General features: G+C 68.0%; 61 protein-coding genes (1 of these 61 running past the window's edge). 32 read left to right on the top strand and 29 right to left on the bottom strand.

The window, feature by feature from the left end; genetic code table 11:
- Positions 1-289 carry the 5' portion of an ATP-dependent Clp protease adapter ClpS gene (gene clpS, locus BRESU_RS07205; protein WP_013268878.1) on the bottom strand. 44 nt of this gene lie to the left of the window's left edge, so only the first 289 of its 333 coding nucleotides appear in the window; it begins with the start codon at positions 287-289; its stop codon lies off the left edge, out of view.
- A 203-nt stretch (positions 290-492) separates the two neighbouring features.
- On the opposite strand from clpS, the gene BRESU_RS17135 reads away from it, so the two are divergent.
- The gene (locus BRESU_RS17135) at positions 493-648 is read left to right on the top strand and encodes a hypothetical protein (RefSeq protein ID WP_013268877.1); all 156 of its coding nucleotides are present in this window, start codon (positions 493-495) and stop codon (positions 646-648) included.
- A gap of 79 nt (positions 649-727) precedes the next feature.
- Here BRESU_RS17135 and BRESU_RS07200 read toward each other — a convergent pair whose 3' ends face one another.
- Complete coding sequence (locus BRESU_RS07200; RefSeq protein WP_013268876.1) at positions 728-1,219, bottom strand: phasin family protein; 492 nt, start codon at positions 1,217-1,219, stop codon at positions 728-730.
- A gap of 291 nt (positions 1,220-1,510) precedes the next feature.
- On the opposite strand from BRESU_RS07200, the gene BRESU_RS07195 reads away from it, so the two are divergent.
- From BRESU_RS07195 to BRESU_RS07180, 4 genes are all read left to right on the top strand, one after another.
- Positions 1,511-3,058 carry a serine hydrolase gene (locus tag BRESU_RS07195; protein ID WP_245528614.1) on the top strand — a complete coding sequence of 516 codons (1,548 nt, stop codon included), beginning with the start codon at positions 1,511-1,513 and terminating at the stop codon, positions 3,056-3,058.
- Positions 3,059-3,172: 114 nt separating this feature from the next.
- Positions 3,173-3,424 carry a type II toxin-antitoxin system ParD family antitoxin gene (locus BRESU_RS07190; protein WP_013268874.1) on the top strand — a complete coding sequence of 84 codons (252 nt, stop codon included), beginning with the start codon at positions 3,173-3,175 and terminating at the stop codon, positions 3,422-3,424.
- Entirely contained in the window at positions 3,417-3,707 is a 291-nt protein-coding gene (locus BRESU_RS07185) for a type II toxin-antitoxin system RelE/ParE family toxin (protein WP_013268873.1), read from the top strand. Before BRESU_RS07190 ends, BRESU_RS07185 begins: the two co-directional genes overlap by 8 nt.
- 50 nt (positions 3,708-3,757) lie before the next feature.
- Positions 3,758-5,536: a patatin-like phospholipase family protein gene (locus BRESU_RS07180; RefSeq protein WP_013268872.1), complete on the top strand. Its 1,779-nt coding sequence runs from the start codon at positions 3,758-3,760 to the stop codon at positions 5,534-5,536.
- Here the strand turns inward: BRESU_RS07180 and BRESU_RS07175 are convergent.
- The 8 genes from BRESU_RS07175 to flgK form a co-directional block, all read right to left on the bottom strand.
- Positions 5,533-6,138: an ABC-type transport auxiliary lipoprotein family protein gene (locus BRESU_RS07175; protein ID WP_013268871.1), complete on the bottom strand. Its 606-nt coding sequence runs from the start codon at positions 6,136-6,138 to the stop codon at positions 5,533-5,535. The two genes, BRESU_RS07180 and BRESU_RS07175, sit on opposite strands and share 4 nt — an antisense overlap.
- Positions 6,135-7,073: an MlaD family protein gene (locus BRESU_RS07170; RefSeq protein WP_013268870.1), complete on the bottom strand. Its 939-nt coding sequence runs from the start codon at positions 7,071-7,073 to the stop codon at positions 6,135-6,137. The genes BRESU_RS07175 and BRESU_RS07170 overlap by 4 nt, the downstream gene beginning before the upstream one ends.
- 12 nt (positions 7,074-7,085) lie before the next feature.
- A complete protein-coding gene (locus BRESU_RS07165) occupies positions 7,086-7,895 on the bottom strand; it encodes an ABC transporter ATP-binding protein (RefSeq protein WP_013268869.1) in 810 nt (269 codons plus the stop codon).
- Positions 7,892-9,010, bottom strand: coding sequence for an ABC transporter permease (locus BRESU_RS07160; RefSeq protein ID WP_013268868.1), 1,119 nt, complete (start codon positions 9,008-9,010; stop codon positions 7,892-7,894). Before BRESU_RS07160 ends, BRESU_RS07165 begins: the two co-directional genes overlap by 4 nt.
- Before the next feature lie 105 nt (positions 9,011-9,115).
- Positions 9,116-10,561 (bottom strand): UdgX family uracil-DNA binding protein, encoded by a 1,446-nt coding sequence (locus BRESU_RS07155; RefSeq protein WP_013268867.1) that lies wholly within the window; start codon positions 10,559-10,561, stop codon positions 9,116-9,118.
- Between the two features lies 1 nt (position 10,562).
- Positions 10,563-11,804 carry a putative DNA modification/repair radical SAM protein gene (locus BRESU_RS07150; protein ID WP_013268866.1) on the bottom strand — a complete coding sequence of 414 codons (1,242 nt, stop codon included), beginning with the start codon at positions 11,802-11,804 and terminating at the stop codon, positions 10,563-10,565.
- A gap of 85 nt (positions 11,805-11,889) precedes the next feature.
- Positions 11,890-12,819, bottom strand: coding sequence for a flagellin (locus tag BRESU_RS07145; RefSeq protein ID WP_013268865.1), 930 nt, complete (start codon positions 12,817-12,819; stop codon positions 11,890-11,892).
- The gene (gene flgK / locus BRESU_RS07140) at positions 12,816-14,939 is read right to left on the bottom strand and encodes a flagellar hook-associated protein FlgK (RefSeq protein ID WP_013268864.1); all 2,124 of its coding nucleotides are present in this window, start codon (positions 14,937-14,939) and stop codon (positions 12,816-12,818) included. Before flgK ends, BRESU_RS07145 begins: the two co-directional genes overlap by 4 nt.
- A gap of 373 nt (positions 14,940-15,312) precedes the next feature.
- On the opposite strand from flgK, the gene BRESU_RS17640 reads away from it, so the two are divergent.
- The 6 genes from BRESU_RS17640 to BRESU_RS07110 all read left to right on the top strand — a co-directional run bounded on the left by BRESU_RS17640 (position 15,313) and on the right by BRESU_RS07110 (position 21,146).
- Positions 15,313-16,635, top strand: a complete 1,323-nt coding sequence (locus BRESU_RS17640; RefSeq protein ID WP_013268863.1) for a flagellar hook-length control protein FliK — start codon at positions 15,313-15,315, stop codon at positions 16,633-16,635.
- Positions 16,636-16,639: 4 nt separating this feature from the next.
- The gene (locus BRESU_RS07130; RefSeq protein ID WP_013268862.1) at positions 16,640-17,308 is read left to right on the top strand and encodes a flagellar hook assembly protein FlgD; all 669 of its coding nucleotides are present in this window, start codon (positions 16,640-16,642) and stop codon (positions 17,306-17,308) included.
- A gap of 49 nt (positions 17,309-17,357) precedes the next feature.
- Positions 17,358-18,794 (top strand): flagellar hook-basal body complex protein, encoded by a 1,437-nt coding sequence (locus BRESU_RS07125; protein WP_013268861.1) that lies wholly within the window; start codon positions 17,358-17,360, stop codon positions 18,792-18,794.
- A gap of 173 nt (positions 18,795-18,967) precedes the next feature.
- Complete coding sequence (gene sciP / locus BRESU_RS07120) at positions 18,968-19,252, top strand: CtrA inhibitor SciP (protein ID WP_013268860.1); 285 nt, start codon at positions 18,968-18,970, stop codon at positions 19,250-19,252.
- A 99-nt stretch (positions 19,253-19,351) separates the two neighbouring features.
- Entirely contained in the window at positions 19,352-20,584 is a 1,233-nt protein-coding gene (gene mnmA / locus BRESU_RS07115; protein ID WP_041761417.1) for a tRNA 2-thiouridine(34) synthase MnmA, read from the top strand.
- A complete protein-coding gene (locus tag BRESU_RS07110; RefSeq protein WP_013268858.1) occupies positions 20,577-21,146 on the top strand; it encodes a hemerythrin domain-containing protein in 570 nt (189 codons plus the stop codon). Before mnmA ends, BRESU_RS07110 begins: the two co-directional genes overlap by 8 nt.
- Here BRESU_RS07110 and BRESU_RS07105 read toward each other — a convergent pair.
- Positions 21,143-21,646: a winged helix-turn-helix transcriptional regulator gene (locus BRESU_RS07105; protein ID WP_041761415.1), complete on the bottom strand. Its 504-nt coding sequence runs from the start codon at positions 21,644-21,646 to the stop codon at positions 21,143-21,145. The genes BRESU_RS07110 and BRESU_RS07105 overlap by 4 nt on opposite strands.
- 217 nt (positions 21,647-21,863) lie before the next feature.
- Here BRESU_RS07105 and BRESU_RS07100 point away from each other — a divergent pair, with 217 nt between their 5' ends.
- The 6 genes from BRESU_RS07100 to BRESU_RS07075 all read left to right on the top strand — a co-directional run bounded on the left by BRESU_RS07100 (position 21,864) and on the right by BRESU_RS07075 (position 26,777).
- Entirely contained in the window at positions 21,864-22,718 is an 855-nt protein-coding gene (locus BRESU_RS07100) for an acyl-CoA thioesterase (RefSeq protein WP_013268856.1), read from the top strand.
- 129 nt (positions 22,719-22,847) lie between these two features.
- Positions 22,848-23,426, top strand: a complete 579-nt coding sequence (locus tag BRESU_RS07095; RefSeq protein ID WP_013268855.1) for an SOS response-associated peptidase — start codon at positions 22,848-22,850, stop codon at positions 23,424-23,426.
- A gap of 231 nt (positions 23,427-23,657) precedes the next feature.
- On the top strand, positions 23,658-24,839 hold the full coding sequence (locus tag BRESU_RS07090) for a thiolase family protein (protein WP_013268854.1): 1,182 nt from the start codon (positions 23,658-23,660) through the stop codon (positions 24,837-24,839).
- Between the two features lie 4 nt (positions 24,840-24,843).
- The gene (locus BRESU_RS07085) at positions 24,844-25,839 is read left to right on the top strand and encodes an alpha/beta hydrolase (RefSeq protein ID WP_013268853.1); all 996 of its coding nucleotides are present in this window, start codon (positions 24,844-24,846) and stop codon (positions 25,837-25,839) included.
- 192 nt (positions 25,840-26,031) lie between these two features.
- Positions 26,032-26,376, top strand: coding sequence for a VOC family protein (locus tag BRESU_RS07080; protein WP_013268851.1), 345 nt, complete (start codon positions 26,032-26,034; stop codon positions 26,374-26,376).
- On the top strand, positions 26,373-26,777 hold the full coding sequence (locus BRESU_RS07075) for a YkgJ family cysteine cluster protein (protein ID WP_013268850.1): 405 nt from the start codon (positions 26,373-26,375) through the stop codon (positions 26,775-26,777). The genes BRESU_RS07080 and BRESU_RS07075 overlap by 4 nt, the downstream gene beginning before the upstream one ends.
- A gap of 3 nt (positions 26,778-26,780) precedes the next feature.
- Here BRESU_RS07075 and BRESU_RS17365 read toward each other — a convergent pair whose 3' ends face one another.
- The 5 genes from BRESU_RS17365 to thiE all read right to left on the bottom strand — a co-directional run bounded on the left by BRESU_RS17365 (position 26,781) and on the right by thiE (position 32,744).
- Entirely contained in the window at positions 26,781-27,572 is a 792-nt protein-coding gene (locus BRESU_RS17365) for a hypothetical protein (protein WP_156796127.1), read from the bottom strand.
- Between the two features lie 160 nt (positions 27,573-27,732).
- Complete coding sequence (gene cydB / locus BRESU_RS07060) at positions 27,733-28,770, bottom strand: cytochrome d ubiquinol oxidase subunit II (protein WP_013268848.1); 1,038 nt, start codon at positions 28,768-28,770, stop codon at positions 27,733-27,735.
- Positions 28,767-30,233: a cytochrome ubiquinol oxidase subunit I gene (locus tag BRESU_RS07055; protein ID WP_013268847.1), complete on the bottom strand. Its 1,467-nt coding sequence runs from the start codon at positions 30,231-30,233 to the stop codon at positions 28,767-28,769. The genes cydB and BRESU_RS07055 overlap by 4 nt, the downstream gene beginning before the upstream one ends.
- A gap of 120 nt (positions 30,234-30,353) precedes the next feature.
- Positions 30,354-32,039 carry a sensor histidine kinase gene (locus tag BRESU_RS07050; protein ID WP_013268846.1) on the bottom strand — a complete coding sequence of 562 codons (1,686 nt, stop codon included), beginning with the start codon at positions 32,037-32,039 and terminating at the stop codon, positions 30,354-30,356.
- A 66-nt stretch (positions 32,040-32,105) separates the two neighbouring features.
- A complete protein-coding gene (gene thiE / locus BRESU_RS07045) occupies positions 32,106-32,744 on the bottom strand; it encodes a thiamine phosphate synthase (RefSeq protein WP_013268845.1) in 639 nt (212 codons plus the stop codon).
- 121 nt (positions 32,745-32,865) lie between these two features.
- On the opposite strand from thiE, the gene BRESU_RS17130 reads away from it, so the two are divergent.
- Both BRESU_RS17130 and bfr read left to right on the top strand, forming a co-directional pair.
- The gene (locus BRESU_RS17130; protein WP_013268844.1) at positions 32,866-33,051 is read left to right on the top strand and encodes a (2Fe-2S)-binding protein; all 186 of its coding nucleotides are present in this window, start codon (positions 32,866-32,868) and stop codon (positions 33,049-33,051) included.
- Between the two features lie 28 nt (positions 33,052-33,079).
- Positions 33,080-33,580 carry a bacterioferritin gene (gene bfr, locus BRESU_RS07040; RefSeq protein WP_013268843.1) on the top strand — a complete coding sequence of 167 codons (501 nt, stop codon included), beginning with the start codon at positions 33,080-33,082 and terminating at the stop codon, positions 33,578-33,580.
- 2 nt (positions 33,581-33,582) lie between these two features.
- Here bfr and BRESU_RS07035 read toward each other — a convergent pair whose 3' ends face one another.
- A complete protein-coding gene (locus tag BRESU_RS07035; RefSeq protein ID WP_013268842.1) occupies positions 33,583-34,308 on the bottom strand; it encodes an ABC transporter permease in 726 nt (241 codons plus the stop codon).
- A complete protein-coding gene (locus tag BRESU_RS07030; protein WP_013268841.1) occupies positions 34,308-35,246 on the bottom strand; it encodes an ABC transporter ATP-binding protein in 939 nt (312 codons plus the stop codon). The genes BRESU_RS07035 and BRESU_RS07030 overlap by 1 nt, the downstream gene beginning before the upstream one ends.
- Before the next feature lie 90 nt (positions 35,247-35,336).
- On the opposite strand from BRESU_RS07030, the gene BRESU_RS07025 reads away from it, so the two are divergent.
- The 6 genes from BRESU_RS07025 (at position 35,337) to BRESU_RS07000 (ending at position 39,393) form a co-directional block, all read left to right on the top strand.
- Positions 35,337-35,843 (top strand): DUF2975 domain-containing protein, encoded by a 507-nt coding sequence (locus BRESU_RS07025; protein ID WP_013268840.1) that lies wholly within the window; start codon positions 35,337-35,339, stop codon positions 35,841-35,843.
- Positions 35,843-36,085 (top strand): helix-turn-helix domain-containing protein, encoded by a 243-nt coding sequence (locus tag BRESU_RS07020; RefSeq protein WP_013268839.1) that lies wholly within the window; start codon positions 35,843-35,845, stop codon positions 36,083-36,085. Before BRESU_RS07025 ends, BRESU_RS07020 begins: the two co-directional genes overlap by 1 nt.
- A gap of 54 nt (positions 36,086-36,139) precedes the next feature.
- A complete protein-coding gene (locus BRESU_RS07015; RefSeq protein WP_013268838.1) occupies positions 36,140-36,700 on the top strand; it encodes a tryptophan-rich sensory protein in 561 nt (186 codons plus the stop codon).
- A gap of 147 nt (positions 36,701-36,847) precedes the next feature.
- Positions 36,848-37,417 (top strand): elongation factor P, encoded by a 570-nt coding sequence (efp, locus tag BRESU_RS07010; protein WP_013268837.1) that lies wholly within the window; start codon positions 36,848-36,850, stop codon positions 37,415-37,417.
- Between the two features lie 118 nt (positions 37,418-37,535).
- Positions 37,536-38,339, top strand: a complete 804-nt coding sequence (locus BRESU_RS07005; RefSeq protein WP_013268836.1) for an inositol monophosphatase family protein — start codon at positions 37,536-37,538, stop codon at positions 38,337-38,339.
- A 40-nt stretch (positions 38,340-38,379) separates the two neighbouring features.
- Positions 38,380-39,393 carry a glycerophosphodiester phosphodiesterase gene (locus BRESU_RS07000; RefSeq protein WP_013268835.1) on the top strand — a complete coding sequence of 338 codons (1,014 nt, stop codon included), beginning with the start codon at positions 38,380-38,382 and terminating at the stop codon, positions 39,391-39,393.
- On the opposite strand, the gene BRESU_RS06995 is transcribed toward BRESU_RS07000, so the two are convergent.
- Together BRESU_RS06995 and BRESU_RS06990 are read right to left on the bottom strand one after the other, a co-directional pair.
- Entirely contained in the window at positions 39,390-39,737 is a 348-nt protein-coding gene (locus BRESU_RS06995; protein WP_013268834.1) for a hypothetical protein, read from the bottom strand. The genes BRESU_RS07000 and BRESU_RS06995 overlap by 4 nt on opposite strands.
- Before the next feature lie 30 nt (positions 39,738-39,767).
- Positions 39,768-41,630 carry an ABC transporter transmembrane domain-containing protein gene (locus BRESU_RS06990; protein WP_013268833.1) on the bottom strand — a complete coding sequence of 621 codons (1,863 nt, stop codon included), beginning with the start codon at positions 41,628-41,630 and terminating at the stop codon, positions 39,768-39,770.
- Between the two features lie 138 nt (positions 41,631-41,768).
- Here BRESU_RS06990 and rpmE point away from each other — a divergent pair, with 138 nt between their 5' ends.
- Both rpmE and BRESU_RS06980 read left to right on the top strand, forming a co-directional pair.
- Complete coding sequence (gene rpmE / locus BRESU_RS06985) at positions 41,769-41,993, top strand: 50S ribosomal protein L31 (RefSeq protein WP_013268832.1); 225 nt, start codon at positions 41,769-41,771, stop codon at positions 41,991-41,993.
- A gap of 148 nt (positions 41,994-42,141) precedes the next feature.
- A complete protein-coding gene (locus BRESU_RS06980) occupies positions 42,142-43,707 on the top strand; it encodes a L,D-transpeptidase family protein (protein ID WP_013268831.1) in 1,566 nt (521 codons plus the stop codon).
- A 65-nt stretch (positions 43,708-43,772) separates the two neighbouring features.
- Here BRESU_RS06980 and rcdA read toward each other — a convergent pair whose 3' ends face one another.
- On the bottom strand, positions 43,773-44,300 hold the full coding sequence (rcdA, locus tag BRESU_RS06975; RefSeq protein WP_013268830.1) for a protease adaptor protein RcdA: 528 nt from the start codon (positions 44,298-44,300) through the stop codon (positions 43,773-43,775).
- Positions 44,301-44,399: 99 nt separating this feature from the next.
- Complete coding sequence (locus tag BRESU_RS06970) at positions 44,400-44,606, bottom strand: DUF1192 domain-containing protein (RefSeq protein ID WP_342611026.1); 207 nt, start codon at positions 44,604-44,606, stop codon at positions 44,400-44,402.
- Positions 44,607-44,686: 80 nt separating this feature from the next.
- Between BRESU_RS06970 and BRESU_RS06965 the strand changes: the two genes are divergently transcribed.
- Positions 44,687-45,658: an NAD(P)H-quinone oxidoreductase gene (locus tag BRESU_RS06965; protein WP_013268828.1), complete on the top strand. Its 972-nt coding sequence runs from the start codon at positions 44,687-44,689 to the stop codon at positions 45,656-45,658.
- A 3-nt stretch (positions 45,659-45,661) separates the two neighbouring features.
- Here BRESU_RS06965 and BRESU_RS06960 read toward each other — a convergent pair whose 3' ends face one another.
- Complete coding sequence (locus BRESU_RS06960) at positions 45,662-46,360, bottom strand: beta/gamma crystallin-related protein (RefSeq protein ID WP_013268827.1); 699 nt, start codon at positions 46,358-46,360, stop codon at positions 45,662-45,664.
- A 218-nt stretch (positions 46,361-46,578) separates the two neighbouring features.
- Here BRESU_RS06960 and BRESU_RS06955 point away from each other — a divergent pair, with 218 nt between their 5' ends.
- On the top strand, positions 46,579-47,244 hold the full coding sequence (locus tag BRESU_RS06955; RefSeq protein WP_013268826.1) for a DUF1013 domain-containing protein: 666 nt from the start codon (positions 46,579-46,581) through the stop codon (positions 47,242-47,244).
- 3 nt (positions 47,245-47,247) lie between these two features.
- Here the strand turns inward: BRESU_RS06955 and BRESU_RS06950 are convergent, their stop codons facing one another.
- On the bottom strand, positions 47,248-47,793 hold the full coding sequence (locus BRESU_RS06950; RefSeq protein ID WP_013268825.1) for a hypothetical protein: 546 nt from the start codon (positions 47,791-47,793) through the stop codon (positions 47,248-47,250).
- 319 nt (positions 47,794-48,112) lie between these two features.
- Here BRESU_RS06950 and BRESU_RS17360 point away from each other — a divergent pair, with 319 nt between their 5' ends.
- Entirely contained in the window at positions 48,113-49,294 is a 1,182-nt protein-coding gene (locus BRESU_RS17360) for a DUF6161 domain-containing protein (protein ID WP_013268824.1), read from the top strand.
- On the opposite strand, the gene BRESU_RS06945 is transcribed toward BRESU_RS17360, so the two are convergent.
- A complete protein-coding gene (locus tag BRESU_RS06945) occupies positions 49,295-50,161 on the bottom strand; it encodes a DNA adenine methylase (protein ID WP_013268823.1) in 867 nt (288 codons plus the stop codon).
- 165 nt (positions 50,162-50,326) lie between these two features.
- Here BRESU_RS06945 and BRESU_RS06940 point away from each other — a divergent pair, with 165 nt between their 5' ends.
- Together BRESU_RS06940 and BRESU_RS06935 are read left to right on the top strand one after the other, a co-directional pair.
- The gene (locus BRESU_RS06940) at positions 50,327-50,581 is read left to right on the top strand and encodes a hypothetical protein (RefSeq protein ID WP_013268822.1); all 255 of its coding nucleotides are present in this window, start codon (positions 50,327-50,329) and stop codon (positions 50,579-50,581) included.
- Positions 50,582-50,585: 4 nt separating this feature from the next.
- A complete protein-coding gene (locus tag BRESU_RS06935) occupies positions 50,586-50,930 on the top strand; it encodes a hypothetical protein (protein WP_013268821.1) in 345 nt (114 codons plus the stop codon).
- A gap of 658 nt (positions 50,931-51,588) precedes the next feature.
- Here BRESU_RS06935 and BRESU_RS06930 read toward each other — a convergent pair.
- The 4 genes from BRESU_RS06930 to BRESU_RS06915 form a co-directional block, all read right to left on the bottom strand.
- The gene (locus BRESU_RS06930) at positions 51,589-51,789 is read right to left on the bottom strand and encodes a hypothetical protein (RefSeq protein ID WP_156796125.1); all 201 of its coding nucleotides are present in this window, start codon (positions 51,787-51,789) and stop codon (positions 51,589-51,591) included.
- Positions 51,790-51,829: 40 nt separating this feature from the next.
- Complete coding sequence (locus tag BRESU_RS06925) at positions 51,830-52,162, bottom strand: hypothetical protein (protein ID WP_013268818.1); 333 nt, start codon at positions 52,160-52,162, stop codon at positions 51,830-51,832.
- Positions 52,162-52,635 (bottom strand): M15 family metallopeptidase, encoded by a 474-nt coding sequence (locus BRESU_RS06920; protein WP_013268817.1) that lies wholly within the window; start codon positions 52,633-52,635, stop codon positions 52,162-52,164. Before BRESU_RS06920 ends, BRESU_RS06925 begins: the two co-directional genes overlap by 1 nt.
- Before the next feature lie 67 nt (positions 52,636-52,702).
- Positions 52,703-53,524, bottom strand: a complete 822-nt coding sequence (locus BRESU_RS06915) for a tyrosine-type recombinase/integrase (RefSeq protein ID WP_013268816.1) — start codon at positions 53,522-53,524, stop codon at positions 52,703-52,705.
- Positions 53,525-53,561: the final 37 nt, after the last annotated feature.

Below are 53,561 nucleotides of genomic sequence, written 5' to 3'. Positions count from 1 at the left end.
GCGCCGTCTCGACCACCTGGGCGACCTTGGTTTCGGCCACTTCGTAGGTGAAGACGCCGCAGACTCCGACGCCATGCTGATGCACATGCAGCATGATGCGGGTCGCGTCCTCGCGGCTCTTCTGGAAGAACCGCTCCAGCACATAGACGACGAATTCCATCGGCGTGTAGTCGTCGTTCAGGATCAGCACCCGATAGAGCGAGGGCTTCTGAAGCTTGGGCTTTGTCTCGGTGATGGTGGCGGCACCCTGGCCGCCCCCGTTCTGTTCACCTGGCCTTCTTGTCGGCATCTACGTTCCGGTTGGGAGTTCGAGTGTTCAGATAGGTGATGATGGCCTGATTTGAAGGGACGTCCAGTCACTTCTCCCTCCCGCAGCCGGCTGGGACCACGGGCCGCTCGAGGGTGGGGACGTCCGGCCGGCCCGGACGGACGGCGCGTGTCCATCGTCGTTAACGGCCGCATCCGCTCTGACAGGCCTTCGTAGCTACGGCCATGGCGTGCAAGATTCCCGAGACCGACGAAGAGCTTGATGTGTTGTGGAGAGCGGTATTCGGCCAGCCGCTGCCGGTGCTCGGAGCCCCCAAGATCGCCGGCGCCATCCTGGCGCGCCATCTGGCCGAGGGTGGCACCAAACCTGCCGGTCGATAGAACACCCCCGGGGCGAACAGCAAAAAGGCCCCGGCGTTTCCGCCGGGGCCCCTTCGTTACGCTACGATCTGTCTCAGGCTTAGCGGGCGGCCTGGAAGGTTTCGACGGTCGCGGTCACGCGCTCGTTGATCGGCTTGAAGCTGTCCTTGACCGAACCGGTCAGGGTCTCGGTCATCTTGGTGACTTCCGAGAGGTAGGTTTCCATGGCCGACTTGGCATAGTTGGTCTGCAGCTCGATCAGCTCCTGGACCGAACGGGCCTTGGCGATCGTCTGGGCGGCGGCGACGCCGTTTTCCCAGCTGGACTTGCTGTAGGACAGGGCCTGCGCCGACAGGGCCTCGACGCCCTTCTGGGCGGCGGTGGCCGAAGCGGTCAGGGCTTCCAGGTTCTGCTTCGAATGGGCCGACAGTTCAGCCATCGAGGCCGAGGTCTTGTCCATCGTCTCGCGCAGGGCCTGGGTGCCCGTCGCCTGCATCTTCTCGGCCTGGGCCTTGAACTGCTCGCCCTGGACCTTGGCGCTGGTGGTGGCGGTTTCGACGGTCTTCTTGATGGTTTCGGCGCTGTCGGCCATGTGAAGTCTCCTGAACCTGATGATCGCGGTTGGCCCGCGGAATGTTTCTCGTCCCAGGCGAGTCCCGGGCGACCCCGCCCATATGGTGCAAGTGCGAACAGAGGTCAAGACGATTTGTGCAGTGCAACATACCCACATTAGGGCACCGGGCGGGCGTCAGATTCTGCTCGTTCAAATCTGCGTTGATCTCTGCTTAACCACCCTGAAACCTGCGGCTCCCATGCTAAGGGATCACTTGCGACGCGCCGGGGGGCCGCCGCCGCGCCACAAAGGATGAGGCTTCGATAGGCGATGATGCGTGACCGTCCGTCCTTCCCGCGCCGCCTGCTGGCCCTCGGCCTGGCCCTGCTGGTGCTGGCGGGTCTGTCGGGGCCCCTGACGACCACACGAGTCGAGGCCCAGTCGGGCGAAAACAGCCGCTATGCCGCGATCGTGGTCGATGCCGGAACCGGCGAGGTCCTGTTCGCCCGTCACGCCGACAGCCAGCGCTATCCCGCGTCGGTCACCAAGATGATGACCCTGTATCTGGTCTTCGAGGCGCTCGAGAAGGGCACCGTCCACCTCGACGACGTGATCACCGTCTCGCCCCTGGCCGCCTCGCAGCCCCCGTCGAAACTCGGCCTCGCCGCCGGTCAGACGATCCGGCTGGATGACGCCATGCGCGCCACCACCGTCCGGTCGGCCAACGACATGGCCATGGTGCTGGCCGAGCACATCGGCGGCTCCCAGGCCCGTTTCGCGGCTCTGGCAACGCTGAAGGCGCAGGAGCTGGGCATGGGCCAGACCCGCTACGTCAATCCGAACGGCCTGCCCGACAGCCGCCAGCTGACCTCCGCCCGCGATCTGGCCATCCTGTCGCGCGCCATCATGCGCGACTATCCCCAGTACTACAGCTATTTCGGGATCCACGACTGGACCTATCAGGGCCGGGAGTATCGCAACACGAACGGCCTGCTGCTGGGCGGCAACGGCTATGACGGCATCAAGACCGGCTTCACCAATGCCTCCGGCTACAACCTGGCGGCCTCGGCCGTGCGGGGCGGCAAGCGCGTGATCACCATCGTCCTCGGCGGTCGATCCAGCATCACCCGCAACGCCCATGTCGCGGCTTTGATGGACACAGGCTTCGAGGTCGAGACCCGGCGCGCCGCCGGGGAGCGGATCGAGGAGGCACAGACCTTCTTCGAGCAACGCGGCTTTGGCCTTGGAGCCCCCGACGGCGGCGCGCCCGTGGCCTACGCGGCCCTGAACGGCCAGCCGGCTCCGTCCGAACAGGGCAGCGCCTATGTGACCGCGACCACGCCGCCGGTCACCGCCGTCGCCAACACGCGCCCGCCGACAACGACGCCACCGGGCTATGGCCCCAACGTCGTCCCCTATCAGACGGCCGTCGCCCAGGCCGCCCCGCGCCCGCAGGCGCAGCCGCCCGTCACCGCGCCGGTCCAGCAGGCCCCGGTCCAGCGCGCCGCGGTCGCGCCACCGCGCGGCAACCTGACCGCCAGCCTCAACAGCGGCGTCGCGACCTCTGCGGCAGGATCGTTGAATCGTCCCGGCGCGGCGGCGGCCAATCCGCCCCGCCCGACCGCACCCGCATCGGCCGCCGGCCGCTGGGCGGTTCAGGTCGGGGCCTTCCGCGACGCCACCGTGGCCCGTGACTGGCTGACCGAGGTCAACCGCCGCTTCCGGGCCCAGTTCGCCTCGGCCGAGCGCACCGTGGTGGATGCCGCCGGCTGGCACCGCTCGCGCTTCGTCGGCATGACCCAGGCCTCGGCCGAAAGCGCGTGCGAAGCCCTGTCGGCCCGTAACGTCACCTGCATGGTGGTGCGCCCGGGGGCGTAACCTCCGCGCAGACCGGAGCGACGTCGGTCAAAGCCGGCATCGCGCAAACGTTGCCGGGATTGGATCGAGCGCGCTAAACTGCACCAATATTATGCAGTTTGACGCATAGGGGGAATGGACGTGGCCACCGTACGCAAGACGATCACCCTCACCGTGCAGCAGGATGCCTGGATTGCCGCCCAGATCGAGGCGGGCAGCTATACCAACGACAGCGAGGCCATCCGCGACCTGATCCGCCGGGAGCAGGAGCGGACGTTCGAGATCGACACGCTTCGACAGGCCCTCAAGGAGGGCGAACAGAGCGGCGAGCCGGAACCGTTCGATTTCGCCGCCTTCAAACAGCAGAAAGCCGCGCAACATGGCTGAGTATCGGCTCAGCCCCCGGGCTCAGCGCGATCTCGCCGACCTTTTTGATCACACCGTGTCCCAGTGGGATCTGGACCAGGCCCTGCGCTACACGGATCTCATCGACGCCGCTCTCGCCAGACTCGCCGATGCGCCGTTCCGCGCCCAGGCCTGTGACGCCATCCGGCAGGGCTATCGCCGGCGGACCGTCCAGCAGCATGTCATCTACTTCCGGCCAATGCCTTACGGTATCGCCGTCATCCGCATCCTGCACCAGCGCATGGACGCGGCCCGTCATCTGTAAGGTGAGCATGCCGCTTGCCCCCGTCTTCGAAGCCGCTTTAGGTCACGACCATGCGCCACCCCCGGCCTGACAGTCTGGAAGCCGCCCTCGCGCGTGTGTTCCAGAACCAGAACACCAAGGCCAGCTGGTTCGCCCTGACCGGAGGCGAACTGCTGTTCTCGGCCGGTGAAGCCCCGGACAGCCTCTATCTGGTCCGCTCCGGCCGTCTGGGCGTCTTCCGCCAGGAAGACGACCAGGCCCCGCAGTTCCTGGGGGTGGTCAAGCCGGGCGAGCCCGTGGGCGAGATGGCCCTGATCGCGGGAACGCCCCACACCTCCAGCGTCGTGGCCCTGCGCGATTCCGAAATCCTCGCCCTGCCGGCCGAGGTCTTCTTCGAGGCCGTCCGCACCCAGCCCGACGTGATGATCGAGCTGTCGCGCCTGATGCTGCATCGCGCCCGGGAACGCGCACCGGGCGTCACCGAACCCAGCGTGTTCGGCTTCATCTCGGTGCGAAACCGGCCGATCCGGGCCTTCGTCGAGCGCGTCGCGGCGGCGGTCGAGGCCCAGGGCTTCACCTGTCAGGTCATCGACCATTCGGCCCTGTCGTCGGTGTCGGAATGGTTCTCACGCATGGAGGACACCCACGACTTCGTCCTCTATGTCGCCGAGCTGGACGAGCCGTCCTGGGCCAATCTGTGCGCGCGCCAGGTCGACCGGCTGTTCGTCGTCGGCGATGCCCTGACCGCGCCCCCGGCCTCGATCCCCAGCCGCACCGCCCACGGGCTGCAGCAGTTCACCGACCTGATCCTGCTGCGCGATCCCCGGATGTCGCGCCCGGCCAATACCGCGGTCTGGCTCAACGCCATCAACCCCGGCCGCTGGTTCCACGCAATGGAGTCCGATCCCCACGACGCCGCCCGGATCGCCCGGATCATCACGGGCACGGCGATCGGGCTGGTCCTGTCCGGCGGCGGGGCGCGGGCCTATGCCCACATCGGCGTCGTGCGGGCATTGCGGGAAGCCGGGGTCCGGTTCGACTTCCTGGGCGGCTCGTCCATGGGGGCCGTCATCGCGGCCGGCCCGGCCCTGAACTGGTCCGACGAGGAGCTGGACGCCCGCATCCGGCGCGCCTTCGTCCGCTCCGACCCCCTGTCCGACCTCGCTTTTCCGATGATCGCCATGACCCGCGCGGGCAAGGTCGCGCGTCTGCTGGAGGAGGCCTACGGCGACATCGACATCGCCGACATGCCCCTGCCCTTCTTCGCCGTGTCGTCGAACCTGACCTCGGGCCGGATCGAGGTCCACCGCCGGGGGCTGCTGCGCCGGGCCATGCGGGCCTCCATCTCCATCCCCGGCGTCATGCCGCCCGTGGTCATCGAGGGTCAGGTCCTGGTGGACGGGGCCGTGATCAAGAATTTCCCGACCGACGTGATGCGCCAGTTCAACGCCGGCCCGATCATCGGCGTGGATATGTCCCAGATGCGGGGCGTCGATCCGGGCGCGCTGGAGAATCCCCCGTCCTGGTGGCGCTGGATCGCGTCCGGGGCCTGGAAGAAGGGACCGCCCATCGTCTCGATCCTGATGCGCGCGGCGACCATCACCACCGATGCCGAGCTGGACAACTCCCGCGCGGAAACCGACGTGCTCATCCTGCCGACGCCGCAAGGCTCCGACATCCGTGACTGGAAGACCTACGACCCGGTCGTCGCCTCGGGCCATGCCGCGGCCCTCGAGGCTCTGGCCCGGATCGACGGGCCGATCGAGACGATCCGCAAGCGGAAGCGGGCTCCGATCGAGCCCCTGGCCGCGACACCCGATCCGGTCGTCATCCCGCTGACGCCGGCCTAGCCCCCGGCGGCGTTCGTGTCCGTCCAGGCCACGATCTGGCTGTTCAGGTCCCGCGTCGCCACGTCGTAGGCGTCGACGATCGTCGCGATCCGGTTCTCGCTGGCGGGCTGGCTGACCTCGAAGGTCTGCTCCGCCACCACCGTCCGCTCGGGGAACCGGAGCAGACGCGCCCGGGCGCTGATGACGATCGTCGGCACGCCGCCGGCATAGTCATAGCGCGTCTCGAAGCTGCGCATGTCGATGTCCAGCACCCGCGTCGTCGGCGTCAGCTCGCGCCGCCCGATCAGACGCACGGCCCGGGCCTGTCCGGCGAACGCGCCTTCCAGGCTGTCGGCATAGAGCTGTTGCGCCGGCGAGACCCAGCGCGCGCCCGCGATGAAGGCCGCCTGGGTGCCGGTCACGCCCAGCAGACGGTCGCCCTGCGAGGCCTGCGGAAACTCCACGGCGCGCAGCTTGACCTGCACCGGCTCGGCGACGGCCTGGGCCGGCGTCGCGCCCGTGGTCCCGAACCGGTAAAGCTGCACCGGATCCGGCGACGACAGCAGGGCACAGCCCGACAGGGTGACGGCGGCGACCGCGGTGGCAAGGATCGAACGGATCAAGGCTGGACCTCCAGTTCCTGGGACGGTGGCCGTCCGATGAAGTCTCGCGGGCTGGCCCGCACGTCGTCGACCAGGCCCTGCAGCGAATCCGTCGCCTCCTGCAGGCCCTGAATGGCCTCCAGCAGCTGCGGAATGCCCGTGGTGGTCAGCTCGCCGACCGGCCCTTCCAGGCCCGTCGCCGTGCGATTGATGCTGGCGATCGCGGTGCGCGCGTCACCGGCCGCCGCGTTGATGCTGGCCACGGCCTCGGCCCCGTCGGTGTTGATCAGGCGACGCGCATCGGCCCCCAGGGCCTCGTACTCGCCCACCGCGGCATTCGCCTTGGTCAGGGCCTCTTCCAGTTCCTTGAACATGCCCTTGCGCGCTTCCAGCTCGTTGGACAGCGATTCCACGTTCTTCAGCGTGGTCGAGAAGCTGCGGATGTTGTCGTCGGACAGGACCCGGTTGACGCGGTTCAGCGCGTCCACGGCCTGGGCCAGCACGGTGCCCGACCCGCTCAGCAGCTCGGCGAACGGCGAGGCCTGGCTCTGGATGACCGGCACCACATCGTCGGCGTACTGGGTCTTCAGCAGCGGGCTGCCCTCGGTCCCGGCAGTGATCTGCACGAAGTTCAGACCCGTGATGCCCTGCGGCTCCAGCTGGGCGCGGCTGGTGACGCGCACCGGCGTCGTCGCGTCCAGGCGGACCCGCGCGATGACCTGATCGCCCTTGTTGGGGTCCAGGTTCAGGTCGGTGACCTCACCCACCCGGATGCCGTTGAAATGCACCTCGCCGCCTTCCGACACCCCGTTCACCGGCCCGGTGAAGACGATGTCGTACAGGTCGTAGCTGTCGTTGAACTGCAGCCGGGCCAGCCAGATGGCGAACACCGCCAGGGCCGCCAGAAGGGCGACGGTGGCGATGCCGACGGCGGCGTAATGTGCGTCTCGTTCCATCTCGTTCTCGTCCTACGCAGCCTTGGTGGCGGCGCGACCGCGCGGCCCCAGGAAGTATTCCTTGATCCACGGGTGGTCGGATTTCTCCAGCTCCTGCACCGTGGCCTTCTCGACGACCCGCTTGTCCGCCAGCACCGCCACCTTGTCGCAGATGGCATAGAGGCTATCGAGGTCGTGGGTGATCATGAACACGGTCAGCCCCAGGTCGTCCGACAGCTTGCGGATCAGCTCGTCGAACGCTGCGGCGCCGATCGGGTCCAGCCCGGCCGTCGGTTCGTCCAGGAACAGCAGTTCGGGATCCAGCGACAGCGCCCGGGCCAGTCCGACGCGCTTGCGCATCCCGCCCGACAGTTCCGCCGGCTTCTGGTGATGGCTTTCGGGCTTCAGTCCGACCATGGCGATCTTCATTTCCGCCAGTTCGCGGATCGTGTCCTTCGGCAGGTTCGTATGCTCGACCATCGGGGATGCCACGTTCTGCAGAACGCTCAGCGAGCTGAACAGCGCGCCCTGCTGGAACAGCACGCCGGTCCGCCGCTCGATGTCGGCGCTGTCGGCCTCGGACAGGTCGCCGGTGTCGTGGCCGAAGATCCGGATCGACCCGCCCTCCGGCTCCTTCAGCCCGATGATGGAGTTCAGCAGCACCGTCTTGCCGGTGCCGGACCCGCCGACGACGCCCAGCACCTCGCCCCGGACGACGTCCAGATCGAGGTTCTCGTGGATCACCTGGTCCCCGAACTGGCTGCGCAGGCCGCGCACCTCGATCAGGTTGTCGGGGGCCGTAGCCGCGTCGTTGGCGGCCGCGACCGGGGGCTGATCGGTCATATGTCCAGCTCCAGGTAGATCAGGGCGAACACGGCATCCAGAAAGATGATCGCGAAGATCGCCTGCACCACGGCCGCCGTCACGCGCCGCCCAAGACTCTCCACGTCCCCGGACACGGCCAGACCTTGGCGGCAGCCGATCGCGGCGATGACGATGGCGAACACCGGGGCCTTGGACAGGCCCACCAGCATGTGGGTGAACATATCCGGCGTATCGACCATGCGCTGCAGGAAGAAGGCCGGCCCGAGCGCCAGCTGGCTCCAGGTCACGATCAGACCGCCGAACAGGCCCGCGATCATGCCGACGAACGTCAGCAGGGGGACCATGACCAGCATGGCGGCCAGACGCGGGATCACCAGAGCCTGGAACGGGTCGACGCCCATGACCTGCATGGCGTCGACCTCCTGGTTCATCCGCATCGAACCGACCTCGGCCGCGAACGACGAGGCAGACCGGCCGGCCAGCAGGATGGCGGTGATCAGCACCGCGAGCTCGCGCAGGATCGACACCCCGATCAGATCGACCGCGAACACGCCCGCGCCGAACTGGGTCAGCAGGTCGGCTCCGAGGAAGGCGATGACGGCCCCGATGAAGAAGTTGGTGACCGCGATGATCGGCATGGCGTCCAGACCCGAACGCTCGGCCTGGCTGACCCAGGCGGGCCAGCGGATGGCTCCGGGATGGCGGACCGCGTTCCCGGTCGCCGCCATCAGCCGCCCCAGGAAGGCCATGGACAGCAGGAACTCGGCCGCCGCGTCGTGAACACCGTGACCCATCCGCGCGAAGATGCGCGTCAGCGACGCCTGGCGTCGCGGCGCCGGCATCGACTTGCGCTCCAGCGTCTCGACCATGTCATAGATGCGGCCGGCCTCCGGGCGGGATTGCCAGGCGTCCTTGGGCAGGGTCAGTCCGGACGCCTGCACCAGCGCCAGCGCACCCGCCGTATCGAACCGGCCGAGTCCGCTCAGATCCACAGACTGGATCGTCCGCCCCGACAGTCCGTCCGACAGGCGAGCGGCCGTACGGCCCAGCGACATCGTCGTCCAGTCACCCGTCAGCCGCAGGACAGAGCCCCCGCCGGTCGCGTCGTCGATCTGGAAATCAGCCGTGCTCATGCGCTCTCCATAGCGGAGTGCGACTGAATCGCCCATGCCCGGCCAGGGCAGCCGGCACACGTCGTTCGACGGGAGTCATTCTTCGGCAACAACAGGCTCATCGGGTCAGAGAAGGGCCCGGACCTTGACCAGATCGCGCACGAAGGCGGCGCGCTCGCGCACCCTCGCCTCCTCGTCGGGCAGACGCAGCAGATAGGAGGGATGCACCGTGACCATGGCCCGAGAACCATCGGGCAACGGCAAAGGTTCCCCGCGCGTCTTCATCACGGCAACCTTCTGGTTCAGAACGGCAAACGCCGCCGTCGCGCCGAGGGTCAGGGTCAGGCTGGGTCGCACGAGCGTGCGCTCCTGATCCAGCCACCAGCGGCAGGCCGTGACCTCGCCCGCATTGGGCGTCTTGTGCAGACGGCGCTTGCCGCGCGGCTCGTGCTTGAAGTGCTTGACGGCGTTGGTGACGTAGACGTCCGACCGGTCGATGCCCGCCTCCTCGAGCGCCGCGTCCAGCACCTGGCCCGCGGGTCCGACGAAGGGCAGGCCGGCTAGGTCCTCCTGGTCCCCCGGCTGCTCGCCGACGATCATCAGCCTGGCACCCACCGGCCCGACGCCGCAGACGCCCTGGGTCGCATCGCGCCACAGCGGGCAGCGGCGGCATCCCTGGATGGCCTGTCTGAGTTCGCCCAGATCGCCGACGATCTGCTGGTCATCCAGCCCGCCGCCCCGGACGTCCGGCGCGACCGCGCTTGCCAGTTTCGCGTTCGGCAGCGTCGGCGCGCTGTCGACCATCGTCTCGGTGCGATCCCGCGAGGCCGCGATCAGCTCGGGGATCAGCGAGGCCTCGGGCAGGTTCTTCCAGTACCGCTTGGGCATCTCGCCCTGCATCGTCTTCGTCTTCAGCCGCGCCGGGTTGAAGGTCGAGGCATAGTAGGTCTTCCAGAACTCCTCGATCTCGTCGTCCTGCGGCGCGTCCTCGGCCCGGGCCCCGGGCCCGAAGCTCAGCGCGTCTCCGTCCCAGAAGGCCGAGCCCTCGGGCGTCAGGATCGACCAGCGCATGGAGGCGAACCGCCGGACGAAGAAGGGCGCGGTCTTCTCCAGCACCCGGTGCGCCGGTTCGAACCAGGCGACATAGGCCTCCCCCGCCGCGTCATGGACGATCCGGAACCGGACGAAGGCCTTCATCTTGTGCGAGGCCCGACTGACGTTCTTGGCCCGCTCCAGGGCATCGGCGACGTCGCCGTCGGACGTCACCTTCATCAGGTCCGGCTCGTCCCGCAGACGCCACAGCATCCGGTACAGCAGGTCGAACCGGTCGACCGAGCGATGCAGGATCACCTCGCGCGCGACGTCGACGAAGGCCTTGGGAACGGTAAAGCCCGTTTCGCGCGGTGCGGCGGGCCGGTCGGGCTCCGCCTGATCGAACAGCGAGCCCGACCCGTGCCCGCCCGCCACCACGAACCGCGCAGCCGCCGGCTCGACCCCCGCCAGCCGCAAGCGCCGCGCCGCCGCGCGCCACCCGTCGAAATCGGTCTCGGACGCCAGTTCTTCGATCGCCATCTCAGAACAAGCTCAGTTGCACCGCCTTGGGTTCCGGGACCAGACGCGCGCGCAGGTCGAACGCGTCGGTCAGGCCTCCGGGCGTCCAGTCCAGCGCGGTGATGAAGGGCCGGACCTTGTCGATGCCCCGGCACAGCCGCGCCACGTCTTCCAGCCTCAGCGTCCGGTATCTGCGGATGGAAATCATCCGGTTGACGGATTTCACCCCCAGACCCGGGACGCGCAGCAGGTCCTCGCGCGGGGCGGTGTTCACGTTGACCGGAAACCGCTCGCGCCGGTTCAGTGCCCAGGCCAGCTTGGGATCGATCGCCAGGTCCAGCATGCCGCCCGTCGTGGCCTCGCCGATCTCGGGCGGGGTGAAGCCATAGAACCGCATCAGCCAGTCGGCCTGATACAGCCGGTGCTCGCGCATGAGGGGTGGCTTGGACAGCGGCAGGGCGGCGCTGGAATCCGGAATGGGGCTGAAGGCGGAATAGTAGACCCGGCGCAGGCCGTAGCCGCCGTACAGCGACGCCGACCGGTCGATGATTTCGGTGTCCGGGGCCCCGTCCGCACCGATGATCAGCTGGGTCGACTGGCCGGCCGGCGCGAATTTCGGCGGCTTGGCGCGATCCTTCTTGCCCGGTTTGGCCGCCTCGACCGAGCGGCGCACGTCGGCCATCGCCTTCTTGATGACGCCGACATCCTTCTGCGGGGCGAACCGGCCCATGGCCTCGTCGCGGGGCAGCTCGACATTAGCCGACAGCCGGTCGGCGTACAGCCCCGCCTGCTCGACCAGCTTCGGATCCGCCTCGGGGATCAGCTTCAGGTGGATGTAGCCGCGGAAGTCGTGCTCCTCGCGCAGCTTCTTGGCCACAAGGACCATCTGCTCCATCGTGTAGTCGCCCGAGCGGATGATGCCCGACGACAGGAACAGCCCCTCGATATAGTTCCGCCGATAGAAGTTCAGCGTCAGCTCGACGACCTCGTCGACGCTGAACCGGGCCCGCTGAACGTTCGAGGACACCCGGTTGATGCAGTAGACGCAGTCGTAGATGCAGAAGTTGGTCAGAAGGATCTTCAGCAGGCTCACGCACCGACCGTCCGGCGTATAGGCGTGACAGATGCCCATCCCCTCGGTGGAGCCGATGCCCTTCCCGCCCCTGGAGTCGCGCTTGGACGTCCCCGACGAGGCGCAGGACGCATCGTATTTTGCTGCATCGGCCAGAACCGACAGTTTCTTCCTGAGATCGAGCTGAGCCATATGTTGCCATTATGTTCTTGTTTGGCAACAATGACTAGGGGCGTTGGGTCGCACCTCTCCAACCCCCGGCAAAGCGGGGCGGTCGCTACCTCAGATAGTTGAGCAGGCTGACGTCCCGCAGCTGGCTGACCACCTGCGCGCTCGCCTGCACCGCGATCTGCGACAGCTGCAGGTCCGTCACCGCCTTGGCCAGATCCGCGTCGGTGCGCTTGGACACCATCTCGTCCAGCGAGGTCAGCTGTCCCGTGTGGCTCAGCCCGATCTGCTCGACCCGCTTCTGCAGCGAGCCGTTGCGCGAGGCCGTGTCGACCGTCGCCGTCTTGGCCGCGTCCAGCCGCGACAGCTGGGCGGTCAGGAAGGCCTTCTGGGCGTCCGTCGGCTTGCCGGTCAGCGGCCCGGTCGCGGGGTTGTCGTTGTAGGCCTTGATGTCCTTGAAGATCTGGAAAATCGTGGAGCCCAGATCGCTGGCCAGATAGCCGGTCTCGATCGAGGTGTTCTCGGCCACCCGCGAGACCGGCTTGATCGTGTCGTTGTTGAAGGTGCCGGCCACGGTCGGCGCGGCGGCGAGGTCGGACAGGGTCGCCACCGAGACGGGCTGCTGGGTCGTATTGGCCCCGCCGAACAGATAGCCGCCCTGGTGGCGGGCATTCAGACCGCCGGTCACCGAGGCGAACTGGCCCTCCAGTTCCAGCATCAGCGTGCCCGCCGAGTCCGAGGCCAGGACCCCGCCGATCGCCTCGCGCGCCCCGCCGATCCCGTCGATCATCTGGTTCAGCGCCAGGTCCTGGGCCTCCAGCCGCGCGCCGACCACCTCGCCCGTGTCGATGAAGCCCTGCACCCGGCTGGACGCGGCCTTCAGCGCCGTCAGGGTCTCCGAGCTGCGCCCGAATCCGGTCAGGTCGGTGGCGTTCTTCTGGGTCGAGACGCGGTTGGCCGCATCGGCCTGCTGCTGCTGCGAGGCCATCAGGTTCAGCAGGGCGGACTGGAAGTTTCCGGTCGTTGAAACGCGGCTCATCGCACCATCCCCAGAAGCGTGTCGTACATGTCCTGCGCCGCCTGGATCAGGCGGGCCGACGCATTGAAGGCCTGCTGATAGGTCGTCATCAGCACCAGTTCCTCGTCCAGGTTGACGCCCTCATAGTTCGACTGGCGGGCGTCCGCCTCGGTGGCCAGCGCCTGGGCGCTCTGCTGGCGGGTCTTGGCCGAGGCCGCCGTCCCGCCGATCTCGCCCGACAGCTCGGACGCATAACGCGACACCGACAGGCTGCCCCCGGGACTGGTCCCGGCGGCCGAAAACCTCGCCGTCACCTGGCCCGCGTCGGCCAGCAGCAGGGCGCCGCGTCCGTCGCCCGAGCTCAGGGCCGCTGTCCCCGCCGTCGCCGACAGGTTCAGCTGGGCCAGCGCCAGTTTCGACGGGCTCTGGCGGATGTCGGTCCGGATGGTGAAGCCGTCGGCGCGCGAGGCCCGCACGCCGCCCCCGATCCCGAACAGCTCGGTCACCGAGACGCCCGACGGCACCTGGGTCGTCGTGTCTTCCAGCACGCTCATCCTGGCGGCCGGATCGCCGAAGCCGGTGAACTTCAGTTCGCCCGATCCATCCAGGGCGAAGGTGCCGTAGCGACCGACTCCGGTCGTCGTGTTGTTCAGCGCCGAGATCAGCTCGCCGACCGTGCCGGTGCCGGCCGGCACGGCGACCTCGATATCGCGCATGCGCGATCCGGTCTCGCTGGTGAACCGGAAGGTCAGGGTCTCGCCGGGCGTGAACCCGTGCTGGGACGTCGTGGTCAGGCCGGTATCGAACAGCGCGGGCCGCTCGGCCGACACCAGGTCGTTCAGGCCGAAATAGTGCGAGAAGCCTCGCCCCGCCTTGCTGCTCGGCGTCGTCGGGTCATCGGCGACGGCCACGCCGTTCGCGCCTGCCGCGGTGATCTTCAGCGCCCCGTTGGTGAAGGTCGCCGTCGCCGCTCCGCCCAGGGCCGTGTTCAGGTCGGTCAGGAAGCTGGCGGGCGTCGAGGCCGTGCCGTTGATGGTCAGGGTCGATCCCGAGAACACGATATCGGCCCGGGTCGTGATCGCGCCCGTCGTCGGGTTGACCACGGCGACGGTGGTTCTTCCGGCGAACCCGGTCAGGGCCGTGTCCAGCGCCTGGCCGACGTTTCGCCCGGTCAGGGTCGTCGGCGCGGGCACGGACGAGTTCGCATTGTGCGCGCGGTTCAGCTCGTCGGCGACCTTGGTGACCAGTTCGGCCAGACGCTCGGCCGTGGCCGGGGCCTCGTTGTCCCGCAGCTCCAGCAACCCCTTGATCTCGCCCGACTTCAGCCCGTCGGCCAGGGCCCGCGGCGTGCCGCCCTTCTCGGTGACATAGATGTCGTTGAAGCTGGTCTCGGCATTGACCGTGCCCGCCCGGTGATACTCCAGCGTCGCCGCGCCATTCCCGGCCAGCTGGATGCCGGCTCCGGTCCGGATCGACACCCCGCCGACCGACCGCTGGGTCACCTGTACGTCCAGCAGGGTCGACAGCTCATCGACCAGCCGCGCCTGCTGGGTCTGCGCTCCCGAGGCATCTCCGTTCAGCACGGTCGCCCGCGCGATGTCGGTGTTCAGCGTCTCGATCTGCTGCAGCAGGCCGTTGGCCTTCTCGATCGCGCTCTGGATCCGGCCGTCGGCGTCTTCGCGCACCGCCTGGATCTGGCCCGAGATCCGCGTCGCCTCGTCGAACACGGCCTGGGCCTTGAACAGGGCATCCTGCCGGCGCGGCCCCGAGGTGGGGTCCTCCGCGCTGGCCGCGAAGGAGGAAAAGACCTCGTCGATCTGGGAGAAGAAGCCGCTGTCGCCGCCCGGATCGCCGAACAGCGACTGGATGCGGTCATATAGTTCATAGCGGACGCCCTGGCGCGCCGCCTCGGCCCCCGCGCTCAGCGAGGCGGCCTGCAGGAAGCGGTCGGTGGCCAGACGGATGCGCGTGACCTCGACGCCCGACCCGACCCCCTGGGTGGTCAGCGACGTCTGCTCGGCGATCTTTCGGACATAGCCCGGCGTGTTGACGTTCGAGACGTTGTCGGAGACGACGCGCAGCTGCTGCTGGGCCGCCTGAAGGCCCGAGTTCGCGATGTTCAGGATGGAGTTCAGGCTCATCCGATTAACCCTCCGCCCGGCAAGGCCTGCCCGGACGTCGGCGCGTCTTGCCCAGCCGCCACAGAGCGCGGTCCGGCCAACCCGTTGAAATCACTGATACTGGTACGCGGTGCGTCGCTCATGATGGATTCCGGGCGCAAGGGTCGGGCCACGTCCGCAGCGCCGGCCCCGGCACCGGGCAAAAAGCGTCGCGACGCGGCAAGAAGCGACGGGCACCGGACGACCCAGCGGCGGGTCATCGCAGTGATTTCCTTCGTCCGAACAAGGGATTGATCGCAATTCCCGCGAATGGCCCAAGCCTTGCGACGGGCTGGTCGAATGTTCTGGCGCAGCAGGCGCCCTCGACCTCCAGCTTGAATCGCCTGCCGTCCGCATGTCCGCTCCCAGTCTCGCCCCCGCGCCCGTCTCCTTGACGGCCCCGATCGCCGCCCCCGCGCGGCGTCCGGCCCCCGTGCGCGCAGAGAGCCGGCCCGACACCTTTGCCGACGCCCTGAACGAGGCGACCGCAGCCGACAGACCGACCGCGCCCGCCCGCCCCGACAAGACCGCCGAGCCCGCCTCGCCCGACTCCGACGCCGGGATCGAGAAGCCGGGCGGCGCGGAGAACGAAGCGAAGGCCGACGCGGACGCGCCCGTGCTGACGACGGCGCCGGTCCAGCCGCCCGTAACGGCCCCCGTGGCGGTGACCGACGCCGAACTCACCGCTGCCCCGCCATCCGACGCGGCCGTCTCCTCCACCGCGCTCCCTGCAGCGCCGCCGGTTCCCCCCGCTCCGGTGGAAGCCGCCGCCCTCCCCGCCCCCTCGGCCGCGCCCGTCGCGGCACCCCCGCCCGTCGCAGCGCCCGAGGCATCGTCGGAAGACGCCGCGGCCCCGACCGAAGCCGCGCCTTCCGAGGCCGGACTGCTGCCGGTCCCGGAAGAAGCGCCGCCACCGCCGCGCCTGCGCGACACGCTCGAACAGGCCAGGGCCGGCAACGCCGCGACGGCGCCTGCCGAGGCCGGTACGGGCCAGGCCGCGACCGCCGACGGAACCGATCCAAAGACGGCGGACGCGTCCTCCCGGCAGAGCCCGCCGACCGAAGCCGCGCCCGCTGCATCGAAGTCCGCCGCCGAGTCCGCTGCGGCCAGTGTCGCCGCGCCGGACCCCGTCGACGCCACCCAGACCCCGCAGGGTGCCTCCGCGTCCGAAACCCGCGCCGCCCAGGCCACCGCCGACGCCGCCCCGGTCTTGTCGACCCTGTCCCAGGGGGCCATCCACGCCACGGCCCAGATCGCCGCCCAGATCGTCAAGAAGCTGGAAGGCCGCTCGACCCGCTTCGAGATGGCCCTGACCCCCGACGACCTCGGCCGGGTGGACGTCAGCCTGGACATCGACGCCGACGGCCAGCTGTCGGCCCGCCTCGCCTTCGACAACCCCCTGGCCGCCGCCGACCTGCGCGGCCGGGTCGACGAGCTGCGCCGCCAGCTGACCGAGGCCGGCTTCACCGTCGCCGACGACGCCCTGTCCTTCGACCAGCGCGAGGCCTCGGCCGGAAGCCACGGTTTCGATCGCGGCACCGACCCCCAGTCGGGCCGCCAGTCCGCCCGTGCCTTCGGGGCCGCGTCGCGCCTGTCCCTCGATGCGGAGGCCGGCCTCGTGCCGCCCCGCTGGATGTCTCTCACCCTGACGCCCGAGCGCGTCGATATGAAGGTCTGACCCCATGGTCGACGCCGTCACCACCACGACCGAGGCCGCCAGCCGCACCACCGCGGCCCGCACCAGCCTGACGTCGAATTTCGAGACCTTCCTGTCCCTGCTGACCTCGCAGCTGAAGAACCAGGACCCGCTCTCGCCACTGGATTCCAACCAGTTCACCCAGCAGCTGACCCAGATGTCGGGCGTGGAGCAGCAGCTGATGACCAACGACCTTCTGACCAGCCTCCTCGCGGCCCAGCAGGGCGGCGGTCTGGGCGGCGCGGCCAACTACATCGGCAAGGATGCGACCGCGGTCTGGTCCGCCACCAAGCTCGAGGGCGGCAAGGCGAACTGGAGCTACGAACTGGGGGCCTCGGCCTCGGAGGTCTCGCTGAGCGTGATCGACGGCACGGGCAAGACGGTCTGGACCGGCCCCGCCCCCGATCGCACCTCCGGCACCCACGACTTCGTCTGGGACGGCAAGACCTCGGCGGGCGGCCAGCTGCCGGACGGCGGCGTCTATTCGCTGAAGGTCACCGCCAAGAACGGCACCAACGCCGTCGAGGCCCAGGTCCTGACGCGCGGCCAGGTGTCCGGCGTCGAGCTGGCCAACGGCGTCCCCTACCTGACCATCGGCGCGGCCCTGGTGCCCCTGTCCTCCGTCATCGGCGTCAAGGACCACCCCGAGACATGACCGCCGTCACCCCCTTCACATCTTCCGCGTTTTGTAAGGAGCCCACCTCGTGAGCATCAACTCTGCCCTTCTGGCCGGTGTGTCCGGCCTGACCGCCAACTCCGCCGCCCTCGCCGCGATCTCCCAGAATATCGCGAACGTGAACACGGTCGGCTACAAGCGCACCGCCGCCGAGTTCTCGACGGTCGTCAACTCCCAGAGCCAGGGCGCGGGATACTCCGCCGGTGGCGTGCTGGCCAACACGCGCAACTACATCGCCCAGGGCGGTCAGCTGCAGCGCACGACCTCCTCCACCGACCTCGGCATCGCGGGCCAGGGCTTCTTCGTCACGACCGAGAAGGCCGAGGGCCTGGACGCCGGCGACGCCCGCCTGTTCACCCGCGCCGGAGCGTTCCGCGTCGATAACTTCGGCTACCTGAAGAATACTGCAGGGCTTTACCTCCAGGGCTGGCCCGTCAATGCGGAGGGCGACATCCCCACGGATCCGTCGGACCTCGGCAAGCTGACCTCGATCAACGTCGGCTCGGTCGGCGGCACGGCGGAAGCCACCACGCGCGCCCAGGTCAACGCCAACCTGAAGTCCAGCCAGGCCGTCTCGGCCGACATCGCGACCTACTCCACCGCCACCAAGTCGATGTCGACCTACAACGCGACCACCGGCACGGGCTTCAAGCCGGACTTCCAGATCACCGTCCCCGTCTCCGACTCCAAGGGCGGCCAGCGCACCGTCGCCTATTCCTTCCTGAAAACGGCCAACCCGAACGAATGGCAGACCGAAGTCCACGTGATCCCGGCGTCCGACATCGACAACGGCACGACGCCGTCCAACGGCATCCTGAAATCGGGTCTCGTCCTGTTCACCCAGGATGGTCGCCTGGACGTCGATGCGATGAAGGCCCGCGAGACGGCCACGCCCGGCTCCATGCTGTTCGCCGACCCATCGGTGGCCTCCATCACCCTGGGGGCCTCTGACGCCGCAGCCGGCACCGCCGCCGCGCCGAAGTGGAAGACGTCGCTCGGCATCGACAATCAGAACGTCTCGTTCGATCTGACCGCCTCGGCCGGCGGCCTGACCCAGTACGACTCGGACTCCATCGTCCAGGCCGTCGTGACCAACGGCACCGCCTTCGGCAACCTGTCGAACATCGAGATCGACGAGGAGGGCTATGTCACCGCCATCTTCGACAACGGCGTCACCCGCCGCATCGCCCAGGTCGCCCTGGCGACGTTTACCAGCGCCGACAGCCTGACCCCGGCCAGCGGCAACGCCTATCGGGTCAGCCAGGGATCGGGGACCTTCAACCTGAAGACGCCGGGCGCGGGCGGGGCGGGCCTCATCGGGGCGTCGCAACTGGAGGCCTCGACGGTCGATCTGTCCGCCGAGTTCACCGGCCTGATCACCACCCAGCGGGCCTACTCGGCATCGTCCAAGATCATCACGACGGCCGACGAGATGCTGGCCGAACTGATCAGCATCAAACGCTGATCGCCAAGTAACGCAGCGTTAGACTGAATGAATCGTATCTTTAAATCCGGGCGAAACCGCCGTTTGGTCAAAGTTGGATTTTATCCATTCCTTCACCACGACGCTAAACCGGCCCTTAGCGGCGCTTGGCTACAGTCACTGTCAATCGGTAGTGGTGAATGAGGCAAAAGCCCATGTTGCAAGAACGTCGCGTCAACAAAGAAGGCGAGCAGTACGTCGTCGGTCCGACGGGCACGCCCCTGACGATTCGCGATCTGCCGCCCGCCAACACGGATCGCTGGGTGATCCGTCGCAAGGCCGAAGTCGTCGCCGCCGTTCGCGGTGGCCTTCTCAGCCTGGACGACGCCCTGACCAAATACCGCCTGACGGCCGAGGAGTTCCTCGCCTGGCAGAAGGCGATCGACAAATGGGGCATGCAGGGCCTGCGCACCACGCGCATCCAGAACTACCGCTCCTAGGCTTTCTCCCCCGAGACCACGACGGCGGCCGCTCCCGGCGACCGGCGCGGCCGTTGTCGTTTGGGGTCCGGCCTCGAAATCGTCCCCCATCCCCTCTATATGCGCGCCATGACCCTTGAGACGGCCATCCTGGCCGAGCCCTTCTGCGCGATCCCCGACATCGCCGCGCCAGACATGGACGCGGCGATCGCGTCCGCGCGCGCGGCGGTCGGCTTGCCGGTCGGGTCGCGCGTGGTGGCGGCCATGTCCGGCGGGGTGGACTCCACCGTCGTCGCGGCCCTGCTGCACAAGGCGGGGTATGACGTCGTCGGCGTGACGCTCCAGCTCTACGACCACGGCGCGGCGCTGAAGAAGAAGGGGGCCTGCTGCGCGGGCCAGGACATCCACGATGCCCGCCTCGCCGCCGAGATGCTGGGCATCCCCCACTACGTCCTCGACTACGAAAGCCGCTTCCGCGACGCCGTCATCGACCAGTTCGCCGACAGCTATCTGAAGGGCCAGACGCCGGTCCCCTGCATCCGCTGCAATCAGACCGTGAAGTTCCGCGACCTGCTGGACGTCGCCCGCGACCTGGGGGCCGCCGCCATGGCCACCGGCCACTATGTCGGCCGCGCCGTCGCCGCCGACGGCCGGGCCCAGATGCGCAAGGCCATCGATCCCTCGCGCGACCAGTCCTATTTCCTGTTCGCCACCACGCGCGACCAGCTCGACTATCTGCGCTTCCCGCTCGCCGGTCTGGAAAAGCCCGCCGTGCGCGGCGTGGCGGCCGAACTGGGCCTGCGCATCGCCGCCAAGCCGGACAGCCAGGACATCTGCTTCGTCCCGTCTGGCGACTACCGCACCCTCATCGACCGCCTGCGTCCGCAGGGCCGCGAGGCCGGCGAGATCGTGCACATGGACGGCCGCGTGCTCGGCCATCATGCGGGCATCACCGACTACACGATCGGCCAGCGCCGCGGCCTCAACGTCGCCGTGGGCGAGCCCCTGTTCGTGACGAGGCTGGACCCCGACACCCGCCGCGTCATCGTCGGCCCGCGCGAGGCCCTGCTGACCGCCAGCCTGACTTTGGACGAAACCAACTGGCTGGGCGACGAGGCCTCGATCGAGGCCGCCGCCGCAGCGAACACCCCCGTTCTCGCCCGCGTCCGCTCGACCCGCCCGCCCTCGCCCGCCCGCCTGACCCTGGCCGACAGCGGGATTTCGGTCGTCTTCGAGACGGGCGAGGAAGGCGTCGCCCCCGGCCAGGCCTGCGCCCTCTACTATCCCTCGGATCCGGATCGCCTGCTTGGCGGCGGCTTCATCGCGTCCACGACGGCGGTCGTCGTTGTCTGAGAGCGACCTCGCCACCCGGACCGGCCTTCCCGACGCCTGTCGGTACCTGGTGGAAGAGCTGCCCCGTCTGCGCTGGCACGAGCCCCAGGTCGGATCCATGGCCCGCTTCTGGCTGCAGATGCACTCCGGCTTCCGGCGCGAGACCGCGGCCATGACCGGCCTGACCGCGCAGTGGCGCAGCGGAACCCTCGCCCTGCCCGACCTGCACCGTCAGCTGATCCCGACGCTGCAGGGGTTCCTCCAGCACCTGGACGGGCACCACAATATCGAGAGCCACCACTACTTCCCGACCATGCGCAGGGTCGAACCGCGCATCGGGTCCGGCATCGACCTGCTGGACCGCGACCACGACGCCATCCACGGCCACCTCGACGCCCTGTTCCAGTCCGGTCTCGCCTTCCATCAGGCCGTCGCCGGGCAGGCACCGACCGCCAGCGACGCCGCCGCCCGCCTGACCGACACCCTGGCCGCGGCCGAGCGCCCCCTGCTGCGGCATCTGGAGGATGAGGAGGACATCGTCATCCCCCTCATCACCCGCCACGCGGACGTCTTCAAAGGCTAGGCGGCGTCTTCCGTGGCCGCCTCACGGGGCATGACCTCGCCCACCGTCGGGCAGTTCTCGGTGCGGGTCAGCTTGATGTCGCGCCGGTTGACGATCTCGCCGCAGCAGCCGCAGGCGATGCGGGGCTGGAGCGAGTGACCACAGGTCTCGTGGACCATGTCGAACCCGGCGACCTCCTTGTCATAGACGTGTTTGGAGCCCCAGCCGTACAGGGCGACCAGCACGTCCGACAGGTCCCGGCCCTTGGCGGTCAGCACATATTCGTTGCGCGGCGGCCGTTCGGAATAGAGCACCGGCTCCAGCACGCCGTGCTGCACCAAGGTCTTCAGCCGCGCGGCCAGAACGTTCCGCGCCACGCCCAGCCGGTCCTGCCACTGCTCGAACCGCTTCACGCCCTGAAAGGCGTCGCGGATCACCAGCAAGGTCCACGGATCGCCGATGACCTCGAGCGTCGCGGCGATCGAGCAGCTTTGGCGTGAGTAGTCTGCGGTGCGTCCCATACGCATGAAAGTGACCCCGCGTCAGCAATTTGGCAAGAGGGTTGCCAAAAGGAACCCAGTCAGTCAGTCTTGTTTGGCAACGAACCTCACGATCCGTCGCGGCGTTCCTGCATTCCCGACTTCCGGGCGGCGGCGCGTCTGCCGCCCGTTTTTTTCCGCTCGTCGGTGCGGCAGCCGCCGGCTTCCGCCCGCGCCTTTGCAGGGCTATGCGACCGTCATGATCGAACAGACCCTTGAGCAGGCGCTGACCCTCACCCCGGCCGAGCCGGGCGTCCTGACCGCCGACATCCACGGCGATTTCTCGAACGGCCTGATCAGCGCGCCGCCCGAGAGCGGCTTTCCGTTCGGCGGTCTGATCGCCGCGCTCAGCGCCGCCGCCATGGCCCGGGGCCTCGGCCTGTCCGCGCCCCTGCGCACCCTGTCGGTCCAGTACATGACCCCTGCACGCTTCGGTCAGACCCTGGCGTTCCGCCCGCGTCTCCTGCGCGGTGGGCGCAGCGCCAGCTTCGCCGGCGTCGATGCCGTCCAGGGGGACCGGCTGACGAACCATGCCACCGCCACCTTCGGCGACGACGTCGCGGGCATGGCGATGACCCCGCTCCGGGCCCCGCCGCCCCTCGCCCGCCTGCAGGAAGGCGGCACCCTGACCGGGCCCCTGTCGCCCCGCTTTTCACAGCACGTGGACTATCGCTTCGACACCGGTCCGCACATCCTGCAGCCCGATCCGGACCGTCCGGTGGTCGAGCGGGCGTGGATGCGGACGATCGACGGCCGCCCACTGGACGCCCTGGGGCTGAGCTTCCTGCTGGACGCCATCTATCCGCCGGCCTGGACCGCTTTGGACCGGCCGGTCGGCATGTCCACGGTCGATCTGCGCTACGATTTCCTGACCGATGCGACGCCGGAGCTCTGCCCCGAAGGCTGGGCCTTCTTCGAGTTCCGCATGCTGGATTTCGGCCTGGGCTGGACCGTCGACGAGGCCATCGCCTGGGCCGCCGACGGCACCCCCCTCGCGGTCTCGCGCCAGCGCCGCAAACTGGCCCCCGTCCGCATGCCGCGCGTCGAGCGGTAGCGCTCCTGAACACCCGTCGCTCAAGTAGCGCGGAACCGCGCTCCGGGCGTAGCGCTTCGGAACATCATGCGCTCAAGTAGCGACACGCCGCGCGTCGAGCGGTAGCGCGCTCCGAAGGAGCCCCCAAAGATGTGCAACAACTATGCGATGAAGGTGTCGCCGGCCACGCTGATGGACAGCTTCGCCGATGCCGCGATCCCCCTGATCTTTCCTGAAGGCATGCCGAACGCCGAGCCGACGGAGTCCGTTCGCCCGACCGATCCGGCCCTGCTGATCCGGGGCGACGGAACCGGACAGGCCGCCCTGACGAGCGTCCGCTGGGGCCTGCCGCCGTCCGCGCCGAAACGGCCGCTGCTGATCAACATGCGCAGCGAGGGCCGCAGCTTCACTTCGGGCCGGGCCCTGGTCCCCGCCAGCTGGTTCTACGAATACACCGGCACGAAATACCCCAAGACGAAGTGGACGATCGCGCCTCTGGACCACGACTTCATCACCTTCGCCGCCCTGTGCAAGGCGACGTCGGAGGGCCCCCGCTTCAGTCTTTTGACCGTGGACGCCGGCCCCGACATCGTCGGCACCTACGACCGCCAGCCCGCCGTCGTCGCCCCCGACGACTGGGCCGCCTGGCTGGACGAGCGCGTCCGCCCCCCGCACCTCGGCCCGTCCAGGGCGGGCACGTTCCGGGTGTTCGAGTCGGCCAAGGGGTAAAGGTTCTCCCTCCCCGATCGGGGAGGGTGGTCGGAGCGCAGCGGAGACCCGGTGGGGAGGGCAAGGCAACCCGGACACCGATCTTTTCCGTCTCGCCTTGCCGCCCCCACCCGATCGCTTCGCGATCTGCTCTCCCCCGAGGGGGAGGGAGGGCCGGACTCCCCCCCCCCCCCCCTCGCAATCCCCTTTCCCCGGCGCTACATCCACCCCATCGAAACCGAGAGCCGCTCCATGTCCGATCCCGTCGTCATCGTCTCCTTCGCCCGCACGCCGATGGGCGGCTTCCAGGGCGCGCTGAGCGGCGTCAAGGCGACCGAGCTCGGGGCCACCGCGGTCAAGGCCGCCGTCGAACGGGCCGGTCTCGATCCGGCCAAGATCGAACAGATCTACATGGGCTGCGTCCTGCCCGCCGGTCTCGGCCAGGCGCCGGCGCGTCAGGCCGCCATCGGGGCCGGCCTCGGCCAGCACGTCGAGGCGACGACCGTCAACAAGATGTGCGGATCGGGCCTGCAGGCGGTGATGATGGCCTCCGACAGCCTCGCCGCCGGGTCCGCCGACATCATCGTCGCGGGCGGCATGGAGTCGATGACCGGTGCCCCCTACCTGATGACCAAGCATCGTGGCGGGGCCCGCATCGGCCACGATGTCATCGTCGACAGCATGTATATGGACGGGCTGGAGGACGCCTATACGCCCGGCAAGCTGATGGGCAATTTCGCCGAGGACTCGGCCCAGACCTATCAGTTCACGCGCGAGGCGCAGGACGCCTATGCCCTCGAAAGCCTCAGCCGCGCGCTGAAGGCGATCGAGTCCGGGGCCTTCGAGGCCGAGATCACCCCCGTCGAGGTCGCGGGCCGCAAGGGCACCGTGACGGTCAGCCAGGACGAACAGCCCGGCAAGGCCATGCCGGAGAAGATCCCGACCCTGAAACCTGCGTTCAGCAAGGACGGCACCATCACCGCCGCCAACGCCTCGTCCATCTCGGACGGCGCGGCCGCGCTCGTGATGACCCGCGAAAGCGTGGCCAGGGCGCTGAACCTGCCTGTGGTGGCCCGGATCGTCAGCCACGCCGCCCACGCCCATGAGCCGGGCCTGTTCACCACCGCGCCCGTTCCGGCGATGCAGAAGGCGCTGAAGAAGGCCGGCTGGAGCGTCGAGGACGTCGACCTGTGGGAGATCAACGAAGCCTTCGCCGTGGTCCCCATGATCGCGATGCAGGAGATGGGCATCGACCACGCGAAGCTGAACGTGAACGGCGGCGCCACGGCGCTCGGCCATCCGATCGGGGCCTCCGGCGCGCGCGTCCTGACGACCCTGATCGCGGCCCTGCAGGCCCGCGGCCAGTCGAAGGGCATGGCGTCGCTGTGCATCGGCGGTGGCGAAGCGGTCGCCCTCGCGGTCGAGCTCGCCTGACGCCATGACCCTGGATCGCCGCACCCTTCTGGGCGTCGCCGCCCTCGCCTCCGCAGCTCCGGCCCTGACACCGGTATCGGCGTCGGCTGCGGCCCAGATACCGGCCGTCGCTCCGCCCGATCCCACCGAGGTCGTCCAGCTGTGGCCCAACGGGGCACCGGGCGGCGAGAACGTCACCGTCACGGCGATCGTACCCGAACGCTCGACCGATCCCGCGTTCCACGACCGCTTCGCCCAGTACACGACGGACCCGATCCTGACGGTCATGCGGCCCGAGCGCCCCAACGGTGCCGCTCTGCTGCTGATCCCGGGCGGCGGCTACAGATGGGCCGTCGTGGACAAGGAGGGGATGGACGTGGCGCGGGTCTTCGCCGCTGCCGGGGTCACCTGTTTCGTGCTCCGCTATCGCCTGCCCGCCGACGGTTGGACCGCCGGTCCGGACGCGCCGCTGCAGGACGCGCAGCGGGCCCTGCGCCTGATCCGCGCCAACGCCGCCGACTACGGCATCGATCCTGACCGCATCGCCAGCCTGGGGGCCTCGGCCGGGGGCCATCTGGCGGGCCTGCTCGCCGCCCGGCGCGACGCGACCTATGCGCCGGTCGATGCCGCCGACGCCGCATCCTTCCGCCCCGACCTGAACGTCCTGCTCTACCCCGTCGCCACCATGGCCGACCCCTTCGTCCACGCCGGATCGCGCGAACAGCTGCTGGGGCCGACCCCGACCCCCGAACAGATCGCCGCCTGGTCGCTGGAGCGGATGGACTGGACCGGCGTCGGCCCGACCGTCCTGATCCACGCCATCGACGACCCGGCCGTCGTCGTCGAGAACAGCCTGAACCTGCTGGCGACCCTGCGGACCGCCCGCGTCACCAGCGAGGCGCATCTGTTCCAGGAAGGCGGACACGGTTTCGGCATCCGCCTGATCTCGGGCAGGCCGGCCGCCGTCTGGCCAGATCTGGTCCGGGCCTTCGGCGCGCGCAACGGCTGGCTCAGCGCCTAGGCACGGGCGGCTTCGGCGGCGGAAGCAACACCGGGCGACTGTCGACCCGCAGCAGACGGATCAGGGCCTCCCCTCCGGCGGTCAGAATGATCATCGGCTCTTCCTGCGAATGAGAATGGTTCGCAACATTGCGCCCGAGTCGCCGAGGTGGCAAGTCTCGTCCCGGCGGCTTCCAACAACGGATCACGAACCATGCGAAGCGACGGAAAACTCGACTACCTGGAGCTGCCGGCCACCGGCCTGCCGGAGACGAAGGCCTTCTACGAGGCCGCCTTCGGCTGGGTCTTCCAGGACTACGGCCCCAGCTACGCCGCCTTCGACGCGGGCCTCGACGGCGGCTTCGACGCCGACGCGGCGGACCGGACCAAGGCCCCCCTGCCCATCCTCTATGCCCACGACCTCGAGGCCATGCTGGCGAAGGTCGAGGCGGCGGGCGGCCGGATCATCAAGCCGGTCTATGCCTTCCCCGGCGGGCGGCGCTTCCACTTCGTCGACCCGTCCGGCAACGAACTCGCCGTCTGGTCCGAGAACGGATGAAGACCTGCGGCACCTGCGGCCTGTGCTGCAAGCTGATGGGCGTCACCGCGCTCGACAAGCCCGCGGGCCGCTGGTGCCGCCATTTCGGCAAGACGAGCGGGTGCGCCATCTATGACGACCGGCCTCAGGACTGCCGCGTGTTCAACTGCCTGTGGCTGCTGACGGAGGCCCTCGACGAGGCCTGGAAGCCCACGACCGCCGGATTCGTCCTGCACAGCGAGAACGGCGGCCAGCGCCTCATCGTCGAATGCGACGCTTCCCGCCCCCACGACTGGCGACGCGAGCCCTACGAGGCGCAACTCCGTCGATGGGCCGCCGCGCAGGATCAGGAAGTGCTGGTCTTCGCCGGAAAGCGGGGTCTCCGCCTCGGGACCACCGACACGGTCGTGCGCCGCGCCTGACGTCTAGCGCGCGTCCACGGACTGGCCGATCTGCTCGGCCAGCAGCCGGTCAGCACCGTCCAGGCTGGTGATCCAGACGTGGATCTCTGTCGGGGCCGCAGTGCGGGTGAACAGGTGCTCCAGCGCGACCCGGCGTCCCTCCTCGTTCGCCACGACCGAGGCCCGACCGCCCGCCTCGACCATCTCGCCCGAGTAGATCGGGAACTGCGACGCCGACCCGGCATAGACCATCACGAACGGCTGCCCGCCCCGCCGGATCGTATAGATATTGAAGTCCGGCCCGGGCCGGCCCGTGGTGATCGAGAACCCCGTCGGCAGGCTGACCGTGAACGGCAGGGCCGCGACGGCCCGGGCGTCCAGCGCGACCGGTGCAGGCGGCGGCGGCTCGACCGGCGCCACGACAGCCTCTCCGGTGGGCGCGGGCGCGGGGGCCGTGGTCGGGGTCGTGGTCGGGGTCGGGTTGGCGGGTCCCGGCGTGGGAGCGGGTCGAGGCGTCGCCGTCGTGCCCGAAGGCGCAGGGGCACGGACCGGCGCCGATGAGGTCGCCGGCGCGACCGGGGTCGTGCCGGACGAGACCACCGGGGCTGTCGCCGGTCGGGTCGTCGGTGTGGCGCTCGCGGATGTCGCCGGGGCGTTCGCGGGACGCGGCGCGGGCTGGGTCGCCGGCGCTGTGGGCCTCGGGGCGGACGTCGCGACCGGCGGCGCGCCGTTCAGCATCCGGGTCAGGTCGGTTCCGCCGGCGGCGGGCGCGGTCTGCTGGACGATCAGGGCGACGGCGGCGAGGATATGCAACATGGCCGCGATCATCGCGCCTCAGCCGCTGAACGGCAAGCTCCGCAGCACATAGGCGACCGCGGCCACGCTGACCGACCCGGCCAGGCAGAGCCCCACGAACCAGGCCAGTTTCTTCCACAGCGGCCCGGACGCCTCGTCGCCTTCGGGCGGGGGAACGGGATCAATGATGATAGCCGGCCTCCTCGTCGATCTTGCCGCGGAACACCCAGTAGACCCAGCCGGTATAGGCCAGGATCAGCGGCAGGATGGCCACCGTCCCCACCAGCATGAGGCCCAGCGCATTGTCCGGGGCCGCCGCCTGACGGAAGTCCAGCGCATAGGGCACCACATAGGGGGCGAACCCGACCGCCAGCCCCAGATAGCCCGACAGGAAGACCAGAATGGCCCCCACGAAGGGCCACCGGTGCGAGCCCCTGCGCGACATCACCCACACCAGCGCCAGCCCCGCCAGTCCCAGCAGGGGGATGGGCAGCAGTGGCATCAGGACCGAGGCATCGAGGGCGAACCCGTCTCCAAGGTCGAAACCCCAGCGCGCCGCGACCCGGGGATGGATCAGCAGGGTGGCGACACTCACCGCCACCAGCAGAACCGTCACCACGACCGACGAGATGCTGGTCCAGCGCTTGGCGTCCCCGTGCAGATTGTCCTTGGTCTTCATCATCAGCCAGGCCCCGCCCAGCAGGGCGTAGCCGGCCACCAGCCCCGCCGCGACCAGCAGCGTATAGGGCGTGAACCAGTCGAACGGCCCGCCGGCGAAGCGGTCCTCGCGCACCGTCACCCCCTGGATGAAACCGCCCAGCACCAGCCCCTGGGCCACGGCCGTCAGGATGGAGCCGCCGGAGAACATCTGGGTCCAGAATTTGCGCCCCCGGTTGCGGGCGCGGAAGCGGAACTCAAACGCCACCCCTCTCAGGATCAGCCCCGCCAGCATCAGCAGAATGGGCAGATACAGGGCCGGCATCAGCACCGAATAAGCCAGCGGGAAGGCGGCCAGCAGCCCCCCGCCCCCCAGCACCAGCCAGGTCTCATTGCCGTCCCAGACGGGGGCGATCGTGTTCATCATCACGTCCCGCTCTTCCTTCGACTTCGCGAAGGGAAACAGGATGCCGATGCCCAGATCGAAGCCGTCGAGCGTCACATACAGCAGCACGGCGACCGCGATCAGCCCGGCCCAGATCAGTTGCAGGTCGAGGGTCATGACACGGCTCCACGCAGGCCGCCGGGACCCGTATCGTCAGGCGTATCGTCGTCGGGCGATGTATCCTCCGGGGCCTGGGCCATGGGCGTTCCAGGCGGTCGCTGGCCACGCGGCGGCGGCTCCGCCTTCGCCGCGATCGGCCCTTCGGCCATCAGCCGCAGGATGAAGATGGCCCCGGCGGTGAAGACGATCGAATAGACGACGATATAGGCGATCAGGGAGGTGGCGACCTGGCTGGCGATGACGGGCGAGACCGCATCGCGTGTGCGCAGCACGCCATAGACCACCCACGGCTGGCGCCCGACCTCGGTCACCATCCAGCCCGCCAGCACGGCGATGAACCCCGATGGCCCCATGGCCACGGCGAACCGCAGAAACCACGGACTGTCGAAGATCCGCTTCCTCCAGATCAGCACCGCGCCCCAGAGGCCGAGGCCGATCATCAGGATCCCCAGCCCGACCATGATCCGGAAGCCGAAGAAGGGAATGAAGGGCGGCGGCTGATCCTCGCGCGCCCAGCTGTCCAGGCCCTTGATCACCTCATCCTTCGGCACGCCCTGGATCAGGTTGCCCACGCCGGGGATCGAGACCTCGAAATGGTTCTTCTGCGCCTCGCGGTCCGGGATGCCGAACAGGTGCAGGGGCTGGTCGGCCCGGGTCTCCCAATACCCCTCGATCGCGGCGGTCTTGGACGGCTGGTATTTGTGCGTGACCTCACCCGAGGCATGGCCGACGACCAGCTGCAGCGGGGCCAGAACCGCCAGCAGGCCCACGGCCATGACGAGGCTGATCCGGCTCTCGGTCCAGCCTTCGGTCTTCACGCCGGCGGCCCGTTCCTTGAGAAGCCGATAGGCCGAGGCCGCCCCGACCACGAGGCCCGTGGTGATGAAGGCCGCCAGCAGCATGTGGGCCAGCCGCGACGGCAGGCTGGGGTTGAAGATCACCGCCATATAGTCGACGGCCTCGAAGGTGCCGTCGGCCATGATCTTGAAGCCCTGGGGGGTCTGCATCCAGCTGTTGGCCGACAGGATCCAGAAGGCCGAGATGGTCGTGCCGACCGCGACCAGCACGGTCGATGCGAAGTGGAGTTTGGGCCCCACCTTCTTCCAGCCGAACAGCATGACGCCGAGGAATGAGGCTTCCAGGAAGAAGGCCGTCAGGACCTCATAGGCCAGCAGTGGGCCGATCACCCCGCCCGTCAGGCGGATGAACTCGGACCAGTTGGTGCCGAACTGGTAGCTGAGCACAACGCCCGAGACGACTCCCATGCCGAAGCTGAGCGCGAAGATCTTCACCCAGAACAGGTAAAGGGTCTTGAACGCCTCTCGCTTGGTCCAAAGCCACAGCCCCTCCAGAACAGCCAGAAAGGCCGCCAGCCCGATGGTGAAGGCCGGGAACAGGATGTGAAAAGCGATGGTGAAGGCGAACTGCAGGCGCGAGAGCAGCAGGGCGTCGAGGTCCACGGGCGTGTTCCTGGAATGACTGAGGCCACATGCGGTGCGCCAATGTCTTGGCCATGTCCACCCGCAGAACCCCCGCGCGACCCTGCGCCGCAGTATTTCACTGGGTGATGATTTTACGCGTCAGGCCGCGGGCAGCTCGATCCAGAAGGTCGAACCCTCTCCGAGATTGGACACGACGCCGATGGAGCCGCCTTGCAGTTCGACCAGACGTTTCGCCAGCGCCAGACCGATGCCGTGCCCCTCGACCGACGAGCGTTCCAGCCCCAGCCGGTTGAACGGCTCGAACAGTTGCGCCTGCTTTTCCGGGGTCAGACCCGGCCCGCGGTCCACGACCTCGATCCGGACGCCGTCGTAGATCCGCCGGGCCCGTAGAACGAGGCTGCCCCCGGCCCCGGCATACTTCACCGCATTGGTCGCCAGGTTGTCGATCACCTGCGCCAGGCGCTGCGAGTCCGCGATGGCGATCAGACCATCGCCCTCGCAGACAACGCTGACCGAGAGGGCCCGCGCCTCGGGCCTCAGAACGGTTGCCGCGCGGATATCTTCGAGAATGCCCGGGACGTCGGTCGGGCGCAGCTCCACCTTCACAGCTCCGGATTCGGCGCGGGCCACGTCCAGGAGATCGTGCGACAGCGCCTCGACCTGACGCGCGGTCTTCACCAGCATGACGGCCATCTCGGCCTGGGTTGGCGTCACGGGCCCCAGCTGTCCACTGGACCACAGGTCGCCGATGCCGATGACCCCGCCGATCGGACTCTTGATCTCGTGCGCCACGTTGGCGAGCAGACGCGACTTGGCGGCGGAGGCGCGCTCGGCCCTCAGTTGCCCGGCCTTGGCCCGCTCGGACAGACGGTCGCGTTCCTCCAGCAGGGAGGCGACCAGGACGATGGGCACGTAACCGAACAGGATCGTCAACTGGACCAGCAGGGCGCGCTCACCGATGTCGCTCGGGTCCCCCGCGGCAGGACCGGCTCCGATCAGCAACGAGGCCACGGCCGCGACCGCCACCAGCATCAGGGCGGCCGTGACCCCCGGAACTCTGAGGCGCGCAGCGATCAGGATCAGGACCGGAATCACCGCGAACACCAGCGGCAGATCGACGACGAAATAGACGACGGCGCAGACGCCCGCCAACAGGGCGAACAGGCCGACCGTCTCGGCCGCTCGCAGGGGCCGCAGCATGGCCGCCAGCTGCCGCTGCTCGTACGCCAGAATGAACGGAGCGATGACCGCCAGCCCCAGGGCATGGCCGAACCACCACGTCTGGAAGCTCATCAGGAATGAGGCGTCCCGGACCAGCCAGAGCATCACGGCCGACATCAGCCCGGCGGGAATGGGCGCAAGGCCCGCCACGCAGAACAGGAAGCGTGAGGCTCCGTTCACGGTCGCGAGGTTCAGGGTGGGTGCGAACCGCCGGGCCAGCAGCACAGCCACCACGATCTCGATCATGTTGGCCAGGGTGAACCAGAGGGCCAGCGTCGGGGTATTGCCCGCCAGAAACTCGCCGGCCAGCACGCCCAGCGCGATCAGGCCTCCGAAGCTCAGGTCGAAGCCGAGGCCCCGGCCGCTCCGCAGCCACACGCCGACGGCCAGCCCGTTCGCCGCCCACAGCGCGGCGACCAGTCCCGCGGTCCGCGCCGTCGTGATCGCCACGATCACCAGAACCGCGACGCCCAGCACGGTCAGCATCGGGGCCAGCGGCTGCGTAAACAGGCTGGCGGCGGTGGTCACGACCGGGCGCGCGGGCGCAATCTGTGCCTCAGCGTAGTCCAGATCGGTCGCGCCGAGGGCGCGGACATGGGGCATGGGTCGAACGCTCTGGCGAAAACACGAGCGTTCCTTCAACCACGAGCTTCCTAATATCCCCTGAAGTCAGTCGCCTGTGGCCATGATCGCAGCGAAACGACGAACCGCCGCGGCTTCGCCCTCGGCGTACCCCCAGACCCCGGCGCTGACCGCCAGGAAATCTGCCCCCGCCGTGACGAGGGTCGCCGCATTTTCGACGGTGATCCCGCCGATCGCGACGGACGGGATTTCCATGACCTCCTGCCAGATGGTCAGGATCTCCGGATCGGGACGATGTTCGGTCGTCTTGGTCGTGGTCGGAAAGAAGGCACCGAAGGCCACATAGTCGGCCCCCGCTTCCGCCGCTTCCATCGCCAGGTGACGACTGTCATGACAGGTCGCCCCGATCATCGCGGACTTGCCCATGATCCGGCGCGCCGAGGCCACCGACGCGTCGGATTGGCCCACGTGCACCCCGTCGCAGCCCAGCGCCGCAGCCAGGTCCGGGCGATCGTTCAGGATGACGGCGACGTCGCGCCGCTGGGCCAGCGGCGCCAGGCGTTGGACCGCTGCGGTGATCGTCGCCTCGTCTGCCGGCTTCAGCCGGATCTGGAGGGCGGCGACGGGCCCGGCGTCCAGTGCGCGTTCCAGACGGCCCGCGAAGACGTCCAGATCGTCGATGACAGGCGGTGTGATCAGATAGAGCTGGCAGCGGGGCGGGATCATGCCGCGCAGGTGCGTCAACGCGGCGCGATGGTCAACACCGAAGGCTCTTGCGAACGCGTTGCAATCGCCGTGCCGGCTGCTATAGAGAACCAATCGCAACTGGTCGACAGGATCGCCTGCCTTGTACGTCTGCAACTGCAATGGTCTTCGCCAACGGGACGTCGCCCGCGCCATCGAAGCCGGCGCCACGCGGCCTGCCGATGTGTTCCAGCGCAACCAATGCGCAGCGCAATGTGCTAAGTGCGTCTGCGAGATGCGCCAGATGATTCAGGACAGCCGGGACACCTTCGCTCTCGCCGCCGAATAGTCCGGTCCGAACACGAAGGAAGACAGCCATGAAGGGCGATCCCGCGATCATCCGCAGCCTCAATGCGGTGCTGACCAACGAACTGACGGCCGTGAACCAGTATTTCCTGCATGCCCGCATGTTCGAAAGCTGGGGCCTGAAACACATGGGCCAGATCATCTACGACGAATCGATCGGCGAGATGAAACACGCCGACAAGCTGATCAAGCGCGTCCTCTTCCTCGACGGCCTGCCCAACATGCAGGACCTGCACAAGCTCAAGATCGGCGAGAACGCCATCGAGTGCCTCGGTGCCGACCTGCAACTGGAGCTCGGCGGGCGCGACACCCTGCTGGCCGCCGTCGCCCAGGCCGAGCAGCTGTCCGACTACGTCAGCCGCCAGATCTTCATGGAAATCCTGTCGGACACCGAGGAACACATCGATTTCCTCGAAGCCCAGTTCAAGCTGATCGAACAACTGGGTGAGCAGAACTACCTGCAGTCCGCCATGACCGAGATCGCTCCGGACAAGTCCGCCACCGGCGGCTGAGCCTAGAGCACCTCGCGCCGCGTCAGGTGGACGACCGCGGCGACGAGCACGATCACACCCACGCCGCCTCCCAGCGCCAGCGCGGTGTTCACGCGCCAGGCCTCGGTCGCCAGCATGTTGACCGGCATCTGCCAGGGAAAGAACACGCCCTGCTTCGCTGCCGTCGCCACGACCGAAAAGAAGGTCCCGCCGATCCCCACGGCCAGGGCCGGCACGAAGCTGGAGAAACGGATCGCGATCCAGAACTGGATGGCAATCATCAGGATGGCGGCCAGCAGGACCTTCGCCAGCAGGATTGCCTGCGCACCGAGATCCAGTACGCCGGTCGGCGTCAGAACCGGCTTGATCGCCGCCGCAAGGGATACCGCGCCCCAGGTCAGCAGGAGGTTGAGCAGGCTCATCGCCGCGACGACGCCCAGCACGCAGATCGCCTTGGCCGCATAGAGCTTCCAGCGCGCGACCGGCAGGGCCCTCAGATGATCCCAGGCGCGCGGGCCATGCTCCATGTGGGCGACGAGGGCCGTCAGCGCCGTCACGCTCATCGGCAGCATGAAGAAGGCCCAGATGCCCGTCGCCCCCTGGGTATACATCTCCCAGTGTTGGGCTTCCTCGCTCCGCAGCATGTTGAAGAAGACGAAGATCGCGATCAGCGTCGGGGCCGCCAGAGCCAGCAGCAGGGCCAGCGAGCGGTTGAGCTTGCGCAGTTCGACGGCAAGAAAGGCCAGCATCAGACGGTCTCCGGTTCGCGCGCCGACGGCGACGCGGTGACGGTGCGATAGATCCCCTCCAGGGACGGGCTGCGGGCTCCGATGGCGAAGACCTGCACGCCCGCATCGACCAGGTCCCGGTTCAGGGCGGCCGTTGCGGCATCATGGTCCGCACCGGGACGCAGTCGCGCGACCAGACCTGCGGCGTCGCGGGTCAGCGTCAGGTCGTGGCGACGCAGGACCAGCCCGGCCCGCTCCGCATCGTCGACGCGCAGGCCGATCTCAGGAGCCAGTTCCGCCTTCAGCGCTGCAAGGTCGCCTTCCAGCACCAGCCGGCCCTCGTGGACGATGCCGATATGGGTGGCCGTCTGCTCGATCTCGCCCAGCAGGTGGCTGGACAGCAGCACCGTCGCCCCCGTCCGCTCGGGCAGGGTCTTCAGGAAGCGGCGCATGTCGGCGATGCCGTCGGGGTCCAGCCCGTTGGTCGGCTCATCCAGAACCAGGACCGGCGGATTGCCCAGCATGGCGCGGGCCAGCCCCAGCCTTTGCCGCATGCCCAGCGAATAGTCCGCGACGCGCCGCCGAGCGTTTCCGGTCAGGTCGACGACCTCCAGGACCCTGTCGATCTCGGTCGCGGCCAGGCCCATGAGCCCGCGGGTCAGGTCCAGGTTCTCGCGCCCGGTCAGGTTCGCGTAGAAGCCGTGCGCCTCCAGCAGCGAGCCGACCTTTCGCGCCGCGCCGATCCTGTCGCGTCCCACGTCGATCCCGCAAATGCGTGCGTATCCGGCGCTCGGGGTCAGCAGGCCGAGCAGCATCTTCAGCGTGGTGGTCTTGCCCGCGCCATTGCGCCCGAGAAAGCCGTAGACGGCTTTCTCCGGTACCGTCATCGACACCGCGTCGACGGCCAGATGCCGGCCGAACCGGCGCGTCAGCCCCTGTGTCTCGATCGCCGCGCCCATCGGCCAACCCCTGCCCGTTTAACTCTTACATAAACTTGCGAACCGTCGGCGTTTAAGTCAAGATTAAAGATCAGACAGGAAGTCGCCCGCATGCCCACCGACGATCTCGCCCGCTTTCGACGCCTGTGCGGACAGTTCCGCTGGCTGGCCGTGTTCATGGTCTGCAGCGTTTCCGCCATCATGGTCCTGATGTTCGTCGTCGCGCCGGCCGTGACGCTGTCGCGTGCGGCTTCACCGGCGGACGTCGGCCTGATCGACCTCGTGGAAAAAGCGATCTGGGCCACGCCGACGCTGTTTTATCTCTACGCCGTCTGGGCCATCGGATCGGCCATGGGGAAGGTGTCGAAAGGCCGTCTGATCCAGCCGACGCTGGCCCGGGCGCTGCGCCAAGTCGGGATCGCCCTGGGGCTGGGAGGCCTGCTCAGCGTCTTCGGCATCACCAATATCTCGCGTCTGATCGGCGGCAGTCAGGGCAGCTTCGCCTATTTCGACGTGGCGGGCATGACGCTGGGCATGATCGGGGGTGCCCTGTTCCTTCTGGGCCGGGTGATGGACCGGGCCGCCGACATCCAGGCCGAGCTGGACGAGATGATCTGATGCCGGTGCGCGTCACCCTGGATCGTCTGATCGTGGCCCGCGGCCTGAAGGCCCGCGATCTCGCGGCCGAGATCGGACTCAGCGAGACCCAGCTTTCGCTGTTTCGATCCGGCAAGGTGAAGGGGATCCGGTTCTCGACCCTGGCCCGGATGTGCGCCGTGCTGGGCTGCCGGCCCGCGGACCTGCTGGACTACGACGCCGATCCCGCCGACATGATCCGCCCCGACGACGAGACCCTCTGAGGCGGAACCCGGCCGTCGCCCGGCCATTCCGCTTCCTGCTGAAGGAGCGTGGCCATGACCGACATCGACGAAACCCTGGACGACGTGCGCGAAGCCGCCGTCGAATTTCTCAACGCCGGTGAGCGCAGCCCCGGTCATGTGGCGCTCGGCGTCGCCGTCACCGTCGGGTTCGCCCTGCTCGCAACGGCGCTGGCAACGGGCTCCATCAGCCCGCGTCGGCGCACCGTGGCCCAGGCGCGCGAAGGTGCCGCCCCCACAACCGAGCGGCCTCGCGGTGCGTTCAGCCTCGTGCTGCCGGCCGTGTTTTCGGCGACCACCCTGTCGGCCGTGCGGGTCTGGAACGCGCCGGCCCGTCCGGAACGGACCAGCGCCATGATCCTGTGGGCCGGAGCCCAGGCGATCAATGCCATCTGGATCGCGATGCGACCCGCGAGCCGTGGCATGCAGATCGCAGCGGCCATGACCTCCGCCGGTCTGGCGGCCGCCTTCGCGCACGAAGCCCGCAAGCTGGATCCCGGGGCCGGGAAGCTGGCGTCGCCGACCGGGTCGGGGGTCCGCTTCGGCAACCTGCTGGACCGCAAGGCGGCCGAGGTCCGTCAGCCGACCGTTCACTGAGGCGCATCAGGCGCAGTCCCCCTTCGGAAGCCATGGCAGCCCGGCCTTGCCCTCGGCTTGCCCTCGCGAGCGGCTTCCTCTAGGGATCGCGCCCGATTTCGCGCGCCCGTCACGGGACCGGCAGCGCCCCTCCAGACAGTGATCCCAATGGCGAAAATCAACGGCAACACCATCAAGCCCGGCATGGTGCTCGAACACAACAAGGGCCTCTGGGTCGTCACCAAGGCCAGCCACGTCAAGCCCGGCAAGGGCGGCGCCTTCGCCAACGTCGAGGCCAAGAACCTCGAGACCGGCAACAAGCTGAACGAACGCTTCCGCTCGGAAGACAAGGTCGAACGCGTGACCCTCGAGCAGAAGGAGTTCTCCTACCTGTACGAGCAGGGCGACGCGCTGGTGTTCATGGACGACGCCACCTACGAGCAGACCGAACTTCAGAAGGACTGGGTCGGCGAAGACCGGGTCGCCTATCTGCAGGACGGCATGAAGGTCGTCATCGAAATGCACGAGGACCGTCCTATCGGTCTGACCCTGCCGGAACAGGTCACGCTCGAAGTCGTGGAGACGGAGCCGACCGTGAAGGGCCAGACGGCCTCGTCGTCCTACAAGCCCGCAAAGGCCAACAATGGTGTCCGCATCATGATCCCGCCCTATATGGGCGTGGGCGAGCGCATCGTCGTCGACACCACGACCGGCGAATACGTTCGTCGCGCCGAATAGGCGAGACTGACCCAGAGACCGGAGGCGCAATCCTGCGCCTCCATGACCTTCTCCGACTGTCCGGGCCCCTCTAGCCAGATTGGGTGCCTTCCAAGGACCTTCGGACCAGGAGATCCCCATGGCGCTCGCCTCTGCCCTCGTTTCCGTCATCATCGACGCGGTCCGCAAGACCGCCCGACCCATGCTGCGCGACTTCGGCGAGGTGGCCCATCTGCAGGTCTCCCGGAAAGGCCCCGGCGACTTCGTCACCGCCGCCGACATCAAGGCCGAGGACACCCTCTACGAACTGCTGATGAAGGCCCGCCCCGGCTACGGCTTCCTGGGCGAGGAGCGCGGCATGATCGAGGGGACGGACAAGTCCCACACCTGGATCGTCGACCCGATCGACGGCACGACCAACTTCATGCACGCCATGCCGCATTTCGCCATCACGGTGGGGCTGCAGCGCTATGCGCCCGACGGCTCGTCCGAGATCGTCGCCGGCGTCACCTACAATCCGATCATGAACGAGCTGTTCTGGGCCGAGAAGGGCAAGGGCTGCTACCTGAACGACACCCGCATCCGGGTCGCCGGACGACGTGACCTGTCCGAAAGCCTGATCGCCACCGGCCTGCCCTTCATCGGCAAGTCGGGCCACGCCCAGTCGATCAAGGACATTCACGCGATCGGCCAGCGCGTCGCCGGCATCCGTCGCCTCGGCTCGGCCGCGCTCGATTTCGCCTGGGTCGCCTGCGGTCGCTACGACGCCTACTACGAGCGCAACCTGAAGCCCTGGGACGTGGCGGCAGGGATCCTGTTCGTCACCGAGGCGGGCGGGATCGTCACCACCATCGACCCGGACGGCGACCCCAAGACCGGCGCGTCGATCCTGGCGTCAAACCCGGAACTGCACCCGCAGCTGAGCAAGGTGCTGCGCGGCTAGGTTTCACCGCGGCGTCACGGGCCTCCCCTACCCTTGACGTATGATCAGGTTCATCCTCGCGGCCGTGATGGTCACCGCTTTTCCCGCCGCCGCCCCGGCTCCGCCTCACCCGCTGGTGATCGCCCATCGCGGGGCTTCGGGCGAGCGGCCCGAGCACACCCGCGCGGCGTATGCGCTGGCCATCGACCAGGGTGCCGATTTCATCGAACCGGATCTGGTGATGTCGCGGGACGGGGCGCTGATCGTCCGGCACGAGAACGAGATTTCCGGCACGACGAACGTCGCCGACCATCCGGAATTCGCGGACCGGCGCACCACCCGAACCATCGACGGGGTCGCGACCACCGGCTGGTTCACCGAAGATTTCACCCTGGCGGAGTTGCGGACCCTGCGCGCCCGCGAACGCCTTCCGACGCTCCGCCCGGGCAACGCCGCTTTCGCTGATGAAACGATCCTGACGTTTCAGGAGGTCATCGACATCGCCCGGGCAGGCTCGGCCCGGACCGGCCGGGTGATCGGTGTCGCGCCGGAGCTGAAGCACCCGACCTATTTCGCGGAAATCGACCTTCCGATGGTTGCGCCCTTCGTCGAGATCCTGCGCACGAACGGGCTGACGACCGCCGACAGCCCCATCATCATCCAGTGTTTCGAGGTCACAACCCTGCGCGCGCTCGACCGTCTGATCGAGGCCCCGTTGGCCCAGTTGATGTCGCTGTCCGGGGGCCCCGCCGATCTGCCTGGCCAAACCTATGCCGGAATGGTCACGCCAGAGGGTCTGACCGAACTGGCGACCTACGCGGACTGGGCGGCGGTGGAGACCGGCCTCGTCATCCCGCGCACCGCAGCGGGCGCATCGTCCGCGCCGACCCCATTCATCGCAGCGGCGCACAAGGCGGGCCTCAAGGTCGTCGTCTGGACCTTCCGCGCCGAAGACGTCTTCGTGCCGAGTGACTATCGCGGCGACTTGTCCGGCTGGATCCGCCGCTTCTACGGTCTCGGCGTCGACGCAGTATTCAGCGACTTCCCGGATGTGGCGGTCGCGGCCAGATCCTAGCGACCGGCGACCAGCCGGACCTGGATTGTCTCACCGGTCACGGCCCGCGCCGTCCAGCGGGTGCCCACCCCTCCCCTGACGATCGGTGTGCAGAACGACCTCGGCACGGGAATCGGTCGACGCTGTCCGAAACAGACCTGGCCGTCCCGGACGCTCCACCGGCCGCTGCTGCGTCCGCCCCGCCGGCCCTGCCCTTCATACCGGCCGTCCGGCAGAAGCCATGTCCGTGCGGTGCGCCCATCCGGGTAGGTCGACACCAGGGTGTTGCCGAAGGCGGGCGTGAGGTCCGTCGCATCCGGCGAGGACTGGGACAGGACAGCGACCAGAAGGAGGGTGGAGAGCATGGAACCGAAACCGCTCCGCGCCCGAACGGTTCACCCCTCGCGAAACTGCAGCTCCGCCAGCCCGGCATACAGACCGCCCTTGGCCACCAGTTCGTGGTGGGTGCCGGTCTCGACGACGGCCCCGTCCTCCATCACCACGATCCGGTCGGCGCGCAGCACCGTTGCCAGCCGGTGGGCGATGACCAGGGTGGTCCGGGTCTCCATCGCCTGATCCAGCGCCGCCTGGACCAGGCGTTCGTTCTCGGCGTCGAGCGCGCTGGTCGCCTCGTCCAGCAGCAGGATGGGCGCGTCGCGGACCAGGGCCCGGGCGATGGCCAGACGCTGGCGCTGACCGCCCGACAGGCTCTTGCCGCGCTCGCCCAGCGCCGTACCGAAGCCTTCGGGCAGGGCCTCGATGAAGCCCAGGGCCTGGGCCTCCTCGGCGGCGTGGCGGACCTCGGCCTCGGTGGCCGCCTCGCGTCCGAACCGGATGTTCTCCAGCGCCGAGCCGGAGAAAAGGGGTGCCTCCTGCGACACCCAGGCGAAACGGTCCCGCACCGCGACCGGATCGGCGTTGCGGACGTCGACGCCATCGACGCTGACCGCGCCCTCCTGAGGATCGTAGAAGCGAAGCAGCAGGCGGAAGACCGTCGACTTGCCGGCACCCGATGGGCCGACCAGGGCCACGGTCTCGCCCGGCCGCACCGTCAGGTCGAAGCCCTTCAGGGCCGGCAGGTCGGGGCGTCCCGGATAGGCGAAGCGCACGCCCGCCATGGCGACCCGGCCCTCGGCCGGGCTCGGAAGGGCCACCGGATGGGCCGGCGCGGCGATCGATGGCATAGCGCGCATCAGTTCGTCGATCCGCTCCATGGCCCCCGAGGCCTTCTGGACGTCGCCCCAGCTTTCGCCGAGCGCGCCAACGGCTCCGGCGGTGAAGACCGATAGTAACACAAACTGCAACAGTGCCCCCGGCGTCATGACGCCCCGGGCCACGTCCTGGGCACCCAGCCACAGCACGAAGGTCACGCCGCCGAAGACCACCACGATGATGACCGCCGTCATCCACGCCCGCGCCTTCATGCGGACGAGAGAGACGCCGAACGCCTCCTCGACCACACCCCCGAACCGGTCGATCGCGCTCCGGACGCGACCGAACGCCTGCACCGTCTCGATGGCATCCACGCTTTCGCCGGCAAACCCGACGGCGTTGGCGAAACGGTCCTGCGACCGCACGGTCAGTTTGCGGACGCTGCGCCCGAAGATGAAGATCGGCGCGATCAGGATCGGCGCGGTCAGAAGCACGAGGCCGGTCAGCTTGGGGCTGACGATGAACAGCAGTGCGACGCCGCCGAGCAGGGTCAGGAAGTTGCGCAGGGCGAACGACACCGAGGTCGTCAGCAGGGTCTCCACCAGAGCGATGTCGGTGGTCAGGCGGCTGAGGACTTCGCCCGTGCGCATTTTGGCGAAGAAGGAGGGATCCAGCGTCAGGATGCGGTCGAACAGGGCCTTGCGAAGGTCCGCGACCACCCGCTCGCCCGTCTTGGTCACGTAGAAATAGCGGACGGCCGTGGCGACGCCCAGAAGGACGGCGTTCAGCCCCAGGATCAGGAACCAGCGATTGATGTCCTGGCCCCCGTTCTCGAAGCCGTGGTCGATCGCGCCGCGCGCCGTTCCCGTCAGGGCCAGGGACGCGGCCGTCGATCCCAGCAGCCAGAACATGGCGAACAGGGCATTCAGGCGGTGCCGGATCAGATACGGCCAAAGGCGCAACAGCGGCCGGATATTGCGGCCCTTGGCCCGTCGGCCGCCCGCCTCGCCCATCTGTTCGACCAGAAGCGCACCCGCGCCTGGACGCCCCGCCGCCTCCGCCTGTCCTGTCATGGAATCACGGATCGGCGCGGCACTGTCTGTCATGGTGCGCGCCTCTTGCCCCCAAAGCCCCCCCGGTGTAAACGCCGCCGCTCATTCCCGCCGGGCGTTCTGGCGGGATTTGTCATTTTCACGCACCGACGGTCGGCATCGTCAACGCGTTCAGGACACCGGAAGACGACCATGAAAGCGGATACGCACCCCGACTACCACTTCATCACCGTCACCCTGACGGACGGCTCGACCTACCAGACCCGGTCGACCTACGGCAAAGAGGGCGATACGCTGAACCTGGACATCGATCCTTCCACGCACCCGGCCTGGACCGGCGGCAACCAGCAGATGCTGGACCGCGGCGGCCGCGTTTCGCGCTTCAACAACAAGTTCGGCGGCTTCATCAAGAAGTAGGTCCGACTGCGACCCCTACGACACGAAGAGCGCCGGTTTCTCGACCGGCGCTTTTTGTTTGGGCGGAACGTCGATAACATGTTGCCGTTCGACACCGGGGCGTGGACGCCGGGTTCAACGCGGCGTCGAACACAGAGCGACACGACTTATGAATCGACGTGAATTGACCCTCGGCGTGGCCGCAGCGGCGGTAGCCGGCGCAGCCTCGGCCCAGACCGTCCCGGCACAACTCGCCCAGGCCAATGCGGTCAACAGCCCCTATTATGCCGCCTACAACGACCAGATCGGGCGGCTGCCGCAGGGCGTGCAGGCCGACGTGCGGGCGTTCTACGAGCTCAACGGCTGGCGTCCGGTGTGGAACGCCGACCGGCTGCGCAAGCTGAACGATGCCTCCAACCGCGCCGAGCGCCACGGTCTGGCCCGGTCGGACTTCTTCGACTTCGTCGGCCTGGCCGCCGATCCGGACAGCGCCGACGTCCGCACCACGGGTGCCGCCATGGGCTATGCCAAGGTTCTGGCCAACGGCCGGGTGCGCCCGGAGTCGGTCGAAGAGCTGTGGGAGATGCAGAAGAACGTCGTCGACCTGCCCGGCGGGCTGAACGACGCCATGGTGCAGAACAAGGTCGTCGAATGGTTCGAAGGCCTGGCCCCCACCGACATCGGCTACAGCAACCTGTCGGCCGGCTACGTCCGCTATCGGCGGATCATCCGCAACGGTGGCTGGCCGCGGTTCCGCGCGGGTGCGTCGATCGAACCGGGCAGCAGCGACACGCGCGTGCCCATCATCATCACGCGCTTGGTGGCCGAAGGCGACATGTCGGAGGCGGACGGCGCGCGTCTGACCGCCCAGGGACTGGTCTATGGCCCCGAACTGGAGACCGCCGTCCGCAGCTTCCAGGCCCGTCACGGCCTGGCCCCCGACGGCCGCATCGGCGCGGGAACCCAGAGTTCGCTGGGCGCTTCGGCCGAGGATCGGGCCCGTCAGATCGCCCTGAACCTGGAACGTCGTCGCTGGCTGAAGCGCGAGCTGTCGCCCGAGCGGATCGAGGTCAACACGGCCGCTGCCATCATGGTCTACTGGAAGGATGGGCGGCCCGTTCACTCCAACCGCGTGGTGTGCGGTGCCCCGGCGACCCAGACCCCCAGCCTGGAAAAACCCTTCGCTTCGGTCGTCGCCAACCCGCCCTGGTATGTGCCCGCCGGCATCGCCCGGCGCGAGATACTGCCGCGCGGCCCCGCCTATCTGGCCAGCCAGAACATGTACGTTCAGAACGGCACGGTCATCCAGCGCGCCGGCCCGACGGCCGCGCTCGGCTACGTCAAGTTCGAGCTGCGCGACAGCTACGCCATCTTCCTGCACGACACCCCGTCCAAGGCGGCCTTCAACCTGTCGACCCGCCAGCGCTCGCACGGCTGCGTGCGCGTCCAGAACGCCGTCGAATTCGCGCGCATCCTGCTGTCGCCCGATCCCACCCTGCTGTCACAGTTCGACACGGCCCAGCAGACGCGCGAGACCAAGCGCATCCAGACGGGCCGCGAGATCAGCGTGCGCCTGCTGTACTGGACTGCATTCGTGGACGGTCAGGGACGCGTGGCCTTCCGTGAGGACATCTATCGTCGCGACCAGGTTCTGGCCGAGGCCCTCGGCATCGCCGTCAGCCTGCCGACCGTCGTCGATGACGGGGCCCGCGTGGCCAATGACGTCGGGCCGTAGAGCGTGATCGCTTTCGGCGGACCCACGGCGTGGGTCTGCCGAAAGCGCCCATCAGGCTTCGGAGGTCAGACCCGGAACGCGGCTTCCAGCATCCCCATCTGGCTCAGCACCGGGTTGGTATCGGACTCGGCGGGGGTATCCAGATACATCCGGCGATCGAGATACAGCACGCGGTCGTGCAGTTTCTCGGCCCGGACCAGATATTCGACCAGGGCGATCGGGATTTCGGGGTGCGTGGGGTCGGTCTCGACCTTGCGCTCGTTCAGGCGATAGCGCGCGTCGCACGCCGCCTCGGGCGTCATGTCGTCCTCGCGCACAGCCCTCTGAACCAGAAGCCAGGAGGCGATCTGCATCAGGCGGGTGGTCAGCTTCATGCTCTCGCCGGCGTAGGCCAGGGCGGCCGACCGGGACAGCAGCTTGGATTCGCGTCGCCCGTCTCCATCCAGATAGGCGGCGGTCTCCTCGACCAGATCCATGCCTTCCTGAAAGGTGCGCTCGAACAGTTCGGAGCGCGCGAAATCGCGCACCTCGCCCGACCGGGACCGCACCGCCGACTGTTGCTCGTCGCTCGCCATCAACTCAACCATACTCATGAAAACGACCGGCGTCCGCTGTTTCGTCGGGCCGTATCGGCACCGCACCCGGCTCGCCTGCAACGGCCATGCCACGGATCGGGCGCAGACGAAACGACATCAGGATCCGAAGTTGAACAGGGCGTCGGCGGCCGACTTCTTGGCGTTCTTGCCGGCGATGGCCGCCTTGGCGCGGTCGATCTCGCCCGTCAGGGCCTCGATCCGCTCGTTCAGTTCCTGGACGGAATAGAGGTCGAGGTCCTCCCGACCCAGCGCCGTCAGCATCGCCCCGCGTTGCGGCCGGGGGTCGAGATCTTCGAAACTCACCGTCGCCTCCTTGGCCATCGCCTGAAATCGCCCCATTTGAGCGCCCGGACACGGACGATTGCAAGACGGGACGCAACGACATGAAGGTGATCGAGATCGAGGGCGGCTCCGGCCCCGCCGACGCCCTGCGGATCGGCGAGCGAACCGATCCCCGGGCGGGCCCGGGCGAAATCCGCATCCGGGTGCGTGCCGCCGGGGTGAACCGGCCGGATCTGCTGCAGCGGATCGGTGCCTATCCGCCGCCCCCCGGAGCCTCAGACATCCTGGGCCTGGAGGTCGCGGGCGAGATCGACCAGATCGGCGAGGGGGTCTCGCGCTGGAGCGTCGGCGATCGGGTCTGCGCGCTGCTGGGTGGCGGAGGCTATGCCGAATACGCCGTGGTCGATGCGCGCCACGCCTTGCCCCTCCCCGACGATCTGGACTTCGTCCAGGCCGCCGCCTTGCCCGAGACGCTGTTCACGGTCTTCGCCAATGTATTCGAGGGCGGCCGGCTCTCCGCCGGCGAGACCCTGCTGATCCACGGCGCGACGTCCGGCATCGGGGTCATGGCCATCCAGATGGCCAAGGCGGCCGGGGCGCGCGTAATCGCCACCTCACGGGGAGCCGCCAAGGCCAAGGCCGCACTCGCCTTGGGGGCCGATGTCAGCCTCGATGCCACGGACGGAGATCTGGCCAGGGGGATCGCCGATGCGGGCGGCGCCGACGTCATTCTGGACATGGTAGGGGCCGCCTACGCCGGGCTGAACCTCGACGCGCTGAAGCCCTTCGGCCGCTGGGTCGTGATCGCAACCCTCACGGGCGGCCTGTCCCAGGTCGAGCTCGGCAAGGTCATGATGAAACAGGCGACCCTGACGGGGTCGACGCTGCGTCGCAGACCCGCTGACGAAAAGGCGCGTCTCGCGGCCGCCGTCGAGGCCCGCGCCTGGCCTTGGGTCGTCTCGGGACAGGTTCGACCGCCGATCGACGCCACCTTCCCGCTGGATGAGGCCGGACCCGCCCACCTCAGGCTTGAGGCGGGCGAGCACGTCGGCAAGATCATCCTGACTGTCTGAACCCTACCAGCGGTTTCCGCCGCGCACCGGGCGCATTGAGGAGATCCGGTCGTTCAACCCGCTGCTGTTCAGATTGCGGATGTTGCCTTCGATGATCTGGCAATAGCCGCGGAAGCCGGAATCCGAACAGACCTCCCAGGGACCATTGACCTGGATCGAACTGATCTGGTCGTTGAAGTCGGTATTGCCCAGATTGTACTGCTCGCCGCGGAACGTCTGGAAGGCACCGCGATAGTCGCGGTCGGCGAAGACCGTGATGCTGTTGCGGCCGCCGTTGTTGCCGCCGTTCCAGCCTCCGCCGTTGTTGCCGCCATTCCAGCTGCCGCCATTGTTGCCGCCATTGTTGCCGCCATTCCAGCCGCCACCGTTGTTGCCACCGTTCCACCCGCCGCCGTTGTTCCCGCCGCCGCCGCCGTTATTCTCGAAGCGACCGCGAATGTCGCCGCAGGACAGCAGACCATCCATGTTCGCGATGTCGCTGGACGAACAGGGCGCCAGCTCGATGGACGTGGATCGCGACCGGCTGCGGGTGTCGAGGCAGTCCGCATAGAGACGACCCTGGTTCACATAGGCGCCCGAGCAGGTCTCGGCGTAGCTACCGCGTGGTGCCCCCCGCGACTGGGCTTCTGCGGAATGCGGAACCGACATCAGTCCGCCCGTCGCCAGAACGGCACCGGCGGCGATGAACGCGATCGTCTTCATGGGTCTTCCTCCTCCAAGGTGGATGCCGAATGCATCCGATATGCCAGTGTTCCCCACGCTGGATGAACCGTTGCTGTATGCCACAACAGGACGTCGTTTTCTTTTCGCGCGAAACGGCCTATATCGCGAACATCAAGCGCCCGGTCGAAAGGCCGGGCGCCGTCGTATCCAGAGCCCGGCGACTGTGCCTGGGCCGCAGCCTATCCGGGACCAAGCCCATGACCGACATCCTGATGCCCAAGGCGACCGCCGTCTGGCTGGTGGACAACACCTCCCTGACGTTCGAGCAGATCGCCGACTTCTGTGGCCTGCATCCGCTGGAAGTGCGCGGCATCGCCGACGGTGATGTGGCCCGCGACATCCGTGGCGTCGATCCGATCACGGGCGGACAGCTGACGCGCGAGGAACTGGACAAGGCCCAGGCCAACGAGACCTATCGCATGACGGCGATCGTCAGCCGCCACGCCGAACTGCTGAAGACCCACAAGCCCGCTCCGAAATACACCCCGGTCTCGCGCCGTCAGGACCGCCCGGACGCCATCAGCTGGTTCGTCAAGAACCACCCCGAGGTCACGGATGCCCAGATCGCCAAGCTCCTCGGCACCACGAAGTCGACGATCGACAGCGTGCGCAACCGCACCCACTGGAACAGCCCCAACATCAAGCCGGTCGATCCGGTGACTCTGGGCCTCGTCGGTCAGCTGGTGCTCGACGATCTGATCTCCAAGGCGGCCGACAAGAAAAACCGCGACGACGCCAAGAAGGGCGGCCCGGCCCTCGAGCCCATCGCCAGCGAGCCGGTCGAGCCGGAATTCGTGCCCGAGGAACGCGAACGCCGCACGGCCGAACCGACCGCGGCTTCCGTGTTCGGCAACCGCGAATAGGACCTACTGCGCGTAGGCCGCGCTGCGCGGCCGATACCAGCTGGGCGAGGCCGGGGGTGCACAGTTCCGTTGCATCCCCAGTCCCTTCAGATAGGCCCGGCGCGACCGCCCGGCCTGAATGGCGGACTGGACACTCCGGCTGTGTTGATCGGCCCCGGACAGCCGACGGATCCAGTTCCGGCCCGGAATGAAGTCGGTCACGCTGTTTCGGATCGCATCCAGCGCCGCGCGCGCTGCAGCATCCTGGGCCCGCTCGCTGAGCCGGGTGCCGTCGTCATGCGGCGGCTCGTCCGTATCGGGCCCCAGGGCGTCGTTCAGCCGGATCACTTCGGCCGCGATGGTCGTGCACTGGTTCAGGTTGCGGGTGTCATAGGGATTGCCCTCGGCCTGCAGCAGGACCGTGGGAATGAACTCCCGTCGAAGGTTGAAGTCGTCCAGCGGGGCCGTGACGGCCGCGCCGACGCCATCCCGCACCTGGCTTGCTGCCGAGCAGCTTCCGAGGCCTGTGGCCACCAGGAGCAGCGCAATGCCGTGCTGAAGCGAAGCCATACTCAGATACCTACCTCTGCGCGGCTCTCGACCCTGCCCATCATCGCACTGGTCATCCGGCGTGCTCAAGCCGCAAGCGGCGATGTCGAAAGCGTCACCACGCAAGGGCGCCGATGGTACGTCCTCTCGGGCTCGAACCGAGGACCCTCTGATTAAAAGTCAGGCACCGAAGCAAACAAATTCAACAGTCTCGACCGCTACGTGCGTAAACGACAAAAACCCCGTCCTCAAGCGAGCATTCCCGTTGGCGAGCGAAAGCGCAACCTTCTTAGGTTGACTCATTTGCGCCTAGCCCATCCGATCACTCCTTGGAGGAATCATGGCGCAGACTGCGGTACTGGAACTAGGTCCCGATAATGGGAGCCGGTCATTCTCGACATACGCTGGGCTGTTGCGCTGGATTGTGGACGAGCGAGCGAAGTGGGTTTGGCTCGAGGGGCAATCGGACCCGGGAAACTCCATCAACCGCGTTCTGGGACGCTTCAACCAGTTGGAAGCGCAAGTCCAGCGGCGACGAGATGAAGGCATCCCTCTCACGACGGCAATCGATGAGATCCGAGGGTATTTCGAGCCCAACGGGGACGAAGTGTATCTTGCTGGGTCCTCAGCTGGGCGGCAGATCCAGCTGATCGGCGAAGTGCATGGCCGAGAGAGCGCAGCGACCGCGCTATCGCTCGTCCGCAACTGGATGGCACCCTCAAACCTATCAACCTTGGATCAGTTCAAGGGCGCACTCGGTCTGTCCCTACCGTCTACTCTCACCGGCGAGAAGTCCAACCAGGCATTGGACGCCGAGCGCAAAGCCTTTCGAGCGTCGGCTCGGAAAATGGTCTCTGAAGGTGAAACGGCTGAGGCAAATCGGGCGGCTGCAGTCGATGCCGAGTTGGTCGCCTTGCGCCGCGAAACAATGGATTTGAGACGACGGTTGACACGCCGTTGGGGCCAGAGGCGGCGAGCCCAACGAGCAAGGCACGAGGCAGCTATCAGTGAAATTAAGGCGGTGACTGTCGCCTACAACGAGTTCATGCACCTGCAGGCCCCCGCTGATTATTGGGCCAAAAAGGCCAGCGCTCATAAAACAGCGGAAGACGCTGCAAGGGGCCGCCTCTATGTGTTCTTCCCGATTGCTCTCGTCGGGATATCTTTGGCCTTCGCTGCGGTAGGTGCCGCTCTGCTGCGTCCGGGACCCGGCCCGGCTACACCAGTGTATGTGGTCGTCTCAGCAGGACTGGCGACGTTCGCTGGGCTGATCTTTTGGGTAGGACGCCTGCTCACTCGGCTTTATCTGAGCGAACATCACCTGCGAAAAGATGCGGAAGAGCGTGAGGTGATGACGACGACATACCTCGCCCTGACCCGCGATCAGGCGGCCGACGAAAAGGATCGCCATATCATCCTGTCGGCCCTTTTCCGCAACTCTTCGGATGGAATCGTGAAGGAGGATGGCGGCGTCGATCCCACCATGGCGGGCATGGTCGCGCGCCTTGGGATGGGCCGATAGTCACAAGAGCCTCTCCTGCGCTGCCGCCGGTGCCAGATTCACGCCCCGCCCGATGAGCAGCTCGCCCACGTTTGTGTCGACATGCACCCCACCCGCGATCGAATAGGTCGTCTTCACCGCCTCAATATCAGCCCACGCGAACATCTCGCGCACCTCGGGCCGGTCGTTGATCGACAGCAGAAACATGCCCTGCCCCGCTCTCAGCCGATCGGCCATGCGCTGGAAATCGCCCCGGATGAACAGCCCGGCCCCATAGTCGCCTTCGCTGCCCCAGTACGGCGGGTCCAGATAGAACAGCGTCCCCGGCCGGTCGTAGCGGGCCAGGAAGTCCAGCCAATCGAGGTTCTCGATCACGACGCCGGCGAGGCGGTCGTGCAGCCGCTCGATACGTGTCTCGAGACGGCGGAGGTCAAAGTTCTGGGGCCCTGTCGCACTGACGCCATAGCTCTGGCCGGTGACCTTTCCGCCGAACGCCAGGGTCTGGAGATACAGGAACCGCGCCGCCCGCTCGATGTCGAGCAGATCGCGGTCGGCCGTCTCCTTCAGCCGGTCGAACTCGGCCCGCATCGCCGGCCGCCACCGCAGCTCGCGCAGCAGCACGTCGGGGAACCGCTGCAGGACCCGGAACAGGGTGACGACCTCGCCGGAGATGTCGTTGATGACCTCGACCGGCGGCCGGACACGTCGACGCAGGAAGACGCCACCCATTCCGATGAACGGCTCGCAGTAGGCGGTGTGCGGCGTCGCGGCGAGCGCGGCGCAGATCCGCTTCGCCAGGTGGCGCTTGCCGCCGATCCAGGCGGCGGGCGGATCACAGTCGCCCACAGGCGCATGGGTGACGTTGAGAACATTTCGTGAACTAATCATTGCGGGCAGACCTTTTGCGCGAGTAGGAGTCCCCGGCTCGCGTGAGCGGGGGCGGCGACCGGCCGGGCGGCCGATCGGTCCAGTCGTGCGGGGGTCTGCCCGCAGATCGACGCGTTGGCGCGCGCCGATCCCGCCCCGGACGTGGGGCATGGGATGAAGAAAGGAATGAGGGTGAACGACAATCTGAAGACGTCGCCGGCGGCGATCAGTCCGGCGAGGCGAGCTGACCGCGTGGCACGCCATGCGGCCCAGCTGGGCACCGGACCAGAAAGCCGCATACGCGCCGCCCAGATCCTGCGCGACATCGAGGCGCTGCACCCGGGAGAGGTCGAGCGACAGGCCGCGCGGATACAGGCGCAGCGACTGGGCGTCTCTGCCCTGCCGCTCGACACGGCGGCCCTGGACTGGCCCGAGGCTTAGCACCGTGTCGGGCTCGACCTTGGGATACCTGACGGCCAACGGCGGCAAGGTCCGCTGGCGCTGCGAGACCGGCCACGCCGGGCCGGTCGATCTGCAGGCGATGATCGCGAAGCATGGCGAGGACTACGACCTCACGGACACCTATCCCCCGTGCCGCGAGTGCCCGGGCGTCATGACCTTCAACGACTGCAACAGCATGTGGCCCCGCGAACTGACCCAGATGAAGGTCAACAGCGCGGAGTGGTGGGCGCATACGCAGAAGCAGCGCCAGAAGCTGGAGGCGGCAGGTTGGCGCGTCCGGATGGGGAAGTGGATCGGGCCCGAGACGAGATCGCTTCGATCAGGCTAAGGCCGAGGAGTCTTTTTCCCAAGCCAAGGCATATCAAACCCTGGCACCCAACCACGGGACGTTCTGGGCTTTGGCTCGTCTGCAGTCGGTGCCGGTTCGGCTCGGCCAGCTTCAATCGTCATGTGATCGATGCGAAAGCCCGGTTCCCCGACCGGGCCAGAGACATCGAGGGTGCCCTTGTTGTCCAAAGTGCCGCCCGTTTGATGAAAAGCTGTTTGGCGGCCCGTGATCGTCATCTTGCCGTGATTTGTGATGCGCCCACCGTCCTGCCTGAAGCCAACAGGACCCTGAGGCGCATCCTCAGTTTTCTTCGTCACCCTCGATCTCCCGAACCACAAGCAGGCGAGCCAGATAAGACTGAAAAGGACCATCGCGGCCCCAGCATACAGGCCCCATCTCCACCAACCCTCGCCTGGGTAGAGCGCCCCCGCGGCGGCCATGAAAATCCCGAGGCCAATACCGATGAGGGCGGCAGCCCACGATTCGCTTCGTCCCATGGCTTGCGAATACCAGCGATCTGAATGCTGGCCTATAGTCCGCCTCGGCCAGCCGGGGCGCCCCAGAAACGACGAAGGCCCGCTCCGGCGAACCGGGACGGGCCTGAAATGCGGAGCCGCGAGGCTCGACGCGGGGTCGCAACGAGAATCCTCGTAATGGTCTAGCCGGGCAAGAGGCGGCTGTACCACGGCCGCTCGACCTGTCGGACGGCGGCGGCGTCGCGGGCCTCGCACCGGCGCACCGTCTCCAGCGCGTCGGCCTTGTCCCGGTTGGCGATGTTCAGCTGGCCCGTCTGGGCGATCCCGAACACCTGCCAGTCGAGGGCCGGGTCTCCGCTGTTGTCCAGCACGGCGCTAGCCACCGGATCGCCCCAACGAGACGCGACCAGGGTCGAACATCCTTCAGCGGGGGCAAGCACCCGGATTGAGGTTGCACAGCCGGCGGCGGGCAACAGCATCACGCTCAGCAGGATCAGTCGTGCGGCGCACTTCATCGGTGGCATCCTTCACGGTGTTGAGGGTTGAGGCGTTGGCGGCGTCATTGGCGTCCCGGACGACGCTGGCGTCCTGGGCCCCTTGGGTCCGGCCGTCTGCGATGGTCGCGGCGGCCTCGGCCTTCTTCGCCGCGTTCCGAGCCGGGCCGGTGATCGTCCAATAGCTCAGCAGCAGCAGGGCGACGATCGCGAGGCCGACCGCGAGCAAGCCGGCGCGGCTGAGGGTACGGGCAAAGTCCATCAAGCCAGCTCGAAGTGCGGGCCGTCGGTAAAGGCTTTGCGCCCCTTCGCTCGCTGGCGAGCGCCGTAGGCATCGACCGCCGCTTTCATCGCCGCGGGAGTGCCGCCCTTGATATCGCGCATGTCGATCCAGGCACCGCCCCAGCGAAGTGGGACGCCCTCATCCTTTGCGGCCTGCCAGACGGCTGCGGCGATCGGATAGATGGCCGGCCACTCCCAGCGGAGCTTGCCGTTGATGTAGGGCACCAGGTCCACCGCGTGTCCGAACCCGTCGGCTTGCGGCCGGTGCATCGAGTTCATGGTCTGAGAGACCCCGGCCTTCACATAGGCCCGCTGCTCGGCCTCGGTGCGCAGTCCGTCGTGGACCCCGAAATCCTGAGCGGTGATCTGGATCGCTCGCTTCACCACCCGAACAAGGTCGGGGTGGACGCCGTTCAGTTCGGCAAGCGACTTCGCGCCAAGGGCAAAAGCCATGGTCGTCTCCTGTGATGTGGGGGATTGGCGCACGGTGTGCGCCGAGGTCAGGCCGAGGACGGCCGGATCAGAATTGGTCGGCGTGATGGATGGCGTTGAACCGGTCCATGACGGTTCGCCCGGCATCGATCGTGTGGGCGTAGGTTCCCAGAAAGATGGTCGGCGACTTCCAGCCGCCCGCGTCCATAGCCACCCGCACGCCGACCCCGGCGTTCAGGGCATTGGTCGCAGAGGCGTGTCGCCCGACGGCATGCGACGCCTTACGGGGCAAGCCTGCCCGGTCGCAAACCGCCGCGATTCGCTCGTTGACCGAGTATCGGGAGCTGTAGCGGAATACGCGATCGCCCGGCCCAGGAGCCAGATCGCGGATTCTCTCGACAAGGTGGTCGGGTAGGTAGCGCAGGCTGTTGAAGTCGGTCTTGGTCTTGACCAGCAGAGCAGTGCGACGACGCAGATCGACGTTCTGGCCCAGCAGGTTGACCGCCTCTGACACCCGCGCGCCGGTCAGGTTCATGAAGAGGACGCAAGCCGCGACGTGCGGCAGCCGGTCCGCGTCGCAGCGGTCGACGAAGGTCTCCAGCCAGCGGCGGCTCGCGGGCGTCACCTTGCGCGTCGTCGGCGCGGAGAACAGCCGAACCCGCGCCGGCATGCGCCATCCCAGTTCGTGGGCATGATACAGGACCGCGCGGGCCGGGGTGACCACCTGCCGGTTCCAGGTCGCGGGCGAAGCGTCTGGGTACAGATGCTGCGCAGCTTGCCGCACGGCCATCGGCGTGATCGAGGCGACTGGGTCGGGGCCGAACCTTCCGACCAATCGGGGTAGATAGCGGGCCTCGCCGCTGTGGTTCACATAGCTATCGGCCGCCAGGGCGAAGGTTGGGGTTTCCATCCAGCCATGGATTCAGAGGTCAGATTCCCCATCCAGC

The organism is Brevundimonas subvibrioides ATCC 15264 (assembly GCF_000144605.1).
In the GTDB taxonomy this organism is placed as follows: domain Bacteria; phylum Pseudomonadota; class Alphaproteobacteria; order Caulobacterales; family Caulobacteraceae; genus Brevundimonas; species Brevundimonas subvibrioides.
The sequence above is the reverse complement of the archived record's forward strand: the minus strand, read 5'-3'. Positions and strand labels throughout refer to the sequence as shown.

Bases quoted from the DNA above. Each gene is read 5' to 3' on its own strand.
- BRESU_RS07050 (WP_013268846.1), bottom strand. From the start codon at position 32,039: ATGCCCCATGTCCGCGCCCTCGGCGCGACCGATCTGGACTACGCTGAG.
- BRESU_RS07145 (WP_013268865.1), bottom strand. From the start codon at position 12,819: ATGAGCCGCGTTTCAACGACCGGAAACTTCCAGTCCGCCCTGCTGAAC.
- BRESU_RS17360 (WP_013268824.1), top strand. From the start codon at position 48,113: ATGGCGCAGACTGCGGTACTGGAACTAGGTCCCGATAATGGGAGCCGG.
- BRESU_RS07155 (WP_013268867.1), bottom strand. From the start codon at position 10,561: ATGGCGATCGAAGAACTGGCGTCCGAGACCGATTTCGACGGGTGGCGC.
- cydB (WP_013268848.1), bottom strand. From the start codon at position 28,770: ATGACCCTCGACCTGCAACTGATCTGGGCCGGGCTGATCGCGGTCGCC.
- BRESU_RS06940 (WP_013268822.1), top strand. From the start codon at position 50,327: ATGAGGGTGAACGACAATCTGAAGACGTCGCCGGCGGCGATCAGTCCG.
- BRESU_RS17640 (WP_013268863.1), top strand. From the start codon at position 15,313: ATGTCCGCTCCCAGTCTCGCCCCCGCGCCCGTCTCCTTGACGGCCCCG.
- bfr (WP_013268843.1), top strand. From the start codon at position 33,080: ATGAAGGGCGATCCCGCGATCATCCGCAGCCTCAATGCGGTGCTGACC.
- sciP (WP_013268860.1), top strand. From the start codon at position 18,968: ATGTTGCAAGAACGTCGCGTCAACAAAGAAGGCGAGCAGTACGTCGTC.
- BRESU_RS07095 (WP_013268855.1), top strand. From the start codon at position 22,848: ATGTGCAACAACTATGCGATGAAGGTGTCGCCGGCCACGCTGATGGAC.
- BRESU_RS06995 (WP_013268834.1), bottom strand. From the start codon at position 39,737: ATGCTCTCCACCCTCCTTCTGGTCGCTGTCCTGTCCCAGTCCTCGCCG.
- BRESU_RS07100 (WP_013268856.1), top strand. From the start codon at position 21,864: ATGATCGAACAGACCCTTGAGCAGGCGCTGACCCTCACCCCGGCCGAG.
- BRESU_RS06990 (WP_013268833.1), bottom strand. From the start codon at position 41,630: ATGACAGACAGTGCCGCGCCGATCCGTGATTCCATGACAGGACAGGCG.
- BRESU_RS06925 (WP_013268818.1), bottom strand. From the start codon at position 52,162: ATGGACTTTGCCCGTACCCTCAGCCGCGCCGGCTTGCTCGCGGTCGGC.
- BRESU_RS06945 (WP_013268823.1), bottom strand. From the start codon at position 50,161: ATGATTAGTTCACGAAATGTTCTCAACGTCACCCATGCGCCTGTGGGC.
- BRESU_RS07000 (WP_013268835.1), top strand. From the start codon at position 38,380: ATGATCAGGTTCATCCTCGCGGCCGTGATGGTCACCGCTTTTCCCGCC.
- BRESU_RS06955 (WP_013268826.1), top strand. From the start codon at position 46,579: ATGACCGACATCCTGATGCCCAAGGCGACCGCCGTCTGGCTGGTGGAC.
- BRESU_RS07025 (WP_013268840.1), top strand. From the start codon at position 35,337: ATGCCCACCGACGATCTCGCCCGCTTTCGACGCCTGTGCGGACAGTTC.
- BRESU_RS07005 (WP_013268836.1), top strand. From the start codon at position 37,536: ATGGCGCTCGCCTCTGCCCTCGTTTCCGTCATCATCGACGCGGTCCGC.
- BRESU_RS07030 (WP_013268841.1), bottom strand. From the start codon at position 35,246: ATGGGCGCGGCGATCGAGACACAGGGGCTGACGCGCCGGTTCGGCCGG.
- BRESU_RS07190 (WP_013268874.1), top strand. From the start codon at position 3,173: ATGGACGTGGCCACCGTACGCAAGACGATCACCCTCACCGTGCAGCAG.
- rpmE (WP_013268832.1), top strand. From the start codon at position 41,769: ATGAAAGCGGATACGCACCCCGACTACCACTTCATCACCGTCACCCTG.
- thiE (WP_013268845.1), bottom strand. From the start codon at position 32,744: ATGATCCCGCCCCGCTGCCAGCTCTATCTGATCACACCGCCTGTCATC.
- flgK (WP_013268864.1), bottom strand. From the start codon at position 14,939: ATGAGCCTGAACTCCATCCTGAACATCGCGAACTCGGGCCTTCAGGCG.
- BRESU_RS07015 (WP_013268838.1), top strand. From the start codon at position 36,140: ATGACCGACATCGACGAAACCCTGGACGACGTGCGCGAAGCCGCCGTC.
- rcdA (WP_013268830.1), bottom strand. From the start codon at position 44,300: ATGAGTATGGTTGAGTTGATGGCGAGCGACGAGCAACAGTCGGCGGTG.
- mnmA (WP_041761417.1), top strand. From the start codon at position 19,352: ATGCGCGCCATGACCCTTGAGACGGCCATCCTGGCCGAGCCCTTCTGC.
- BRESU_RS07160 (WP_013268868.1), bottom strand. From the start codon at position 9,010: ATGAGCACGGCTGATTTCCAGATCGACGACGCGACCGGCGGGGGCTCT.
- BRESU_RS06915 (WP_013268816.1), bottom strand. From the start codon at position 53,524: ATGGAAACCCCAACCTTCGCCCTGGCGGCCGATAGCTATGTGAACCAC.
- BRESU_RS07085 (WP_013268853.1), top strand. From the start codon at position 24,844: ATGACCCTGGATCGCCGCACCCTTCTGGGCGTCGCCGCCCTCGCCTCC.
- BRESU_RS06920 (WP_013268817.1), bottom strand. From the start codon at position 52,635: ATGGCTTTTGCCCTTGGCGCGAAGTCGCTTGCCGAACTGAACGGCGTC.
- BRESU_RS07165 (WP_013268869.1), bottom strand. From the start codon at position 7,895: ATGACCGATCAGCCCCCGGTCGCGGCCGCCAACGACGCGGCTACGGCC.
- BRESU_RS06980 (WP_013268831.1), top strand. From the start codon at position 42,142: ATGAATCGACGTGAATTGACCCTCGGCGTGGCCGCAGCGGCGGTAGCC.
- BRESU_RS07105 (WP_041761415.1), bottom strand. From the start codon at position 21,646: ATGGGACGCACCGCAGACTACTCACGCCAAAGCTGCTCGATCGCCGCG.
- BRESU_RS17365 (WP_156796127.1), bottom strand. From the start codon at position 27,572: ATGTTGCATATCCTCGCCGCCGTCGCCCTGATCGTCCAGCAGACCGCG.
- efp (WP_013268837.1), top strand. From the start codon at position 36,848: ATGGCGAAAATCAACGGCAACACCATCAAGCCCGGCATGGTGCTCGAA.
- BRESU_RS06960 (WP_013268827.1), bottom strand. From the start codon at position 46,360: ATGAAGACGATCGCGTTCATCGCCGCCGGTGCCGTTCTGGCGACGGGC.
- BRESU_RS06965 (WP_013268828.1), top strand. From the start codon at position 44,687: ATGAAGGTGATCGAGATCGAGGGCGGCTCCGGCCCCGCCGACGCCCTG.
- BRESU_RS07020 (WP_013268839.1), top strand. From the start codon at position 35,843: ATGCCGGTGCGCGTCACCCTGGATCGTCTGATCGTGGCCCGCGGCCTG.
- BRESU_RS07075 (WP_013268850.1), top strand. From the start codon at position 26,373: ATGAAGACCTGCGGCACCTGCGGCCTGTGCTGCAAGCTGATGGGCGTC.
- BRESU_RS07195 (WP_245528614.1), top strand. From the start codon at position 1,511: ATGATGCGTGACCGTCCGTCCTTCCCGCGCCGCCTGCTGGCCCTCGGC.
- BRESU_RS06950 (WP_013268825.1), bottom strand. From the start codon at position 47,793: ATGGCTTCGCTTCAGCACGGCATTGCGCTGCTCCTGGTGGCCACAGGC.
- BRESU_RS17135 (WP_013268877.1), top strand. From the start codon at position 493: ATGGCGTGCAAGATTCCCGAGACCGACGAAGAGCTTGATGTGTTGTGG.
- BRESU_RS07170 (WP_013268870.1), bottom strand. From the start codon at position 7,073: ATGGAACGAGACGCACATTACGCCGCCGTCGGCATCGCCACCGTCGCC.
- BRESU_RS07150 (WP_013268866.1), bottom strand. From the start codon at position 11,804: ATGGCTCAGCTCGATCTCAGGAAGAAACTGTCGGTTCTGGCCGATGCA.
- BRESU_RS07180 (WP_013268872.1), top strand. From the start codon at position 3,758: ATGCGCCACCCCCGGCCTGACAGTCTGGAAGCCGCCCTCGCGCGTGTG.
- BRESU_RS07185 (WP_013268873.1), top strand. From the start codon at position 3,417: ATGGCTGAGTATCGGCTCAGCCCCCGGGCTCAGCGCGATCTCGCCGAC.
- BRESU_RS07035 (WP_013268842.1), bottom strand. From the start codon at position 34,308: ATGCTGGCCTTTCTTGCCGTCGAACTGCGCAAGCTCAACCGCTCGCTG.
- BRESU_RS07080 (WP_013268851.1), top strand. From the start codon at position 26,032: ATGCGAAGCGACGGAAAACTCGACTACCTGGAGCTGCCGGCCACCGGC.
- BRESU_RS07130 (WP_013268862.1), top strand. From the start codon at position 16,640: ATGGTCGACGCCGTCACCACCACGACCGAGGCCGCCAGCCGCACCACC.
- BRESU_RS07200 (WP_013268876.1), bottom strand. From the start codon at position 1,219: ATGGCCGACAGCGCCGAAACCATCAAGAAGACCGTCGAAACCGCCACC.
- BRESU_RS07090 (WP_013268854.1), top strand. From the start codon at position 23,658: ATGTCCGATCCCGTCGTCATCGTCTCCTTCGCCCGCACGCCGATGGGC.